Origin of the sequence: Kitasatospora sp. NPDC059747, assembly GCF_042732955.1 — a bacterium.
GTDB lineage: Bacteria > Actinomycetota > Actinomycetes > Streptomycetales > Streptomycetaceae > Kitasatospora.
Genome location: NZ_JBHWGV010000030.1, coordinates 24,165 through 80,022, shown reverse-complemented (window position 1 = coordinate 80,022; position 55,858 = coordinate 24,165). Strand labels below are relative to the sequence as shown.

At 73.3% G+C, this 55,858-nt stretch carries 54 protein-coding genes and 1 pseudogene (1 of these 55 running past the window's edge); 43 read left to right on the top strand and 12 right to left on the bottom strand.

The window, feature by feature from the left end; genetic code table 11:
• Both ACFV4G_RS16030 and ACFV4G_RS16025 read left to right on the top strand, forming a co-directional pair.
• On the top strand, nucleotides 1-393 hold the 3' portion of the coding sequence (locus ACFV4G_RS16030; protein ID WP_380440594.1) for an RluA family pseudouridine synthase. Its footprint begins 546 nt before the window's first position; 393 of the gene's 939 nt are visible here — the last part of the coding sequence; the start codon falls outside the window, past its left edge; the stop codon is at nucleotides 391-393.
• Between the two features lies 1 nt (nucleotide 394).
• The gene (locus ACFV4G_RS16025; protein ID WP_380440592.1) at nucleotides 395-862 is read left to right on the top strand and encodes a GNAT family N-acetyltransferase; all 468 of its coding nucleotides are present in this window, start codon (nucleotides 395-397) and stop codon (nucleotides 860-862) included.
• A 49-nt stretch (nucleotides 863-911) separates the two neighbouring features.
• Here the strand turns inward: ACFV4G_RS16025 and ACFV4G_RS16020 are convergent, their stop codons facing one another.
• Nucleotides 912-1,934, bottom strand: a complete 1,023-nt coding sequence (locus ACFV4G_RS16020) for a mechanosensitive ion channel family protein (RefSeq protein WP_380440590.1) — start codon at nucleotides 1,932-1,934, stop codon at nucleotides 912-914.
• A gap of 134 nt (nucleotides 1,935-2,068) precedes the next feature.
• On the opposite strand from ACFV4G_RS16020, the gene ACFV4G_RS16015 reads away from it, so the two are divergent.
• The 6 genes from ACFV4G_RS16015 to dnaE all read left to right on the top strand — a co-directional run bounded on the left by ACFV4G_RS16015 (nucleotide 2,069) and on the right by dnaE (nucleotide 11,150).
• Entirely contained in the window at nucleotides 2,069-4,846 is a 2,778-nt protein-coding gene (locus ACFV4G_RS16015; RefSeq protein ID WP_380440588.1) for an alpha/beta fold hydrolase, read from the top strand.
• Nucleotides 4,843-5,700 carry an ABC transporter permease gene (locus ACFV4G_RS16010; RefSeq protein WP_380440586.1) on the top strand — a complete coding sequence of 286 codons (858 nt, stop codon included), beginning with the start codon at nucleotides 4,843-4,845 and terminating at the stop codon, nucleotides 5,698-5,700. The genes ACFV4G_RS16015 and ACFV4G_RS16010 overlap by 4 nt, the downstream gene beginning before the upstream one ends.
• Before the next feature lie 33 nt (nucleotides 5,701-5,733).
• Nucleotides 5,734-6,360: a dienelactone hydrolase family protein gene (locus ACFV4G_RS16005; RefSeq protein ID WP_380440584.1), complete on the top strand. Its 627-nt coding sequence runs from the start codon at nucleotides 5,734-5,736 to the stop codon at nucleotides 6,358-6,360.
• The gene (locus tag ACFV4G_RS16000) at nucleotides 6,348-6,755 is read left to right on the top strand and encodes a DUF3052 domain-containing protein (RefSeq protein ID WP_380440582.1); all 408 of its coding nucleotides are present in this window, start codon (nucleotides 6,348-6,350) and stop codon (nucleotides 6,753-6,755) included. The genes ACFV4G_RS16005 and ACFV4G_RS16000 overlap by 13 nt, the downstream gene beginning before the upstream one ends.
• Nucleotides 6,748-7,482: a hypothetical protein gene (locus ACFV4G_RS15995; protein WP_380440580.1), complete on the top strand. Its 735-nt coding sequence runs from the start codon at nucleotides 6,748-6,750 to the stop codon at nucleotides 7,480-7,482. The genes ACFV4G_RS16000 and ACFV4G_RS15995 overlap by 8 nt, the downstream gene beginning before the upstream one ends.
• 134 nt (nucleotides 7,483-7,616) lie before the next feature.
• Complete coding sequence (gene dnaE / locus ACFV4G_RS15990; RefSeq protein WP_380440578.1) at nucleotides 7,617-11,150, top strand: DNA polymerase III subunit alpha; 3,534 nt, start codon at nucleotides 7,617-7,619, stop codon at nucleotides 11,148-11,150.
• 148 nt (nucleotides 11,151-11,298) lie between these two features.
• Here dnaE and ACFV4G_RS15985 read toward each other — a convergent pair whose 3' ends face one another.
• Nucleotides 11,299-12,186 (bottom strand): LysR substrate-binding domain-containing protein, encoded by an 888-nt coding sequence (locus tag ACFV4G_RS15985; protein ID WP_380440576.1) that lies wholly within the window; start codon nucleotides 12,184-12,186, stop codon nucleotides 11,299-11,301.
• A 72-nt stretch (nucleotides 12,187-12,258) separates the two neighbouring features.
• On the opposite strand from ACFV4G_RS15985, the gene ACFV4G_RS15980 reads away from it, so the two are divergent.
• The 6 genes from ACFV4G_RS15980 (at nucleotide 12,259) to ACFV4G_RS15955 (ending at nucleotide 18,622) form a co-directional block, all read left to right on the top strand.
• On the top strand, nucleotides 12,259-13,149 hold the full coding sequence (locus tag ACFV4G_RS15980) for a dihydrodipicolinate synthase family protein (RefSeq protein WP_380440574.1): 891 nt from the start codon (nucleotides 12,259-12,261) through the stop codon (nucleotides 13,147-13,149).
• Between the two features lie 113 nt (nucleotides 13,150-13,262).
• Entirely contained in the window at nucleotides 13,263-14,291 is a 1,029-nt protein-coding gene (locus ACFV4G_RS15975; protein WP_380440572.1) for an aspartate-semialdehyde dehydrogenase, read from the top strand.
• A gap of 293 nt (nucleotides 14,292-14,584) precedes the next feature.
• Nucleotides 14,585-15,832 (top strand): NYN domain-containing protein, encoded by a 1,248-nt coding sequence (locus tag ACFV4G_RS15970; RefSeq protein WP_380440570.1) that lies wholly within the window; start codon nucleotides 14,585-14,587, stop codon nucleotides 15,830-15,832.
• A gap of 105 nt (nucleotides 15,833-15,937) precedes the next feature.
• Nucleotides 15,938-16,939: an ABC transporter ATP-binding protein gene (locus tag ACFV4G_RS15965; RefSeq protein WP_380440568.1), complete on the top strand. Its 1,002-nt coding sequence runs from the start codon at nucleotides 15,938-15,940 to the stop codon at nucleotides 16,937-16,939.
• On the top strand, nucleotides 16,936-17,748 hold the full coding sequence (locus ACFV4G_RS15960) for an ABC transporter permease (protein ID WP_380440566.1): 813 nt from the start codon (nucleotides 16,936-16,938) through the stop codon (nucleotides 17,746-17,748). Before ACFV4G_RS15965 ends, ACFV4G_RS15960 begins: the two co-directional genes overlap by 4 nt.
• A 64-nt stretch (nucleotides 17,749-17,812) precedes the next feature.
• The gene (locus ACFV4G_RS15955) at nucleotides 17,813-18,622 is read left to right on the top strand and encodes a hypothetical protein (protein ID WP_380440564.1); all 810 of its coding nucleotides are present in this window, start codon (nucleotides 17,813-17,815) and stop codon (nucleotides 18,620-18,622) included.
• An 18-nt stretch (nucleotides 18,623-18,640) separates the two neighbouring features.
• On the opposite strand, the gene ybaK is transcribed toward ACFV4G_RS15955, so the two are convergent.
• The 3 genes from ybaK to ACFV4G_RS15940 all read right to left on the bottom strand — a co-directional run bounded on the left by ybaK (nucleotide 18,641) and on the right by ACFV4G_RS15940 (nucleotide 21,562).
• The gene (gene ybaK, locus ACFV4G_RS15950; RefSeq protein WP_380440562.1) at nucleotides 18,641-19,135 is read right to left on the bottom strand and encodes a Cys-tRNA(Pro) deacylase; all 495 of its coding nucleotides are present in this window, start codon (nucleotides 19,133-19,135) and stop codon (nucleotides 18,641-18,643) included.
• 35 nt (nucleotides 19,136-19,170) lie between these two features.
• Nucleotides 19,171-19,899 (bottom strand): LON peptidase substrate-binding domain-containing protein, encoded by a 729-nt coding sequence (locus ACFV4G_RS15945; RefSeq protein ID WP_380440560.1) that lies wholly within the window; start codon nucleotides 19,897-19,899, stop codon nucleotides 19,171-19,173.
• Between the two features lie 85 nt (nucleotides 19,900-19,984).
• On the bottom strand, nucleotides 19,985-21,562 hold the full coding sequence (locus tag ACFV4G_RS15940; RefSeq protein WP_380440558.1) for an oxidoreductase: 1,578 nt from the start codon (nucleotides 21,560-21,562) through the stop codon (nucleotides 19,985-19,987).
• A gap of 91 nt (nucleotides 21,563-21,653) precedes the next feature.
• Between ACFV4G_RS15940 and hisD the strand changes: the two genes are divergently transcribed.
• From hisD to hisF, 8 genes are all read left to right on the top strand, one after another.
• A complete protein-coding gene (gene hisD, locus ACFV4G_RS15935) occupies nucleotides 21,654-22,979 on the top strand; it encodes a histidinol dehydrogenase (RefSeq protein ID WP_380440556.1) in 1,326 nt (441 codons plus the stop codon).
• Nucleotides 22,976-24,085 (top strand): histidinol-phosphate transaminase, encoded by a 1,110-nt coding sequence (locus ACFV4G_RS15930; RefSeq protein WP_380440554.1) that lies wholly within the window; start codon nucleotides 22,976-22,978, stop codon nucleotides 24,083-24,085. The genes hisD and ACFV4G_RS15930 overlap by 4 nt, the downstream gene beginning before the upstream one ends.
• Before the next feature lie 6 nt (nucleotides 24,086-24,091).
• Nucleotides 24,092-24,685, top strand: a complete 594-nt coding sequence (gene hisB, locus ACFV4G_RS15925) for an imidazoleglycerol-phosphate dehydratase HisB (protein WP_359963098.1) — start codon at nucleotides 24,092-24,094, stop codon at nucleotides 24,683-24,685.
• Nucleotides 24,682-24,834: a hypothetical protein gene (locus ACFV4G_RS15920; protein ID WP_329928313.1), complete on the top strand. Its 153-nt coding sequence runs from the start codon at nucleotides 24,682-24,684 to the stop codon at nucleotides 24,832-24,834. The genes hisB and ACFV4G_RS15920 overlap by 4 nt, the downstream gene beginning before the upstream one ends.
• A gap of 34 nt (nucleotides 24,835-24,868) precedes the next feature.
• The gene (gene hisH / locus ACFV4G_RS15915) at nucleotides 24,869-25,504 is read left to right on the top strand and encodes an imidazole glycerol phosphate synthase subunit HisH (protein WP_380440552.1); all 636 of its coding nucleotides are present in this window, start codon (nucleotides 24,869-24,871) and stop codon (nucleotides 25,502-25,504) included.
• A 17-nt stretch (nucleotides 25,505-25,521) separates the two neighbouring features.
• Nucleotides 25,522-26,247, top strand: a complete 726-nt coding sequence (gene priA, locus ACFV4G_RS15910; protein ID WP_380440604.1) for a bifunctional 1-(5-phosphoribosyl)-5-((5-phosphoribosylamino)methylideneamino)imidazole-4-carboxamide isomerase/phosphoribosylanthranilate isomerase PriA — start codon at nucleotides 25,522-25,524, stop codon at nucleotides 26,245-26,247.
• Between the two features lie 73 nt (nucleotides 26,248-26,320).
• The gene (locus ACFV4G_RS15905) at nucleotides 26,321-26,761 is read left to right on the top strand and encodes a RidA family protein (RefSeq protein WP_380440550.1); all 441 of its coding nucleotides are present in this window, start codon (nucleotides 26,321-26,323) and stop codon (nucleotides 26,759-26,761) included.
• Nucleotides 26,758-27,528 (top strand): imidazole glycerol phosphate synthase subunit HisF, encoded by a 771-nt coding sequence (gene hisF / locus ACFV4G_RS15900; protein WP_380440548.1) that lies wholly within the window; start codon nucleotides 26,758-26,760, stop codon nucleotides 27,526-27,528. The genes ACFV4G_RS15905 and hisF overlap by 4 nt, the downstream gene beginning before the upstream one ends.
• Before the next feature lie 64 nt (nucleotides 27,529-27,592).
• Here the strand turns inward: hisF and ACFV4G_RS15895 are convergent, their stop codons facing one another.
• The 3 genes and pseudogenes from ACFV4G_RS15895 to ACFV4G_RS15885 all read right to left on the bottom strand — a co-directional run bounded on the left by ACFV4G_RS15895 (nucleotide 27,593) and on the right by ACFV4G_RS15885 (nucleotide 29,461).
• Nucleotides 27,593-28,372, bottom strand: coding sequence for a VOC family protein (locus ACFV4G_RS15895; protein ID WP_380440546.1), 780 nt, complete (start codon nucleotides 28,370-28,372; stop codon nucleotides 27,593-27,595).
• A 14-nt stretch (nucleotides 28,373-28,386) separates the two neighbouring features.
• Nucleotides 28,387-28,854, bottom strand: a pseudogene (locus ACFV4G_RS15890) (TIGR03085 family metal-binding protein); the annotation flags it as partial.
• Between the two features lie 25 nt (nucleotides 28,855-28,879).
• Nucleotides 28,880-29,461: a hypothetical protein gene (locus tag ACFV4G_RS15885; RefSeq protein WP_380440544.1), complete on the bottom strand. Its 582-nt coding sequence runs from the start codon at nucleotides 29,459-29,461 to the stop codon at nucleotides 28,880-28,882.
• Nucleotides 29,462-29,568: 107 nt separating this feature from the next.
• Between ACFV4G_RS15885 and ACFV4G_RS15880 the strand changes: the two genes are divergently transcribed.
• The 18 genes from ACFV4G_RS15880 to ACFV4G_RS15795 all read left to right on the top strand — a co-directional run bounded on the left by ACFV4G_RS15880 (nucleotide 29,569) and on the right by ACFV4G_RS15795 (nucleotide 48,371).
• Nucleotides 29,569-30,057 (top strand): hypothetical protein, encoded by a 489-nt coding sequence (locus tag ACFV4G_RS15880; protein ID WP_380440542.1) that lies wholly within the window; start codon nucleotides 29,569-29,571, stop codon nucleotides 30,055-30,057.
• Between the two features lie 63 nt (nucleotides 30,058-30,120).
• Nucleotides 30,121-30,492 (top strand): phosphoribosyl-AMP cyclohydrolase, encoded by a 372-nt coding sequence (gene hisI, locus ACFV4G_RS15875; RefSeq protein WP_329928306.1) that lies wholly within the window; start codon nucleotides 30,121-30,123, stop codon nucleotides 30,490-30,492.
• A gap of 38 nt (nucleotides 30,493-30,530) precedes the next feature.
• Nucleotides 30,531-32,054, top strand: coding sequence for an anthranilate synthase component I (locus tag ACFV4G_RS15870; RefSeq protein ID WP_380440540.1), 1,524 nt, complete (start codon nucleotides 30,531-30,533; stop codon nucleotides 32,052-32,054).
• 30 nt (nucleotides 32,055-32,084) lie between these two features.
• Nucleotides 32,085-32,561, top strand: a complete 477-nt coding sequence (locus ACFV4G_RS15865) for a Uma2 family endonuclease (protein WP_380440538.1) — start codon at nucleotides 32,085-32,087, stop codon at nucleotides 32,559-32,561.
• A gap of 26 nt (nucleotides 32,562-32,587) precedes the next feature.
• Nucleotides 32,588-33,229: a TIGR02234 family membrane protein gene (locus ACFV4G_RS15860; protein WP_380440536.1), complete on the top strand. Its 642-nt coding sequence runs from the start codon at nucleotides 32,588-32,590 to the stop codon at nucleotides 33,227-33,229.
• A 182-nt stretch (nucleotides 33,230-33,411) separates the two neighbouring features.
• Nucleotides 33,412-33,675 (top strand): HGxxPAAW family protein, encoded by a 264-nt coding sequence (locus ACFV4G_RS15855; RefSeq protein WP_380440534.1) that lies wholly within the window; start codon nucleotides 33,412-33,414, stop codon nucleotides 33,673-33,675.
• Nucleotides 33,676-33,762: 87 nt separating this feature from the next.
• The gene (locus ACFV4G_RS15850) at nucleotides 33,763-34,203 is read left to right on the top strand and encodes a DUF2752 domain-containing protein (protein ID WP_380440532.1); all 441 of its coding nucleotides are present in this window, start codon (nucleotides 33,763-33,765) and stop codon (nucleotides 34,201-34,203) included.
• Between the two features lie 295 nt (nucleotides 34,204-34,498).
• A complete protein-coding gene (trpC, locus tag ACFV4G_RS15845) occupies nucleotides 34,499-35,305 on the top strand; it encodes an indole-3-glycerol phosphate synthase TrpC (RefSeq protein ID WP_359963056.1) in 807 nt (268 codons plus the stop codon).
• 9 nt (nucleotides 35,306-35,314) lie between these two features.
• Nucleotides 35,315-35,464 (top strand): tryptophan biosynthesis modulator TrpM, encoded by a 150-nt coding sequence (trpM, locus tag ACFV4G_RS15840; protein WP_329928299.1) that lies wholly within the window; start codon nucleotides 35,315-35,317, stop codon nucleotides 35,462-35,464.
• A gap of 49 nt (nucleotides 35,465-35,513) precedes the next feature.
• The gene (trpB, locus tag ACFV4G_RS15835; protein ID WP_380440530.1) at nucleotides 35,514-36,764 is read left to right on the top strand and encodes a tryptophan synthase subunit beta; all 1,251 of its coding nucleotides are present in this window, start codon (nucleotides 35,514-35,516) and stop codon (nucleotides 36,762-36,764) included.
• Between the two features lies 1 nt (nucleotide 36,765).
• Nucleotides 36,766-37,575: a tryptophan synthase subunit alpha gene (gene trpA / locus ACFV4G_RS15830; protein WP_380440528.1), complete on the top strand. Its 810-nt coding sequence runs from the start codon at nucleotides 36,766-36,768 to the stop codon at nucleotides 37,573-37,575.
• A 304-nt stretch (nucleotides 37,576-37,879) separates the two neighbouring features.
• Nucleotides 37,880-38,125, top strand: coding sequence for a hypothetical protein (locus ACFV4G_RS15825; RefSeq protein ID WP_380440526.1), 246 nt, complete (start codon nucleotides 37,880-37,882; stop codon nucleotides 38,123-38,125).
• 159 nt (nucleotides 38,126-38,284) lie between these two features.
• Entirely contained in the window at nucleotides 38,285-38,812 is a 528-nt protein-coding gene (locus ACFV4G_RS15820; RefSeq protein WP_380440524.1) for a MauE/DoxX family redox-associated membrane protein, read from the top strand.
• A gap of 62 nt (nucleotides 38,813-38,874) precedes the next feature.
• Nucleotides 38,875-39,738, top strand: coding sequence for a DsbA family protein (locus ACFV4G_RS15815; RefSeq protein WP_380440522.1), 864 nt, complete (start codon nucleotides 38,875-38,877; stop codon nucleotides 39,736-39,738).
• 150 nt (nucleotides 39,739-39,888) lie between these two features.
• Nucleotides 39,889-40,995, top strand: a complete 1,107-nt coding sequence (gene lgt, locus ACFV4G_RS15810; RefSeq protein ID WP_380440520.1) for a prolipoprotein diacylglyceryl transferase — start codon at nucleotides 39,889-39,891, stop codon at nucleotides 40,993-40,995.
• Between the two features lie 148 nt (nucleotides 40,996-41,143).
• A complete protein-coding gene (locus tag ACFV4G_RS15805) occupies nucleotides 41,144-41,881 on the top strand; it encodes a VIT1/CCC1 transporter family protein (RefSeq protein ID WP_380440518.1) in 738 nt (245 codons plus the stop codon).
• 450 nt (nucleotides 41,882-42,331) lie between these two features.
• Entirely contained in the window at nucleotides 42,332-46,918 is a 4,587-nt protein-coding gene (gene gltB, locus ACFV4G_RS15800) for a glutamate synthase large subunit (RefSeq protein ID WP_380440517.1), read from the top strand.
• Complete coding sequence (locus tag ACFV4G_RS15795) at nucleotides 46,911-48,371, top strand: glutamate synthase subunit beta (protein ID WP_380440515.1); 1,461 nt, start codon at nucleotides 46,911-46,913, stop codon at nucleotides 48,369-48,371. The genes gltB and ACFV4G_RS15795 overlap by 8 nt, the downstream gene beginning before the upstream one ends.
• A gap of 214 nt (nucleotides 48,372-48,585) precedes the next feature.
• On the opposite strand, the gene ACFV4G_RS15790 is transcribed toward ACFV4G_RS15795, so the two are convergent.
• Nucleotides 48,586-49,557, bottom strand: a complete 972-nt coding sequence (locus ACFV4G_RS15790; RefSeq protein ID WP_380440513.1) for a DUF5937 family protein — start codon at nucleotides 49,555-49,557, stop codon at nucleotides 48,586-48,588.
• Between the two features lie 67 nt (nucleotides 49,558-49,624).
• On the opposite strand from ACFV4G_RS15790, the gene ACFV4G_RS15785 reads away from it, so the two are divergent.
• The 3 genes from ACFV4G_RS15785 to ACFV4G_RS15775 all read left to right on the top strand — a co-directional run bounded on the left by ACFV4G_RS15785 (nucleotide 49,625) and on the right by ACFV4G_RS15775 (nucleotide 53,351).
• Nucleotides 49,625-50,842, top strand: a complete 1,218-nt coding sequence (locus tag ACFV4G_RS15785; RefSeq protein WP_380440511.1) for an MFS transporter — start codon at nucleotides 49,625-49,627, stop codon at nucleotides 50,840-50,842.
• Nucleotides 50,843-50,920: 78 nt separating this feature from the next.
• Nucleotides 50,921-51,787, top strand: coding sequence for a helix-turn-helix domain-containing protein (locus ACFV4G_RS15780; protein ID WP_380440509.1), 867 nt, complete (start codon nucleotides 50,921-50,923; stop codon nucleotides 51,785-51,787).
• 106 nt (nucleotides 51,788-51,893) lie between these two features.
• Nucleotides 51,894-53,351 carry an aldehyde dehydrogenase family protein gene (locus tag ACFV4G_RS15775; RefSeq protein ID WP_380440507.1) on the top strand — a complete coding sequence of 486 codons (1,458 nt, stop codon included), beginning with the start codon at nucleotides 51,894-51,896 and terminating at the stop codon, nucleotides 53,349-53,351.
• Between the two features lie 187 nt (nucleotides 53,352-53,538).
• Here ACFV4G_RS15775 and ACFV4G_RS15770 read toward each other — a convergent pair whose 3' ends face one another.
• The 3 genes from ACFV4G_RS15770 to ACFV4G_RS15760 form a co-directional block, all read right to left on the bottom strand.
• Nucleotides 53,539-54,510, bottom strand: coding sequence for an AraC family transcriptional regulator (locus ACFV4G_RS15770; RefSeq protein ID WP_380440505.1), 972 nt, complete (start codon nucleotides 54,508-54,510; stop codon nucleotides 53,539-53,541).
• 29 nt (nucleotides 54,511-54,539) lie between these two features.
• Entirely contained in the window at nucleotides 54,540-55,466 is a 927-nt protein-coding gene (locus ACFV4G_RS15765) for an NADP-dependent oxidoreductase (protein WP_380440503.1), read from the bottom strand.
• 136 nt (nucleotides 55,467-55,602) lie between these two features.
• Complete coding sequence (locus ACFV4G_RS15760; protein WP_380440501.1) at nucleotides 55,603-55,734, bottom strand: hypothetical protein; 132 nt, start codon at nucleotides 55,732-55,734, stop codon at nucleotides 55,603-55,605.
• Nucleotides 55,735-55,858 lie beyond the last annotated feature (124 nt).

Below are 55,858 nucleotides of genomic sequence, written 5' to 3'. Positions count from 1 at the left end.
CCGGACCCGATGAGCGGCACGGTCGACGCGCCGATCGGGCGCCACCCCAGCTCGGACTGGAAGTGGGCGGTGACGCGCGAGGGCAAGCCGTCCGTCACGCACTACGACCTCATCGAGGCGTACCGGGCCGCGTCGCTGCTCGACATCAAGCTGGAGACCGGCCGCACCCACCAGATCCGCGTGCACATGTCCGCGCTGCGCCACCCGTGCGTCGGCGACCTCACCTACGGCGCCGACCCGACGCTCGCCAAGCGGCTCGGGCTGACCCGGCAGTGGCTGCACGCCGTCTCGCTCGGGTTCGAGCACCCGGCGGACGGGCAGTGGGTCGAGTTCTCCAGCGAGTACCCGGCGGACCTGCGCAAGGCGCTCGACATCATCGCGTCGGAGAGCTGAGATGACGGCGGCCGCGGGGATCCGCGTCGCGGAGGGCGACGCGGACCTGGAGCTCGTGCGGGCGGTCCGGCGCGAGGTGTTCGTCGTCGAGCAGAACGTGCCGGAGGAGCTGGAGTACGACGAGTACGACGCCACCTCGGTGCACGTGCTCGCGGTCGCGGCGGACGGCACCGCGCTCGGCACCGGTCGGCTGATCCACGGGGACGCCGCGCTGGAGCTCACCGGTGGGCGCGCCGGGCGGGTGCTGCTGGGGCGGCTCGCGGTGGTGCAGGCCGCCCGGGGGACCGGGCTCGGGGCCTCGCTGGTGCGGGCTATCGAGGCCGCGGGGATCGCCCGTGGGGCCGTGGAGCTGGAGCTGCACGCGCAGGTGCAGGCGCTCGGGTTCTACGAGCGGCTGGGGTACGCGGCGGAGGGGCCGGTGTACGACGACGCCGGGATCCCGCACCGGACGATGACGCGAGTGCTGTAGGCCCCGCGATCCCCCCGCGCCCCGGAAGGGGTGCGGGGGCATTCGTCGTTCAGGGGGTCGTGCGGAGGCGCGGGAGGGCTTCGGGGTGTTCGTCGCGTAGGTACGCGATGAGGTGTTCGCGGATGTCGAAGCGGAGTTGGGCGGCGTCGTCGGGGGTGCGGGCGGTCATCGTGGCGCGGACGACGATGGTGCTGGGGGTAGCGTCGGTGACGTTGAGGGCCCACTCGGTGCCGTCCCAGAGGGGGTGGGTCTCCAGGCGGGTGTGCAGGGCCCCGCGCAGGGCGTCGACCGGGGTGGTGTGGTCGAGGTGGAGCAGGACCGCGGCGAGCAGGCCGGGGTCGCGGCGGGTCCAGTTCTCGAACGGCTTGTTGACGAAGTAGGAGACCGGCACGATCAGGCGCCGGTGGTCCCAGAGCCGCACCACCAGGTAGGAGAGCGTGATCTCCTCGACCGTGCCCTGCTGGCCGTCCACCACCACGGTGTCGCCGATCCGGACCGTGTCGCCGAAGGCGATCTGCAGGCCGGCGAAGAAGTTGCCCAGGGCGCTCTGGGCGGCGATGCCCGCGACGATGCCGATGATGCCGGCGGAGGCCAGCAGGCTGGCGCCGATGGTGCGCATCGCGGAGAACGTCAGCAGCATCACGGCGACCGTCACGATGACGATGCCGGCGCTCACCGCGCGGCGCAGCATGCTGATCTGGGTGTGCACGCGCTGCCTGCGGGCGGGGTCCTCGGTGACGGTCTCGTACCGGCCGAGCAGCGCCTCCAGGAGGGCCGCCACGACGCGGACGGTCAGCCAGCCGAGGGAGGCGAGGAGGAAGAGCAGGAGCAGGTGGTGCGCGCCCTCGTCGTTCTTCAGGTGGAAGATCCGCTTGAGCGGGCTCGCCGCGAGCAACAGGGCGGTGATGACGGTGAGTTGGAGGGGGATCCGGCACCTGCGGAGCAGTGGCCAGACCGGGGCCCCGGGGTTGCGGGCGGCGATGCGCTGGAGGGCCTGGTCGACGATCCAGCCGGTCGCCAGGGTGGCGACGATGGTGGCGAGCAGGGTGATCAGCGGCCGGAACACGGGCACCTCGCCGAGGGGACTGGGGTCGGGTGAGCCGTACGATACCCGGGCATAGCGGACTGGAAGCGGGTGAAACGGGCGGGGGCCGGGGCGGTGGCTTTATCGGACGCCTACTCGTGCGGCCGTTACGATCAACGGCCATGGAGTTCGGTGGCGCGTGGCGTCGGTGGCGCGGCCGCGGTGCGGTGACGCGGCGGAGACTGCTGGCCGGTGCGGTGGCCCTGGTGGCCGTCGCGGGGATCGGCACGGCGGCGGTGGCGTCCGGCGGGGAGCAGCCGGTCCACCAGGAGGATCGTTTTCTCAGCATGCCGGAGACGCCCGGCAGCGCCCAGCAGGTGCAGCTGGACACCTCGTTCTTCACGACGGGCTCCACCCCGCGCCCGGCGGTCCTGCTCGCCCACGGCTTCGGCGGCTCCAAGGAGGGCGAGCACGACCGGGCCGAGCAGCTGGCCCGGCAGGGGTACGCGGTGCTGACCTGGTCGGCGCGCGGCTTCGGGCACTCGGGCGGGAAGATCGGGCTCAACGCGCCCGACCGCGAGGTCGAGGACGTCAAGCACCTGGTGGACTGGCTGGCCCAGCGGCCCGAGGTGCAGCTGGACGGGCCCGGCGACCCGCGGGTGGGCATCACCGGCGCCTCCTACGGCGGCGCCGTCTCGCTGCTGGCGTCCGCGTACGACCACCGGATCGACGCCGTGGCCACCCAGATCACGTGGTGGAACCTGGCCGACGCGCTGTTCCCGCAGGGCGTGCAGGGGTCGGGCGCGGCGGACGGGGTGTTCAAGAAGCTGTGGGCCGGGATCTTCTTCACGACCGGCGCCGCGGGCGACCTCGGGCCGTCCGGGGGCTCGCCGCGCGAGGGCGGCCGGCCGGCGGGCGGCGACGGCGGGCCGGTCGGGTGCGGGCGCTTCCTGGAGTCGCTCTGCCAGATGTACGACCGGGTCGCCACGAGCGGGCACGCGGACGCGGACGCCGTCGCGCTGCTGGACAAGTCGAGCCCGTCCTCGGTGGCCGGGCAGCTCAAGGTGCCGACGCTGGTCGTGCAGGGGCAGCAGGACTCGCTGTTCCCGCTGGACCAGGGGGACCGGATCGCGCAGGCGGTGGCGGCCAACGGCGCGCCCGTCTCGGTGGACTGGTTCGCCGGCGGGCACGACGGGGGCACCGACACGAGCGCCCGGGTGGACGATCGGGTGACGGCCTGGTTCGACCACTACCTGCGGGGGCGGGGGAACGACACGGGCCCGGCGTTCCGGGTGACCCGGACCGGCGGGGTCGACTCGACCGGGTTCCAGGCCGTGCTGCGCGGCGCCACGGCGGACGCGTACCCCGGGCTCGGCGGTACCGGCTCGCGGTCGGTGGACCTGACCGGCGGGGAGAAGACGCTCGCCAACCCGCCGGGCGGCGCTCCGCCGGGGATCTCGACGCTGCCGGGGATCGGGGCGCTCAGCCAGGCGGCCTCGCTGGGGGCCGGGCTGGCGCTGGACTTCCCCGGGCAGAACGCGGCCTTCGAGTCGGCGCCGCTGGACGGGCCGCTGCACCTGACCGGACAGCCGACCGTGCCCGTCCGGGTGCAGGCGGACCGGCCGGACGCGGTGCTGTTCGCGAAGCTGTACGACGTCGGGCCGGACGGCAAGGCCCAGCTGCCGCAGCAGCTCGCCGCGCCGCTGCGGGTCACCGGCGCGGACGCCGGGCGGACCGTCACGGTGGCGCTGCCCGCCGTCGACCACACGTTCCCGGCGGGGCACCGGCTGCGGCTCGTGCTGGCGAGCACCGACCTCGCGTACGCCTCGCCCGCCGAGCCGGCCACCTACCGGGTGGCGGTCGCGGGGGCGCTGGCCGTGCCGACCGTCGAGCGGCTCGTCACCGAGTCGACGCCGCTGCCCGCGCGGACCTGGATGCTCCCGGTGGCCGCCGTCGTGGTGGCGCTCGGGCTGGTGCTGGCGCCCCGGCTGCGGCGGCGCGCGCGGGGGGCCGGCGGGCCCGCGTACGACCCGGCGCTCGGCGGGGTGCCGCTGCAGATCACCGGGCTCGGCAAGCGCTACAAGGGCTCGGCGGACCGGTACGCCGTACGGGACCTGGGCTTCCGGGTCGAGCAGGGGCAGGTGCTCGGGCTGCTCGGGCCGAACGGCGCGGGCAAGACCACGACGCTGCGGATGCTGATGGGCCTGATCCGGCCGGACGCGGGCGAGATCCGCGTCTTCGGCCACCTCGTGCGGCCCGGCGCGCCGGTGCTCTCGCGGGTCGGCGCGTTCGTCGAGGGCGCGGGATTCCTGCCGCACCTCACCGGGCGGGCCAACCTGCGGCTGTACTGGCAGGCCACCGGGCGTCCGGAGGAGGACGCGCACCTCGCCGAGGCGCTGGAGATCGCCGGGCTCGGCGAGGCGCTCGACCGCGCGGTGCGCACGTACTCGCAGGGCATGCGGCAGCGGCTCGCGATCGCCCAGGCCATGCTCGGGATGCCGGACCTGCTGATCCTCGACGAGCCGACCAACGGGCTCGACCCGCCGCAGATCCGCGAGATGCGCGAGGTCATGATCCGGTACGCGGCCGGCGGGCGGACCGTCATCGTCTCCAGCCACCTGCTCTCCGAGGTCGAGCAGAGCTGCACGGACCTCGTGGTCATGGACCGCGGGCGGCTCGTGACGGCCGGCGCCGTCGGCGACATCGTCGGGGCCGGGGAACTGCTGATGATCGGGGTGGCGCCGTCGTTCGCGCCGGAGACGGTCGTCGAGAAGGTGGGCGAGCTGGCCGGGGTCGGCTCGGCCGAGGCCGTGGAGGGCGGACTACTGGTGCGACTGGACGGGATGGCGGCGAGCGAGCTGGTCGCCGAGCTGGTGCGCCTCGGCGTGCCGGTGGAGAGCGCCGGGCCGCAGCGGCGGCTGGAGGACGCGTTCCTGTCGTTGATCGGAGGTGCGGCGTGAGCGGCGTCGTTTCGGCGGACCACGCCGAGGGGTACCGGGCGGGGCGGACGCTGCCGCTGCGGGTCGAGATCGTCCGGCAGCTGCGGAGGCGGCGGACGCTGGTGATCGGCGGGGTGCTGGCGGCGCTGCCGTTCATCGTCCTGGCGGCCTTCCAGGTCGGCGGGACCCCCGGGCGCCAGGACCGGACCACGTTCATCGAGCTGGCCACCGCGTCCGGGGCCAACTTCGCGACCACGATGCTGTTCATGGGCACCGGGTTCATGCTCGTGATCCCGGTCGCGTTGTTCTGCGGGGACACCGTCGCCTCGGAGGCCAGCTGGTCCTCGCTGCGCTACCTGCTGGCCGCGCCGGTGCCGCGGGCGCGGCTGCTGGCGCGCAAGTTCGTGGTGGGGATGCTGTTCTCGGCGGTCGCGGTGGTCATGCTGCCGGCGATCGGGCTGGTCGTGGGGACGGCCGCGTACGGGTGGGGGGACCTGAAGCTCCCGGCCGGCGCCAGTCTGCCGGCCGCCGACGCGCTGCCTCGGCTGGCCGTTGCTGTCGCGTTTGTTTTTTTGAGCGAGCTCGTGATCGGGGCGCTGGCCTTCTGGCTCTCGACGGCCACCGACGCGCCGCTCGGCGCGGTCGGCGGCGCGGTGTTCGCCTCGATCATCACCGGGGTGCTGGACGCCGTCACGGCGCTCGGGAGCCTGCGGGAGTGGCTGCCGGCGCACTGGCAGTACGCGTGGGCGGACGCGCTGCAGCCGCAGCTGGAGTGGGGCGGCATGGTGCAGGGCGTGTCGCTGTCGCTGTCGTACGCGGCGGTGCTGCTCGCGCTCGCGTTCCGCGGGTTCGCCCGGAAGGACGTGGTCTCGTAGGGGTCTCGTAGCGGGGCGGGTCCGTCCGGGGCGATGAGGGATCATGGGTGGGTAGCCGACCTCTCCCGAAGGACCCCCGCCGTGGCCCAGATCGTCCTCTTCCACTCCGCCTACGGGCTGCGCCCCGCCGTCCACGCCGCCGCCGAGCGGCTGCGCGGCGCCGGGCACACCGTCCACACGCCGGACCTGTTCGACGGGCGGACCTTCGACGACATCGAGGCCGGGCTGGCGTACCAGGAGGAGCTCGGCGGGAGCGACGAGCTGCTGCGGCGGGCGGTGACCGCGGTCGCCCCGCTCGCGGACGGCGGGCTGGTGTACGCCGGGTTCTCGCTCGGCGGCTCGCTCGCGCAGAACCTGGCGCTGGCCGACGAGAAGGCGCGCGGCCTGCTGCTCCTGCACGGCACGTCGGACCTGCGGGAGGACGCGGCCACCGACATCCCGGTGCAGCTGCACGTCGCCGAGCCGGACCCGTTCGAGACCGAGGACTGGCTGAACGCCTGGTACCTGCAGATGCGCAAGGCCGGGGCGGACGTCGAGGTGCACCGCTACCGCGGCGCCGGGCACCTGTTCACCGACGCGGAACTGGCGGACTACGACGCCGAGGCGGCCGAGCGCGCGTGGGCCGTCGCGCTGGACTTCCTCGTGGAGTGCGACCACTGAGCGGGTACTCGCGGACGCCGTTGGCGCGCAAGCTCGGCATCCGGACGGGGGACGAGCTGCTCCTGGTGGACGCGCCGACGGGTTTCGCGGTGCCGGACCTGCCGGAGGGCGTCACGGCAGCCGCCGGATCGTTCGACGTCTGCGTGTGGTTCCCGGCCGGGCGCGCCGCCTACGAGACCGGGCTGCCCGGCCTGCGGGCGCTGATGCGGCCGGCGGCGGGGCTGTGGGTGGCGTGGCCGAAGAAGTCCTCGGGGGTGGTGAGCGATCTGGACGAGAACGGGGTGCGGGAGGTCGCGCTGCCGACCGGGCTGGTGGACAACAAGGTGTGCGCGATCGACGAGGTGTGGTCCGGGCTGCGGCTGGTGATCCGGCGGGAGCTGAGGGGGCGTGACTGAGCGGAGATACGAGTACGCGCCGGCGGGGACGCTGCCGGGGCTCCTGCAGCGGGGGCGCGGGCTGGGTGCGCTGATGGCGGCGGAGGACCCGGCGGCCGCCGCCGGGCTGGTGTACGGGTGCCTCCGGTGGGAGTGGCGCTGGGACCGGCAGACCGACGAGCGGGCGCTCTACCTGGCGCGGCTGGTACGGGACTTGGCGCTGCCGCTCGGGCCGGTGGCCGAGCTGCCGGCGGGGAACGCCCGCGTGCGGGCGGACGAGGTGCTGGAGCTGCCGGCGCGCGGGCCCGTCCGGCGGGACGGGCACGGTGATCACGGGCGGGACGAGGATTCCCGTCCGCTGCCGGTGCTGCTGGAGGAGCTGGAGCGGTGCTGGGTGGAGCGGACCTGGTGCGGGCCGGCCGCGCTCGCGCGGGGGCTGGCGCGGTTCGGGCCGGAGGCGGGCGGGGCGGCGTCGCTGCTGCGGCGGTTCTGGCTGTGGACGCCGCACTCCTCCGAGCGGCCGGCGTACCTGGAGGCGCTCGCCGCGGTGGCGCCCGCGGGGCTCGACGAGGCGTACGTGGAGAGCCTCTGGGACTGTGAATCCGGTGCCAGGCTGTTGGGGGTCCGACACGCTCCGGAACGGCCCGAGGTGGGGGAGCGCCTGGTCGCTCTGCGCGACGATCCGCTGGAGGAGACGGCCGTGCGGGACGCCGCCGCGGTGCGGCTCGGCGGGGGCGGGGCGGGCTAGAGTAGACGCGTGAACGCGTGAGGGATGGTCCGGACCCCGGGAGGTGGTTCGGGCCACATCTGTTTCCAGGGAACCCCTGTGACCTGCGCGTTCGCCGGCCCACCACAAAGCCCAGAGCCTCTGGAGGCCCCGCCTTGAGCGATCAGCCGTTCGCGCACCTGCACGTCCACACCGAGTACTCGATGCTGGACGGCGCCGCCCGGTTGAAGCAGATGTTCAAGGAGGTCGAGCGGCTGGGGCAGACCCACGTCGCGATGACCGACCACGGGAACATGTACGGCGCCGCCGAGTTCCACAAGCAGGCCACCGCGGCCGGGATCACCCCGGTGATCGGCATCGAGGCGTACGTCGCGCCCGAGTCCCGGTCCAACACCAAGCGCGTCCTGTGGGGACAGCCGCACCAGAAGAAGGACGACGTCTCCGCGTCCGGCGCCTACACCCACAAGACCATCTGGGCCCGCGACAAGGAGGGCCTGCACAACCTCTTCAAGCTGACCTCGCGCTCCTACGCCGAGGGCTGGCTCGTGAAGTGGCCCCGCATGGACAAGGAGCTGATCTCCGAGCTGTCCGGCGGCCTGATGGCCACCACCGGCTGCCCGTCCGGCGAGGTGCAGACCCGGCTGCGGCTCGGGCAGTTCGACGAGGCGGTCAGGTCCGCGGCCGACTACCAGGACATCTTCGGCAAGGAGAACTACTTCCTGGAGCTGATGGACCACGGCCTGGACATCGAGAAGCGGGTCCGCGACGGGCTGCTGGAGATCAGCAGGAAGCTGAACATCCCGCCGGTCGTCACCAACGACTCCCACTACACCACCGAGGCCGACGCCGGTGCGCACGACCTCCTGCTCTGCGTGCAGACCGGCAAGAACCTCTCCGACCCGGACCGCTTCCGCTTCGACGGCACCGGCTACTACATCAAGTCCGCGGCCGAGATGTACGCCCTGGACTCCTCGGACGCCTGGCAGGAGGGCTGCCGCAACAGCCAGCTCCTCGTCGCCTCGCGGGTCGACACCGAGGGCATGTTCACGTTCAAGAACCTCATGCCGCGCTTCCCGATCCCGGACGGCTTCGAGTCCGAGGCGGACTTCTTCAAGTCCAAGGTCTGGGAGGGCATGGACTGGCGCTTCCCGGGCGGGTACGACGAGGAGCACAAGAAGCTCGCCGAGTACGAGATGGACACCATCATCCAGATGGGGTTCCCGGCGTACTTCCTCGTGGTCGCCGACTTCATCATGTGGGCCAAGAGCCAGGGCATCGCGGTGGGCCCCGGCCGCGGTTCGGCGGCCGGTTCGCTGGTCGCCTACGCGATGGGCATCACCGACCTCGACCCCATCCCGCACGGCCTGATCTTCGAGCGCTTCCTCAACCCCGAGCGCATCTCCATGCCCGACGTCGACATCGACTTCGACGAGCGCCGGCGCGGTGACGTCATCCGCTACGTGACCGAGAAGTGGGGATCCGACAAGGTCGCCATGATCGTCACGTACGGCACCATCAAGGCGAAGGCCGCCATCAAGGACTCCTCGCGCGTCCTCGGCTACCCGTACGCGATGGGCGACCGGATCACCAAGGCGATGCCGCCGGACGTCATGGGCAAGGGCATCCCGCTGTCGGGGATCACCGATTCGAGCCACCCGCGCTACGGCGAGGCCGGCGAGATCCGCGGCCTGTACGAGACCGACCCGGACGTGAAGAAGGTCATCGACACCGCGCGCGGCATCGAGGGCCTGATCCGCCAGCCCGGCGTGCACGCGGCCGGCGTCATCATGTCCGCCGAGCCGCTGACCGACCACATCCCGGTCTGGACCCGGCACACCGACGGCGTCACCATCACGCAGTTCGACTACCCCACCTGCGAGGGCCTCGGCCTTCTCAAGATGGACTTCCTCGGCCTGCGCAACCTGACGATCATGGACGACGCCGTCAAGGCGATCGAGAAGAACAAGGGCGAGAAGATCGAGCTGCTCAAGCTGCCGCTCGACGACAAGCCGACCTACGAGCTGCTGGCGCGCGGCGACACGCTCGGCGTCTTCCAGCTCGACGGCGGGCCGATGCGCTCGCTGCTGCGCCTGATGAAGCCCGACAACTTCGAGGACATCTCCGCCGTTCTCGCGCTGTACCGGCCCGGCCCGATGGGCGTCAACTCCCACACGAACTACGCGCTCCGCAAGAACGGGCAGCAGGAGATCACCCCGATCCACCCGGAGCTGGAGAAGCCCCTGGAGGAGGTGCTCCGGCCGACGTACGGCCTGATCGTCTACCAGGAGCAGGTGCAGAAGGCCGCGCAGATCCTCGCCGGGTACTCGCTCGGCCAGGCCGACCTGCTGCGCCGTGCGATGGGCAAGAAGAAGAAGGAGATCCTGGAGGCGGAGTTCGTCCCCTTCCAGAAGGGCTGCCGCGAGCGCGGCTACTCCGACGCGGCCATCCAGGCGGTGTGGGACGTCCTCGTCCCCTTCTCCGGCTACGCGTTCAACAAAGCGCACACCGCCGGGTACGGGCTCGTCTCGTACTGGACGGCCTACCTGAAGGCCAACTACCCGGCCGAGTACATGTCCGGCCTGCTCACCTCGGTGAAGGACGACAAGGACAAGTCCGCCGTCTACCTGAACGAGTGCCGCAAGATGGGCATCCAGGTGCTGCCGCCGGACGTCAACGAGTCGGACTCGGACTTCACGCCGCACGGCAGCGACACCGTCCGGTTCGGGCTGACCGCCATCCGCAACGTCGGCGGGCCGGTGGTCGACTCGATGATCCGCACCAGGAAGGCGAAGGGGAAGTTCGTCTCCTTCCCGGACTTCCTGGACAAGGTGGAGTCGGTGGTCTGCAACAAGCGGACCGTCGAATCACTGATCAAGGCGGGCTCGTTCGACTCGCTCGGGCACACCCGCAAGGGCCTCAGTGCGCAGTTCGAGCCGATGATCGACAACGTCGTCGGGGTCAAGCGCAAGGAGGCCGAGGGGCAGTTCGACCTCTTCGGCGGCGACGCGACCGCGGACGAGCCGAGCTTCGGACTGGACGTCACCTTCTCCGACGAGGAGTGGGACAAGGCCTTCCTGCTCACCCAGGAACGGGAGATGCTCGGCCTGTACGTCTCCTCGCACCCGCTGCACGGCATCGAGCACGTGCTCGCCGACAAGGCGGACTGCGCGGTGGCGGACCTCGCGGAGCGGCCGGACGGGACGATCGTCACCATCGGCGGCATCATCTCGGGCCTCCAGCGGAAGATGACCAAGCAGGGCAACGCGTGGGCGATCGCCACCGTCGAGGACCTGGCCGGCTCGATCGACTGCATGTTCTTCCCGGCGAGCTACCAGCTGGTCTCCTCCCAACTCGTCGAGGACGCCGTGGTGTTCGTGCGCGGCAAGCTGGACAAGCGGGAGGACGTGCCGCGGCTGATGGGGATGGAGCTGGCCGTCCCCGACCTGTCCAACGCGCACGCCGAGGCGCCGATCGTCATCAACATCCCGAGCGTGAAGGTGACGCCGCCGCTGGTGGCCCGGCTCGGTGAGGTGCTGAGCAGCCACCGGGGGACGACGGAGGTGCGGTTGCGCCTGGAGGGCGCTCGGTCGACGACGGTGCTGCGGCTCGACCGGCACCGGGTGAAGTCGGATCCGGCGTTGTTCGGGGACCTGAAGCAGTTGCTCGGGCCGAGCTGTCTGGCGGGCTGAGAGCACTTCGGGGAGCGGGGAGCTGTGGGCCTGCGGGTGACGGGAGTTGCCTGGCTGGTCGCGCAGTTCCCCGCGCCCCTTTCGGGGCGCGGGGATTGAAGGGGGTAGAGGGAGCGTGGGATTGAGGGGGAGTTGAAGGCCGGGATCCTCAGACGGTGCCGCCGAGGCCCGGGGGGACCGAGGTGTGGAGGGCCGAGACGAAGGCGGAGATCGCCGGGTGGGAGCCGGCGCCGGCCCGGAAGGCGGCGCGGGTGCGGCGGTACATGGGCAGGCGGGTGAGGACGACGCCGGGCGGGGGCGCGGCGGTGCCCAGGTGGGGGACGAGGGCGACGCCCTGGCGGGCGGCGACCAGGGCCAGGACGGTCGTGAAGTCGTCGATCTGGTGCCGGACCCGCGGCGCGAAGCCGGCGGCCTCGCAGGCGCGCACGGCCATGCTGTGGCAGAGCGTGCCGCGCGGGGCCAGGATCCAGGGCGCGGAGCGCTGCTCGGCCACCGTGCCCGGGGCGCGCGCGGCCAGGTACATCGGCTCGGTGAACACCGGGCGGGTCACCGCGAGGCCGGGCTCGGCGTCGGCCGGGACGAGGTCGTACTCGTGGACCAGGGCGACGTCGAGCTCGCCCGCGCGCAGCGCCGCGCCGACGCCCGCCGGGTCGACCTCGGTGACCATCGGCTCCAGGCCCGGGTGCCAGCCGGCCAGTTCGGCGAGGACGGCCGGGATGATCGCGCGGGCCGCCGAGGGGTAGGTGCCGATCCGCAGCGGTCCGGCCAGGCCCCGGCGGGCGTGGGCGAGTTCGGCGTCCGCCTGCTCCAGCCGGGCCAGCACCGCCTCGGCGTGCCGGACCAGGCCCAGCGCGGCCGGGGTGAGGGCGACCCGGCGGCCGGTGCGCTCCAGCAGCGGGACGCCGGCCTCCTTCTCCAGGACGGACAGCTGCTGGGACACCGCCGAAGGGCTGAAGGAGAGCGCCTCGGCGACGGCGGCGATGGTGCCGAGGTGGGCCAGTTCGCGCAGCAGGCGCAGGCGTCGGACGTCGAGCATCGGCTCAGCTTACGAGAAGCGTCGGAAATGTGAACTGGACCTGGGTGATCGGCGCGGCGCAGGATCGGTCGCATGGAACTCGCGGGTATCTACGTCCCCCTCATCACTCCCTTCGCCGCCGACGGCTCCGTCGCGCTGGACGCCCTGGAGAAGCTCGCGCACGAGGTGCTCGACGCCGGTGCGGCCGGGCTGGTCGCCCTCGGCACGACCGGTGAGCCCGCCGCGCTGAGCGCCGAGGAACGGCGGGCGGTGATCGACGCGTGCGCCGCCGTGTGTGCCGCGCGCGGCGCGCAGCTGATCGTCGGCGCGCACGGCGGCGACACCCGGGCCACGGCGGAGGCGCTGGCCGAGCTCGGCGCCCGGGTGCCGCGGGCCGCGGCCGCGCTCGTCACCGTCCCGGCGTTCCTGCGGCCGGGCGAGGCGGGGACGGTGGCGCACGTCCGGGCGCTCGCGGAGGCGAGCCCGCTGCCGCTGGTCGTCTACCACATCCCGTACCGGACCGGACAGCAGCTGTCGGCCGCCGCGCTGCGCGAACTCGCCGCGCTGGACGGCGTGGTGGGCGTCAAGTACGCGACCGGCGGGCTGGACCAGGCGGCGGTCGAGCTGCTCGCCGCCGGTCCCGAGGGGTTCGCGGTGCTCTCCGGGGAGGACGCCTTCGTGTCGTCGATGCTGGCCCTCGGTGCGGCCGGCGGCATCCTCGCCGCCGCCCACCTGGCGACCGGCCGCTTCGTCGAGCTGGCCGAGGCCTGGCGGGCCGGGGACGTGGAGCGCGCCCGCGTGCTCGGGCACCGCCTGACCGGGCTGGCGCTAGCCGTCTTCGCCGAGCCGAACCCCACCGTGGTGAAGGGTGTCCTGCACGCGCAGGGCCGGATCCCCACCCCGGACGTGCGGCTGCCGCTGCTGCCGGCCGGGCGGGCGCAGGTGGACGCGGCGCTCGCCCTCGCGAGTGGTCTGGACCACTAGACCGGGTCCCAGCCCTCTCTCACACCGTGGAATACCAGGTCGCCCTCGCCGCGTGACAAGGCATGATGGGCAGAGTGCGGCTGTGAAAGCACCATGCAGAGGAGTCAGTCGGAATGAAGATCGGTATTGTCGGGGCCACCGGCCAGGTCGGCGGCGTGGTCCGCGAGATCCTGGCGGAGCGCAACTTTCCGGTGGAGCAGCTGCGGCTGTTCGCCTCGGCCCGCTCGGCCGGCCGCACGCTGCCGTGGCAGGGCACCGAGGTCACCGTCGAGGACGCGGCCACGGCCGACTACAGCGGCCTGGACATCGTGATCTTCTCGGCCGGCGGCAGCACCTCCAAGGCCCTCGCCCCCAAGGCCGCCGCGGCCGGCGCGGTCGTCATCGACAACTCCTCCGCCTGGCGCCGCGACCCCGAGGTCCCGCTGGTCGTCTCCGAGGTCAACCCGGAGGCCGTCGCCGACCGGCCCAAGGGCATCATCGCCAACCCGAACTGCACCACCATGGCCGCCATGCCCGTGCTTCGCCCGCTGCACGAGGAGGCCGGGCTCGCCGCCCTCGTCGTCTCCACCTACCAGGCCGTGTCCGGCAGCGGCGTGGCCGGCGTGGCCGAGCTGCAGGACCAGGCCGCCAAGGTCGTCGACGGCGCCTCGGCGCTCGCCCACGACGGCTCGGCCGTCGAGTTCCCCGAGCCCAAGGTCTACCAGCGGCCGATCGCGTTCAACGTGGTGCCGCTCGCCGGCTCCATCGTCGACGACGGCTCCAACGAGACCGACGAGGAGCAGAAGCTCCGCCACGAGAGCCGCAAGATCCTCGGCATCCCCGAGCTCAAGGTGGCCGGCACCTGCGTGCGCGTCCCGGTCTTCTCCGGCCACTCGCTGCAGATCAACGCCCGCTTCGAGCGTCCGATCAGCCCCGAGCGCGCCGCCGAGCTGCTCGCCGCCGCCCCGGGTGTCGAGCTGTCCGACATCCCCACCCCGCTGCAGGCCGCCGGTCGGGACGCGAGCTACGTCGGCCGCATCCGGGCCGACGAGACGGTGGAGCACGGGCTGTCGCTGTTCGTCTCCAACGACAACCTGCGCAAGGGCGCCGCGCTCAACGCCGTCCAGCTGGCCGAGCTGGTCGCCGCCGAGCTGAAGGGCTGAGACCCGGGCGAGCCGAAGGGCCGGGACGCCTGCGAGCCGTAGGGCCGGGACCCCGAAAGCGCAGCCCGCGTGACGTTTGGCGGGCCCCGTCGTTGAACGGGGCCCGCCTTTGCTTTCCATTGGGAGGGCCGTTGCGCGACCGCGACGTCCCCCGGGGTTCGGCGCGCGAACCATGGGGAAAAGGTGAGCCAACGATCGGGCGGTCGCGGAAGCCCCCTCACCCACCGCGTCCGTTCCCCGGGCGGACCGCGCCCACCTGGCCTGACCCGAGGGCGAGCGGAAAGAGGTGCGCGATGGATCGCTGTGTCGTTCTGGTGGATGCCGGATACCTGCTGGGCGCCGCCGCCAGCCTGCTCGCCGGCGACCCGTCCCGCTCCCGGGTCACCGTCGACCACACCGCGCTGATCACCGCGCTGCGCGAACGCGCCGAGGCCGAGACCGGGCTGCCGCTGCTGCGGATCTACTGGTTCGACGCCGCCCCCGACCGGCGCCCGATGCCCGAACACCGGCGGCTGCGGGTCCTGCCCCGGGTGACCGTCCGGCTCGGCGCCCTCACCCGCGCGGAGGGTCGCTGGGTGCAGAAGGGCGTGGACGCCGCCATGCACGCGGAGCTCTCCGAGCTCGCCCGCAACCGGGCCTGCGCCGACGTCGTGCTGATCACCGGCGACGGGGACCTCCTGCCCGGCATGATGTCCGCCAAGGAGCACGGCGTCGTCGTCCACCTGTGGGCCCTCCAGGCCGCCGACGGCGACTTCAACCAGTCCGAGGACCTCGTCGGCGAGGCGGACGAACGGCGGGTCCTCGACCGCGAGTGGATCGAGAACTCGTTCAGCCTCCGCGAGACCGCGAACGTCTTCCCCGCCCCCGGCCAGGGCCCCCGGCAGGAGATCGCCAAGATCCTCGCCGCACCGCCCGCCGCACCCCCGGCCGCCGTGCCGCCCACCGGGCCCGTACCGGTCCGCCCGGCCGCCGGCGCGCCCGCTCCCGTCGCCCCCGCCGCCACCAACGGGCGGCCGCAGCCGGCCACCGCGCTCAAGGTCGTGCCCACCCCCAAGGACCTCGCCGGGCGCACCGCCGCCGCGCCCGTCGCCACCGCGAACGGCAGCGCCGCCCACACCGGCCCGGTGCTGCGCTGGTCCTCCGACCGCGGCTGGGTCGACCGGCCCGCCCCCGAGCCCGCCGTCACCGCCGGCGACAGCCTGCCGACGCTCGCCCAGCTCACCACCGCCGAACAGCGCTGGGCCGACCGCGAGGAGGACATCACCTCCATCGGCGGCGACGCCCACGAGGTCGGGCAGGTCTTCGCCCGCCGCTGGAGCGAGCGCCTCGGCGACGTCGAGCGGCTCACCGTGCTGTGGCCCGACTACCCGCGCATCCCGCACCGCGTCGACGGCGAACTCCTGCGCTACGCGGCCCGGTTCGGGCTGCTCGCGCACAAGGACGACCAGATCGACGAGCACGACAGGTACGCGATCCGGGCCGGGTTCTGGAAGGAGCTCGCGTCCCGGGTGCCGGGCGGGTCGATGGTCGTCGACGACTGAGGGCGCGGCCGGTCCCGGGCGTCGCACGGCGGGCGGGAGTCCGCAGGCAGGCCCGACGGGCCCCCTTGTCCGGTTCGCCCGTGTGAGCGCGTAAAGTCGTCCGTCGTGAACGAGACGGCGGCAGGGCGAGCACCCAGGGGCGGCCTGCCGTGCTGCGCCGTCCGCGACCTGGTGAAGACCTACCGCGCCGGACGTGGCTCCGCGGCCACCGGCATCCGGGCCAACGACGGGATCACGCTGACCGTCCGGACGGGTGAGATCTTCGGGCTGCTCGGACCCAACGGCGCCGGCAAGTCCACCCTCGTGCGCCAGCTCTGCGGGCTGCTGCGCCCCGACTCCGGCTCGATCGAACTCTTCGGGCACGACGTCGTGCGCCACCCCGAGCTGGCCGCCCGCCTGCTCGGGTACCTCGGGCAGGAGTCCACCGCCCTCGACGAACTGACCGTCGCGCTCGCCGCCGAGACCACCGGACGGCTGCGCGGGCTCAGCCGGGCGCAGGCCCGGGCCGAGGCCGGCGAGGTGCTGACCGAACTGGGGCTGGAGCCGATCGCCGGCCGGCCGCTCGCCAAGCTCTCCGGCGGGCAGCGCCGCCTCGCGTGCTTCGGCGCCGCGCTGGTGGGGGAGCGGCCGCTGCTGGTGCTCGACGAGCCCACCACCGGGATGGACCCCGTCGCCCGCCGCGCCGTCTGGGCCGCCGTCGACCGGCGCCGGGCCGAGCGCGGCACCACCGTGCTGCTCGTCACCCACAACGTCATCGAGGCGGAGACCGTCCTCGACCGGGTCGCCGTGGTCGACGAGGGACGGGTCATCGCCTGCGACACGCCGGGCGGGCTCAAGGCCCTCGTGGACGGCGACGTCCGGCTCGACCTGGTGTGGCGGGACGAGGCCCCGGTCGGCGTGCCGGCCGTCGCCGAGCTCGCCGAACGGGCCGAGCGCACCGGCCGCCGCTGGACCGTGCGCACCAGCCCCGAGCAGGCCCGCGAACTCGTCGCCGCCGTCACCACCGGCCCGGCCTTCGCCGCCCTCGACGACTTCACCCTCGCCACGCCGAGCCTTGAGGACGCCTACCTCAAGCTGGGCGGCCGCCACGGAGGACTGGCCAAGTGACGCTGCTCTCGGTGCCGCCCCGGACCGCCGCCGACCCGGGCCCCGCGCCCGCCCCGCTCGCCCCCGCGGCGCGGCTGCTGCCCGCGCTCGCGGCCGTCTACCGGGCACAGCTCGCCCGCGCCCGGGTGGCGCGGATCCCGCTGCTGTTCGTGGCGACGTTCCAGTCCCTCGGCATCCTCGTGATGATGCGGGGCGTCGTGGACCCCGGGCAGAACTCGGCCGCGCGGTCGGTGGTCGCCGGGTCCAGCGTGCTGGTGGTGGCGTTCGTCGCGCTCAACCTGCTCGCGCAGTACTTCGGGAAGCTGAGGGCCACCGGCGGCCTCGACCACTACGCGACGCTGCCGGTGCCGGCGGCCTCCGTGGTGCTGGGCGCGGCCGGGGCGTACGCGTCGTTCACGCTGCCCGGCACGGTGGTGACGGCGGCGGTGGGCGCGGTCATGTTCGGGCTGCCGCTCGGCCAGCTGTGGGTGCTGCTCGCGGTCGTGCCGCTCGCCGGGGCCGCGCTGTCCGGGCTCGGCGCGGCCTGCGGGCTGCTCGCGCCGCGACAGGAGATCGCCACCATGCTCGGGCAGCTCGGGATGTCCGCGGCGCTGCTGCTCGGCGTCCTGCCGGTGGACCACCTGCCGCAGCCGGTGCTGTGGCTGCGCGACCTGCTGCCGTCCACGTACGGCGTGGAGGCCTTCGCCCGTACGTTCACGGCCGACCCGGACTGGGCGCTGGTCGCGGGTGACCTCGCGGTCTGCGCGGGGGTGGGCGTCGTGTCGCTGGCGATCGCCACCTGGGCGTACCGGCGGGCCGTCTCCCGGTAGGGCGCACGGCCGCGGCAACCGGGCGGCGGTCCCTCCGGGGCGCGATCGTGAAACGATGGGGTCCGTGACCGTACCGAACACACCTCCGGATCCCACCCGCGACGACGTGCCCGCGGTGCCGGACGCCAACCCGTTCGCGCCGCCGCAGACCCACGACGTCGCCGGGCTGCCGCCGCTCCCGGAGGGGATCGGGGGCGTCTCCAAGGCCGAGAGCTCGCCGGTGGACCGGCTGATGTCGGAGCTGCGGATCGGTGCCGCGACGGTGGTCGTGTGCGCGGTCCTCGGGCTCGCCATGGCCGGGCTGTGGGCCTGGCTGGCGCCCAAGGTGCCGCTGGTCGTCGACGGGGACCGGATCCTGTACGCCGACCCCGAGGGCGAGCAGCGCGCCGGGGCCGACGCGGTGTTCGTGCTCGTCGGGCTCGGCATGGGGATCGTCACGGCGCTCGGGGCCTTCCTCGTCACGCGCCGCCGCGGCGGGGGCATCTCGGTCGCGGTGGGGCTGGCCGTCGGCGGGCTGCTCGGCTCGCTCGGCGCCTGGCGGCTCGGGCGGTCGTTCGGGCCCAGCCACGACCTGATCGGGGAGGCCCGGCGGGTCGGCAACGGGGGACGCTTCTACGCGGACATCGACCTGGGGGCGCACGGCGCCCTGCTGGCCTGGCCGATGGCGGCGATGGTGCTGCTGCTCCTGCTGTCGGCGGCGTTCGGCAAGCGCGAGGAGGACCCGCCGCCGTACTGGGCGGGGCCGTACGGGCAGCCTCCGCTGGAGGGGCCGGTCGGGCAGGCCGGGCTGGACGGGCACGCGGGGCCGGACGTGAAGGACGGGCCGGCGGGGGAGCAGGGCGGGGCTGACGGCCGGCGGCCGGGTCTCGGGTAGCGGCTCTTCCAGGCCGCCTCAGCGGGCGATGGGGGCGGTCGTCGCCTTGGTCAGGGTGATCAGGTCGGTCGGGGCCAGTTCCACTTCCAGGCCCCTGCGGCCCGCCGACACGTAGATCGTCGGGTGCGTCATCGCGCCCTCGTCGACGACCGTCCGCAGCGGGCGGCGCTGGCCCAGCGGGGAGATGCCGCCGCGGACGTAGCCGCTGCTGCGTTCGGCGGCGGCCGGGTCGGCCATGGCGGCGCGCTTGCCGCCCACGGCGGCGGCCAGCGCCTTGAGGTCGAGCTGGCCGGCGACCGGGACCACACCGACGGTCAGGACGCCGTCCACGTCGGCGACCAGGGTCTTGAAGACCCGTTCGGCGGGGACGCCCATGGCCTCGGCGGCCTCGCCGCCGTAGGAGGCGGCGGCCGGGTCGTGCTCGTAGGAGTGCATGGTGAACGGGACGGCGGCGGTCTCCAGGGCGACGGTGGCCGGGGTGCCCTGGCCGCCCTTCTTCGGCTTCCTGGCCACGGGAGCTCCTCGGGTCACACGGGGTTCGGCGGGGGTCAGTTGGGGCTGAACGACTGGCGGGTCAGGTCCACCGCGGGCAGCGACGGCAGCCAGCTGAGCACGGCCGTCTCGCGGCGCAGCAGGTCGAGTTCGGTGCGCAGCCGCTGGGCGGTGTCGGGGCAGGCCAGCAGCTGCTGCTTGACCGGCGTCTCGAACACCGAGGCGGCGGCGACCAGGTAGGAGAGCACCTGCGGGTCGTCGGGGAGCTCCTGGTGGCCGACGGTGCTGGCCTCGCGGGCGCCGGCCAGCCGCTTCTGGTAGGCGCGGAACGCCCGCTCGACCTCGGCGGCGAGGGCGCCGGAGCCCTCGCCGGGCCGCTCCTCGATCGGCTCGATCTCACCGGTCAGGTACGGACCGGAGGCGTCCACGTCGCGCAGCAGGAACCGGGTGGTGCCGGTGACCAGGAGCTCGTACCGGCCGTCGGGCTGGTCCTGGACGGAGGCGACGTCGGCGACGCAGCCGACGCGGTGGATCGCCTCCAGGGCGTCCCCGGTGAACGTGCCGAGGCCGTCCAGCGGGCCCGCCGGGCCCTCGTCGGGGCGGACCGGGGCGACCTCGCGGCCGTCCTTGATCGCGAGCACGCCGAAGCGGCGCGGCTCGTCCTCCGGCTGTTCGAGCAGGTCGGCGACGAGACGGCGGTAGCGCTCCTCGAAGACGTTCAGGGGCAGCACGAGGCCCGGGTAGAGCACGGTGTTCAGCGGGAAGAGCGGCAGCCGTTCTGTCACGGCCGACAGCGTAGTTCCCCGGGCCCCGGCCTTGTCGCGGGGTTTGTCACGGGGTTCGTCGCGGTCGGCCGCGCCGGAGTCCGGCTCACCCGCGCTGGAGCATCCGCGTGGCGCCCGCGACGACGGTGGTGGCGAGCAGCCAGCCGACCACGACGAGGCCGGCGGAGACCCACTGGGCGAGGCCGCCGGGGTTCCACGCGCCCTGGTTGAGGTCGACGATCGGCAGGAGCTGGTTGAGCGTGTACAGCACCGGGTTCCAGTTCGGGCGCTCGTCGGCCTTCAGCGGGTTGAGCGGGTGGGTGGCGAAGAACACGCTGCCGAGGGCCCAGGCGAGGAGCAGCCACAGGGCGGCGCGGCCGGGGCGGAAGCCGTAGCCGACGCTGACGTCCTGGACGGTGCCCCAGATCCGGGCGGGCAGCGGGAGCGTCTCGCGGCGGCGGCGCTGCTTGGCGTAGAGCACCTCGCGGGCGTCGTCGTCGGCGCCGTCGCGGCGCATGGCCGCGGCGAGCTGCTCGTAGGACTCGGGCTGGAAGTCGACGGTGGAGCCCTCCAGCCAGGCGATGCGCTGCTGGACGGTGAACGGCGCGGCCGGGCGCAGGACCTCGTAGGTGAAGCCGGTGAGGCCGAGGTGCTTGCCGAGCGGCCAGGCGTCCGGGGTGTCGACGAGGTTGCCGACCCGGGCGCGGGAGAGCGAGACCGGGCCGGTGGGCCGCATGCGGCAGGTGAAGCGCAGTTCGGGGGTGTGGATGCGGCGCAGCGAGAGCTCGTCGTCGCCGTCCAGGTGGAACTCGCCCGAGATCAGGCAGGCGCCGTCGAAGCGGGCGTCGGACAGCCGCACCTGGCCGTGGGCGCGGAACGGGGTGCTGGGGGCGCCGGCCGGCGCGGTCTGGCCGTAGCCGGAGCCGTAGTAGCCGCGGGAGCCGAACCAGCCGCCGTCGGCGGAGCTGGTGAGGTAGGCGGTGTGGCCGACGGTGATCCGGACGGCGTTGAGGCAGATCCGGTTGTCCGGGACGGCGTGGAGCTGGGCGCCGCGCAGCGAGAGCCGGCCGCCGATGCGGGCGGTGCGCAGGCTGAGCTCGCCGTGGACCTCGATCCGGTCGGCCTCGAAGTCCTGGTGGACGGTCATGCCGTCGGCGGAGAGCGCGCGTCCGTAGCGGTCGGAGCCGAGACGGGTCACGTTGAGCAGCAGGTCGGTGCCGATCTTGGCGTCGGTGAGCCGGACGCCCTCCGGTATGCGGCAGCGCGCGAGGTGGAGGTCGCCGGTGGTGGCCAGCCGGGAGGCCTCCAGGCGGGGTATCAGGCAGTCGACCATCCGGACGGTGCTGGCCTCGGCCTCGGACATCAGGACCTTGTGCTCGAAGCGGCAGCCGTACAGCTCGACGTACTGGTTGATCCGGCCGCCGGCGAGGTTGAGCGCGCCGGTGACGTTGACGCCGTTCATCCGCAGGGAGGAGACCCGGCCCGGGGCGGCGGTGGGGCCGGCCAGCAGCAGGCGGGCCAGGACCTCGGCGCGGACGGTGCGCTCGGAGCCCCATTCGGCGTCGCCGTAGGGGTCGTCCTCGGCTGATTTCCGGGCCCGGCGGTCGAAGACGTCCCCCTGGCGGAAGGCCTCCCAGAGTTCCTTTTCCGTGTCGGTCCAGTCCTCCGGCGCGCGCTCCGCCATGCTTTCCCCCGTCCCCCCGGTCGTCTCGCCTTTCGTATCACGGAGTGAAATGCGGGACCAGTGGTTTCGGCCACTCCTTACACTGGGTGGCGTGATCTCTCGAATCGACCTCCGCGGCTCGCTGGACGACCCGCGTGACCTGCTGCCCCGTGCCGAGTTCGACGTGGCGGCCGCCCTGGAGAAGGTGCGGCCGATCGCCGAGGACGTGCACCATCGCGGGGTCGCGGCGCTGATCGAGATCACCGAGCGCTTCGACGGCGTCCGGCTGGAGTCGACCCGTGTCCCGGCCGAGCAGCTCACCGAGGCCCTGGAGACGCTGGACCCGAAGGTGCGCGCCGCGCTGGAGGAGTCGATCCGCCGCGCCCGGGCCGTGCACGCGGACCAGCGCCGCACCGGGCACACCACGCAGGTGGTGCCGGGCGGCACCGTCACCCAGCGCTGGGTGCCGGTGGACCGGGTCGGGCTGTACGTGCCGGGCGGGCTGGCGGTGTACCCGTCGTCCGTCGTGATGAACGTCGTGCCGGCCCAGGAGGCGGGCGTCCGGGGCATCGCCGTCACCTCGCCGCCGCAGAAGGCCCCTTTGAACAGTAGGTGGGGCGGCGGCCGGGTGCACCCGACGATCCTGGCGGCCTGCGCGCTGCTCGGCGTGGACGAGGTGTACTCCGTCGGCGGCGCCCAGGCGGTCGCGATGTTCGCGCTCGGCACCGAGGAGTGCGCGCCGGTGAACATGGTCACCGGCCCGGGCAACATCTACGTCGCCGCCGCCAAGCGCTACTTCGCCGGCCGGATCGGCATCGACTCCGAGGCCGGCCCGACCGAGATCGCCGTCCTCGCCGACGACAGCGCGCTGCCGTCCGACGTCGCCGCCGACCTGATCAGCCAGGCCGAGCACGGCCCGACCTCCGGCTCGGTGCTGGTCACCGACTCGCCGGCGCTGGCCGACGCGGTCGAGGCCGAGCTGGCCGTGCAGGTCGCGCGGACCAAGCACGGCGAGCGCGTCGCCGAGGCGCTCGGCGGCCGGCAGTCCGGCATCATCCTGGTCGACGACCTGGAGCAGGGGCTGACCGTCGTCAACGCCTACGCCGCCGAGCACCTGGAGATCCAGACCCGGGACGCGCACGCGGTGGCCGCGAAGGTCCGCAACGCGGGCGCGATCTTCATCGGCCGCTGGACGCCCGTCTCGCTGGGCGACTACGCGGCCGGCTCCAACCACGTCCTGCCCACCGGCGGCTGCGCCTGCCACTCGTCCGGCCTGTCGGTGCAGACCTTCCTGCGCGGCGTCCAGGTCGTCGAGTACGACCGGGACGCGCTCGCGGACATCGCCGCGCACGTCGTCAACCTGGCCGACGCGGAAGACCTGCCGGGGCACGGCGACGCCATCAAGGCTCGGTTCGATTGGACGGTTCCCGGCTCGTGACGCGCACCACTCGCATTGACGACCTTCCCATCCGGGACGAGCTGCGGGGCCAGTCCCCCTACGGCGCGCCGCAGTTGGACGTGCCGGTACAGCTCAACACCAACGAGAACCCGTACCCGCTGCCCGAGGAACTGGTCGCCCGGATCGCCGAGCGGGTCGCCGAGGCCGCCCGGGGGCTCAACCGCTACCCCGACCGCGACGCGGTCGAGCTGCGCGAGGGGCTCGCGGCCTACCTGAGCCGCACCGCCGGCTTCCCGGTGGCCCGCGAGCAGGTCTGGGCCGCCAACGGCTCCAACGAGGTGCTCCAGCAGCTCCTCCAGACCTTCGGCGGCCCCGGCCGCCGCGCGCTCGGCTTCGAGCCGTCCTACTCGATGCACGCCCTCATCTCCCGGGGCACCGGCACCGAGTGGATCTCCGGCCCGCGCAACGACGACTTCACCATCGACGTGGACGCGGCCGTCGCCACGATCGCCGAGCACAGGCCCGAGGTGGTCTTCGTCTGCTCGCCGAACAACCCCACGGGCACCGCGGTGGCCGCCGACGTCGTGCTGCGCCTGTACGAGGCCGCCCAGGCGGCCCGGCCCAGCCTGGTCGTCGTCGACGAGGCCTACGTCGAGTTCTCGCACCGCGCCTCGCTGCTGCCGCTCATCGAGGGCCGCCCCAACCTGGTGGTCACCCGCACCATGTCCAAGGCCTTCGGCGCGGCCGGCCTGCGCCTCGGCTACCTGGCCGCCGACGCGGCCGTGGTGGACGCGGTCCAGCTGGTCCGCCTGCCCTACCACCTGTCGGCCGTCACCCAGGCCACCGCGCTGGCCTGCCTGGAGCACACCGACACCCTGCTCGGGTACGTCGGGCGGCTCAAGGAGGAGCGCGACCGCCTGGTGGACTCGCTGCGCGGGCTCGGCCTGGAGGTGACCGACTCGGACGCCAACTTCGTCCAGTTCGGCCGCTTCGCCGACACCCACGCCGTCTGGCAGGCCATCCTCGACCAGGGCGTCCTGGTCCGTGACAACGGTGTCCCGGGGTGGCTTCGCGTCACCGCCGGCACGCCGGCCGAGAACGACGCCTTCCTGGACGCCGTTCGCACTGTGATCAAGGAGCTGTAACCCCGTATGTCCCGCATCGGACGCGTTGAGCGCACCACCAAGGAGACCTCGGTCCTGGTCGAGATCGACCTCGACGGCACCGGCAAGACCGACATCTCCACGGGCGTCGGGTTCTACGACCACATGCTCGACCAGCTCGGTCGCCACGGTCTGTTCGACCTCACCGTCAAGACCGACGGCGACCTGCACATCGACACCCACCACACCATCGAGGACACCGCCCTCGCGCTCGGCGCCGCCTTCAAGCAGGCGCTCGGCGACAAGGTCGGCATCTACCGCTTCGGCAACTGCACGGTGCCGCTGGACGAGTCGCTCGCCCAGGTCACCGTCGACCTCTCCGGCCGCCCCTACCTGGTGCACACCGAGCCGGAGCACATGGCGCCGATGATCGGCAGCTACGACACCACGATGACCCGGCACATCCTGGAGTCGTTCGTGGCCCAGGCGCAGATAGCCCTCCACGTCCACGTGCCGTACGGTCGCAACGCGCACCACATCGTCGAGTGCCAGTTCAAGGCGCTCGCACGGGCCCTGCGCTACGCCTCCGAGCGCGACCCGCGCGCGGCCGGCATCCTCCCCTCGACCAAGGGTGCACTGTGAGCAAGACCGCCGTGGCTCTCCTCTTCGTCGGCCTCTTCCTGGCCGGCGGGGTGATCTCGTTCTGGAAGCAGAAGCTGCCGAAGGGCGTCATCCTGGTGCTCGCGATCGGCTCCGTGATGTGCCTGGCCGCCGGCGCCATGCGCCTGTAGTGCGCGCGTACGCAGAGAGACTGGACACCTGAACATGGGCAAGAACGTCGTCGTCCTCGACTACGGATCGGGCAACCTGCGCTCCGCGCAGCGGGCCCTGGAGCGCACCGGCGCCACCGTCACCGTGACCTCCGACTTCGACACGGCGATGGCCGCGGACGGCCTGCTCGTTCCCGGCGTCGGCGCCTTCGAGGCGTGCATGCGCGGCCTCAAGTCGGTCCGCGGCGAGTGGATCATCGGCCGCCGGCTCGCCGGGGGCCGCCCGGTCATGGGCATCTGCGTCGGCATGCAGATCCTCTTCGAGAAGGGGGTCGAGCACGGCGTGGAGACGGCCGGCTGCGACGAGTGGCCGGGCACCGTCGAGCCGCTGGACGCCCCGGTCGTCCCGCACATGGGCTGGAACACCGTGGACGTGCCCGAGGGCAGCCGGATGTTCGCCGGCCTCGACCCGCAGACCCGCTTCTACTTCGTGCACTCCTACGGCGTGCGGCACTGGGAGCTGGAGGCGCACAGCGCGCGCATCCACGCCCCGCTCGTCACCTGGGCCACCCACGGGCAGCCGTTCGTCGCGGCCGTCGAGAACGGGCCGCTGTGGGCCACCCAGTTCCACCCCGAGAAGTCCGGCGACGCCGGCGCCGCCCTGCTGACCAACTGGGTCAACACCCTCTGACCGTCTGAGAGTTGTTACTGATGAGCCTTGAGCTGCTGCCTGCCGTCGATGTCCGGGACGGCCAGGCCGTCCGTCTGGTCAAGGGCGCCTCCGGCACCGAGACCTCCTTCGGCGAGCCGCTCGCCGCCGCACTCGCCTGGCAGAACGCCGGCGCCGAGTGGCTGCACCTGGTCGACCTGGACGCCGCCTTCGGGACCGGGAGCAACTACGAGCTGCTGCGCGAGGTCACCGGCCGGCTGGACATCAAGGTCGAGCTGTCCGGCGGCATCCGCGACGACGAGTCGCTCGCCCGCGCCCTCGCCACCGGCTGCACCCGCGTCAACCTCGGCACCGCCGCCCTGGAGGCCCCCGAGTGGGTCGCCAAGGCCATCGCCGAGCACGGCGACAAGATCGCCGTCGGCCTCGACGTCGTCGGCACCACCCTGCGCGGCCGCGGCTGGACCCGCGACGGCGGGCAGCTCTTCGACGTCCTGGACCGCCTGAACCAGGAGGGCTGCGCCCGCTACGTCGTCACCGACGTCAACCGCGACGGCACCCTCACCGGCCCCAACCTCCAGCTGCTGAGCGACGTCTGCGCCGCCACCGACCGCCCGGTCGTCGCCTCCGGCGGCGTCTCCTCGCTGGACGACCTGCGCGCCATCGCCGGCCTCGTCGGCGAGGGTGTCGAGGGCGCCATCGTGGGCAAGGCACTGTACGAGCAGAAGTTCACCCTCGAAGAGGCCCTGGCGGCGGTTTCGGGCTGATGCCGCCGATGTCGGGCCGGCGTCGGGCCGAGGTGAGGCCGACGTCGCCGATGACGGAAGAGACGGTTACAGGATGACGGAACGTCGGATCGTACGCGGCCGGGTCGCCGGATTCTCCCCCTGGGAGGACGAGTTCGGCTACTCGCGCGCGGTCGTCGCGGGCGACCACGTGCACGTGGCCGGCTCCACCGCCTGGGTGGACGGCCGGATCGAGCACGAGGGCGACCCGTACGGGCAGACGCTCGCCGCGTTCGGCGTCGGGCTCACGGCCCTGGCCGCGTACGGTCTGACGGCGGACGACGTCGTCCGCACCCGGATGTACATCACCCACGTCCGCGACGCCGAGGAGGTGGGCCGCGCCCACCGTCAGCTCTTCGACGCCGCCCGCCCGGTGGCCACCATGGTGGTGGTCGAGGGCCTGATCGACTCCCGGATGATGGTCGAGGTCGAGATCGACGCGTACCGCACCGGGCTGGCAAAGACCCTGGAAGCCCCGGAAGGCAATCAGCCGTGACCCTTGCAGTACGTGTCATCCCCTGCCTGGACGTCGACGCCGGGCGGGTGGTCAAGGGCGTCAACTTCCAGAACCTGCGCGACGCCGGCGACCCGGTCGAGATGGCCAAGCTCTACGACGCCGAGGGCGCCGACGAGCTCACCTTCCTCGACATCACCGCCTCCTCCGGCGACCGCGAGACCACCTACGACGTGGTCCGCCGCACCGCCGAGCAGGTGTTCATCCCGCTCACCGTCGGCGGCGGCATCCGCGCCGTCGAGGACGTCGACAAGCTGCTGCGGGCCGGCGCGGACAAGGTGGGCGTCAACACCGCGGCCATCGCCAGGCCGGAGCTCGTGCGGGAGATCGCCCAGCGGTTCGGGCGGCAGGTGCTGGTGCTGTCGGTCGACGCCCGGCGCTGCCCTCCCGGCACCGAGACCGAGTCCGGCTTCGAGGTCACCACGCACGGCGGGCGCCGCGGCACCGGCCTCGACGCGGTCGAATGGGCGGGCCGCGCGGCTGAGTTGGGCGCGGGCGAGATCCTGCTCAACTCGATGGACGCCGACGGCACCAAGGACGGCTACGACCTGGACCTGATCCGGGCCGTGCGCAAGGCCGTCTCCGTGCCGGTGATCGCCTCCGGCGGCGCCGGCAAGCTCGCCGACTTCGCCCCGGCCGTCGAGGCGGGCGCGGACGCGGTGCTCGCGGCGAGCGTCTTCCACTTCGGGGACCTGCGGATCGGCGAGGTCAAGAACGCGCTGCGGGAGGCCGGACACCCGGTGCGGTGACGCGTTCTCCGCGTCGAGCAGGGCCCGCCACCGTCCCTGGTGGCGGGCCCTCCTCGCTGTGCCGCTACTGCCGGGGCTCGCCCTTGATCAGCGCGAAGGGGGCGCCGTTCGGGTCCGCTAGCCAGGCGATCCGGCCGACGTTCTCCACGTCCGCGGCGGGCATCAGCACCGTGCCGCCGGCCGCCGTCGCCTTGGCGATCAGCGCGTCCACGTCGTCGGCGGCGAAGTACGGCGTCCAGGCGGACGGCTGGGCCGCGTCCATCACCGGGGCGATGCCGCCGAAGCTCGTCTCCTGCTGGTCGCCCTCGGCGGTCGAGACCACCCGGTAGCTCATGCCCGGGGACGGCTCGAAGTTCTCCACCCGCCAGCCGAACAGGGTCTCGTAGAACGCGAAGCCGGCGTCCTGGTCGGAGGTGTGCAGTTCGGACCAGCACATGGTCCTGTCGGTCGAGACGGCGTCCAGGCCCTTGGTGTTGCCGGCCTCCCACAGCGCGAACCGGGCACCCTGCGGGTCGGTGACCTGGGCGAAGCGGCCCTCGCCCATGACGTCCATCGGCGGGACGAGCACCGTGCCGCCGGCCTGCTCGGCGGTCTTGACGGCGGCGTCCACGTCGGGGGTGCGGAAGTACGTCGTCCAGGTGGACTGGTCGCCCTCGTCGAGCGGGCCGACGGCGCCGACGGTCTTGCCGTCCAGCTGGAGGAAACCGTAGCCGCCCGTCTCCGGGCCGGCCGACTGGAACGTCCAGCCGAAGACCTTGTCGTAGAACTCGGCGGTGGCGGGGATGTCCGGGCTGCCCAGGTCGATCCAGCAGGGCGAACCGGCGGGGAAGTCGGTGGTGAGCATGAGGTGGTGCCCCTTCGACGGAGAACTGACCGGAGCGGTTTCCGACAGGCGCGCGCACGCCCCCTCCCCGGCCACCTGAGAGTCTGCACCGGGCCACTGACAATCGCAGCCGGGACGGGATGGGGGGTCCAGTCGTCGGCCGCTCGCAGGACGTCCTCGGCGTGCACGAAGTACTCGACGGTGTTGGCCGCTTCGTCCGCGCCGGGGAGCGCGAAGAAGGAGAACACCGGCGGGCCGGAGCGGAAGAGGCCGACCAGCTCGTCGTACGGGCGCTCGGCGTAGGCCGACTGCACCCGGTGGGTCCAGCCCGCGAGGGCGCCGACGCGGATGCCGGGGGCCGCGTCCGCCCGGCGTTCGCGGATCACCAGGTGGGCGGCGAGGTCGCGGGTGGTCCACCCGGCGCAGAGGGTGGGGGCGTCCGGCCCGGCGGCGGCCAGGAGTTCGGCGAGGCGGTGACGCTCGGCGAGGGCGTGGTTCGACATGGCGTCACCTTAGAACGTGGTGGGCTCAGCGGAGGTGGCCGGTGAGCTTGGGGCCGCCCTGGCGGTTGCTGAGGGTCAGCGCGCACGTGTAGTCCCGCCAGCCCTGCTGGTAGTTGGCCATGGTCGGGCCGACCGGGCGGCCGTAGTAGGTGCGGGCGTCGCCCTGGCGGGCCTTGGCGGCGGTCTCGGCGGCCTTGCAGCCGTCGAGGATCGCGAGGTTGATCTTGAGGTCGCCGGTGAGGCCCTCGGGCAGCTTGAGGTCGGCGATCACCTCGCCGTCGTGTTCGCCGGTGCAGGGCCGTTCCTCGGACCGGACGATCGCCGGACTGAGCTGCGGGTGGTCGAAGCAGGTGCCGACCGGGAAGAAGGCGTACGGCGGGGTGGGGGTCGGGGTGGGCGTGGGCGTCGGGGTGGGGGTCGGCGTCGCGGTGGCCGTGGCCGTGGGGGTGGGCGGGGGAGGTGCGGCGGCCGGCTTCTTGTCGTCGGGCCAGAGCATGACGGTCGCCACCACCGCGAGCAGGGCGACGAGGACCGCCGCGACGGTGAGGACCAGGCCGCGGGACGGGCGCGGGTCGGCGGCTGCGGACGGCGGCTGCTCGGAGGTCATGGCCATGAGGATGGCCCAAACCGGTGCTCCGCGGCAGGTGGTTGGCCGAACTCGTCCCCCCATTGGGTAGGCTCCCGGGCGGCACGACACGATCCCGGGAGTTGGGAATGCGCGTCGGAATCACCGGACACCAGGGCCTGTCGGGCGGCATCACGGAGATGCTGGTCCGCGGCGACCTCTGGCAGCTGGTCACCACCTTCGGCTCGTACGAGCTCGTCGGCGTCACCTGCGCCGACGAGGGGCCGGACACCTGGTTCGCCCGGTCCGTCCTGGAGCACGGCGGCAAGCTGGAGATCATCGTCCCCGCGAGCGCGCCGCTCGTCGGCCGCGCCGACGACCACCACCGGGCCACCCGGCTGGAGCTGATGAACGAGGCGAACGCCGTCCACCGGCTGGCCGCGGCCGAGCGCGGGGGCCTCGGCGACGACACCGGGCGGGCGCTGGTCGGCATGATCGACGAGCTGATCGCCGTCTGGGACGGAGAACCGTGGGACGGCGAGCCCGGCAACGGGCCGGCCCGGGTGGCCGCACTGGCCCAGGAGGCCGGGCTGTTCGTCCACCGGATCTGGCCCGCCGGCTGCGAGCGGCCCCGCTGACCTGCGCCGGCCGCGATGCGGACGGCGCACCGGGCGCCCCGGCCGGGCTGACACAATGTCCCCATGTCCACCACACCCGCCGCCCCCGGCACCACCGCCCTGGACCCCGCGATCGCGGCCCGCCTCAAGCGCACCGAGGACGGCCTGCTGCCGGCCATCGCGCAGCAGCACGACACCGGCGAGGTGCTGATGCTCGGCTGGATGGACGACGAGGCGCTGCACCGCACGCTCACCACCGGCCGCTGCACCTACTGGAGCCGCAGCCGCCGCGAGTACTGGGTCAAGGGCGACACCTCCGGGCACGTCCAGGCGGTCAAGTCGGTGGCGCTCGACTGCGACGGCGACACCCTGCTGGTCAAGGTCGACCAGACCGGTGCCGCCTGCCACACCGGCGACCGCACCTGCTTCGACGCCGACGTGCTTCCGCTCGCCTGACCACACCAAAGCCTCCGACCCAGAAGGTGCCGCCCGCCATGGACCTCGAAGCCTTCCGCAAGCTCGCCGTCGACACCCGGGTCATCCCGGTCACCCGCAGGCTCCTCGCGGACGGCCTCACCCCGATCGGCCTCTACCGCAGCCTGGCCGGCGAGCGGCCCGGCACCTTCCTGCTGGAGTCCGCCGAGCAGGGCCGCAGCTGGTCGCGCTACTCCTTCGTCGGCGTGCGCAGCGCCGCCACCCTCACCGTCGGCCCGGACGGCGACGCCCGCTGGCTCGGCGCCCCGCCGGTCGGCATCCCCACCGGCGGGGACCCGCTGGAGGTGCTGCGCGCGGCCCTGGAGGCCCTGCACACCCCCCGGCACTCCGACGACGGCCTGCCGCCGCTCACCGGCGGCCTGGTCGGCTACCTCGGCTACGACGTCGTGCGCCGCCTGGAGAAGCTGCCGGACCTCAACCCGGACGACCTCGGGCTCCCCGAGCTGACGATGCTGCTCGCCACCGACCTCGCCGTGCTGGACCACGTCGACGGCACGGTGCTGCTGATCGCCAACGCCGTCAACCACAACGACCTCGCCAGCGGCGTCGACGAGGCCCACGCGGACGCGGTGGCCCGGCTCGACGCGATGGAGGCGGACCTGCTCAGGCCCGTCGACCCCGGGCTCGCCACCTTCACCCCGGCCGGCCCCGGCGACGTCCGCTCGCCGTTCGGCGGCGCGCCCTACCGGGCCGCGGTGGACGTGATCAAGGAGCGGATCCGGGCCGGCGAGGCCTTCCAGGTCGTGCCCTCGCAGCGCTTCGAGGCGCCCTGCCCGGCCTCCGCGCTGGACGTCTACCGGGTGCTGCGCACCACCAACCCGAGCCCGTACATGTACCTGTTCCGCTTCCCGGGCCCCGACGGCGGCGCGGAGGGCGGCTTCGACGTGGTCGGCTCCAGCCCGGAGGCGCTGGTCAAGGTCACCGACGGCGAGGCGATGCTGCACCCGATCGCCGGCACCCGCCACCGCGGCGCGAGCCCGCACGAGGACGCGGCACTGGCCGCCGAGCTGCTCGCCGACCCCAAGGAGCGCGCCGAGCACCTGATGCTGGTCGACCTGGGCCGCAACGACCTCGGCCGGGTCTGCGAGCCGGGCAGCGTCGAGGTGGTCGACTTCATGCACATCGAGCGCTACAGCCACGTCATGCACATCGTCTCGACCGTCACCGGCAAGGTGGCGCCCGGGCGGACCGCCTTCGACGTGCTGACGGCGTGCTTCCCGGCCGGCACCCTCTCGGGCGCGCCCAAGCCCCGGGCGATGCGGATCATCGAGGAGCTGGAGCCCACCCGCCGGGGCCTGTACGGCGGCTGCGTCGGCTACCTGGACTTCGCCGGCGACTCCGACACCGCGATCGCGATCCGGACCGCGGTGCTGCGCGACGGCACCGCGTACGTGCAGGCCGGCGCCGGCGTGGTGGCCGACTCCGACCCGCACGGCGAGGACACCGAGTGCCGCAACAAGGCGGCCGCCGTGCTGCGGGCGATCGCCACCGCCAATACGCTGCGGACGCCGGAGCTTTCGTAGCCCCACAGGTACGCAAGGGAGGCGGCCGGGATGTCCGAGGTGCCGCAGGACGAGCGGCGGTGGGTGGCCGTGCTCGCCGCCGCCGTCCAGATCGGGGACCAACTGGCGGGCCACGGAAGGGTGTTGTCGCAGGTCCTGATCGACTTCCGGGCCGCGCCCGGCGGCCTCGCCCCCGACCTGGCGGTGATCGCCCCGGGTGCCGCGCGGGGCGCCGGGGGGCGCTACGACGGGACGTCCGTGGAGGCCGTCCTGGAGGTGGCCGCCCCGGGCGGCGGCCACGGCGCGGCGGCGCGCGCGTACGCGGAGTCCGGGCTGCCGCTGTACGTGATGGTGGACCCGGTGGCCGGCGTCTGCACCGTGCACACCGCCCCGGCGCCGGGCGGGGTGTACCGGGAGGCCGAACGGGTGCCGATCGGCAACGACCTCTTCCTGCCGCTCGGCGAGCGGACGCTCGTGCTCCAGACCGACGGGTTCGTGGTGGAGCGCCCCACCCCGGGTACGGCCTGAGAACGCGGCCGGGGGATAGTGGACGGGTGAGCGCTGACCAGAACCCCGTACCCGACACCGCCCCGGCCGCGCGGCCGGGCCGGCGCACGCTCGGCGTGATGCTGCTGCTGACCGTGCTGAGCGCCGTCCTGGTGCTGACCGCGGTCGGCCGGGACTGGGCGCAGGGCCGGGCCGGCACCCTGGAGGTGTCCGTCAGCGGCGGCCGGATCTCCGAACTGCCCGGCGGGCTGGCCCTGGTGGGCCTGGCCGCCGCCATCGCGGTGTTCGCGGTGCGCGGCGCCGGACGGCTCGCGGTCGGCGCGCTGACCCTGCTGGCCGGGATCGGCGTGGCCGCCACGGCGGTGGCCGGCGCCGGCGACACCGCCGCGCTGGACGCCGAGGCGGCCCGCAAGCTCGCCCTGGCCGGCTCGACGGCCACGGAGGTCGGCCACAGCGGCTGGCCATGGGTGGCGGTGGCCGGCGGGGTGCTGCTCGCCGTCGCCGGGCTGCTCACGCTGCGCTTCGGCCGCGGCTGGCCGGCCATGGGCAGCCGCTACGAGGCGCCCACCGGCAAGGCCCCGGTGAAGGGCCCGGCCAGGGGCCCGGCCAAGGGTGCCGTGAAGGGCGCGGACACCCCGGCCGACCTGTGGAAGGCGCTGGACCGCGGCGAGGACCCGACGGCCGTCTAGGGCCTGTCCTTCGGCGCAACCGGAAGACACTTCCCAGGCCCGTCCCCGGCCGTCCACTGTGACGCGATAGACCCGCCACCCGCTTTGGGCCGCCGACATGTGGCCCGGCACAATGGAACCCGTCAAACCCGCCGGCGGCCCCGCAGGCCCGGCCGGGCCCCGAGAGCCAAGGAGCACCATCGATGGCAGCAGCAGCACACGGCCACAACCCCGCCGCCTGGACCGGCGTCGTCATCTCCTTCGTCGGCTTCGGCATCGCGGGCGTCGCGATGATCCTGCCGTCGCCGCTGCTGGTCGTGGCCGGTCTCGCGGTCGTCCTCGTCGGCGGCATCGTCGGCAAGGCCATGGCGATGGCCGGCATGGGCAAGCAGCCGAGCACCAACGTCTACACGTCCGTCCAGGAGCAGACCGAGGCCCGCGCCGCGCGCGCTGCCGTCGCCGCCTGACGACGACACCCTTCGCACTGCAGAACGGCGGGCGCCACGCCCGCCGTTTTCGCATCCCCGGCCCCCGCGCCGGGCACAATCGGGGGCGTGAACGCCGCCCCCGCCGCCTCCGCCCCGCCGCCCGTGCTGCGGCGGATGGGCCCGCCGCTGGCCGCACTGGCCGCCGCGGCCGTGCCCGCCGTGTACGTCTCCGTGGTGGACCCGAACGCACCCGGGCACTACCCGACCTGCCCCTTCCTGGCCGCGACCGGCTGGTGGTGCCCCGGCTGCGGGGGACTGCGCTGCGTCCACGCGCTGGCCCACGGGGACTTCACCGCCGCGCTGCACGACAACGCCGTCGCGGTGCTCCTGTTCGCCGTCCTGGCGCTGATGTGGCTGCGCTGGGCCTGGGCCGCGCTGACCGGCGGCCCGGTGCCGCGGATGTCGGTCGGGGCGCGCCGCTGGGCGCTGATCGGACTGCTGGTGCTGGTGTTCACCGTCGTGCGCAACCTGCCGGTCGGGGCGGGGCTGGCTCCGCCGCTGGTCTGAGCCGGGGAGCCCGGTCCGGGCCGGGGGCGCCCGGCCCTGGGTGGAGAAGCGGTGAAGTCGCAGTTGAGAGCCGCCGCAAGGGGCGTCCGGTCCGCGAGACGCGCGCCGGGCTGATGCGGTTCGCGCCCCCGGGTGCCGATACCATCGAAGAGCCGACGGGCCTCTGTCCGACGGCTACCGGCTAGCTGAACTAGCAGAAACGATGGGGGCACTGCGCCGTGAGTGAGCGGAGCGACCGAACCATTGACAGGTGCGTGTTGCGCGATGCGCCTGCCGAGCGCAGCGAGGTGGACGCATGAGTGTGCTCGACACGATCATCGAAGGGGTCCGCGAGGACCTCGCCGAGCGGCAGGCCCGGGTCTCCCTGGACGAGCTCAAGGAGCTCGCCGCCAAGGCCCCGGAGGCCAAGGACGGCGTCGCCGCCCTCAAGGGCGACGGGATCCGGGTGATCTGCGAGGTGAAGCGCTCCAGCCCGTCCAAGGGCGCCCTGGCCGCGATCGCCGATCCGGCCGCCTTGGCGGTCGACTACGCGGCCGGCGGCGCCGCCGCGATCAGCGTGCTGACCGAGCAGCGCCGCTTCGGCGGGTCGCTGGCCGACCTCGACGCGGTCCGCGCGGCGGTGGACACCCCGCTGCTGCGCAAGGACTTCATCGTCACCGCCTACCAGCTGTGGGAGGCCCGCGCGCACGGCGCCGACCTCGCGCTGCTGATCGTCGCCGCCCTCGACCAGCCGGCCCTGGTGTCGCTGATCGAGCGCGCCGAGTCGATCGGCCTCACGCCGCTGGTGGAGGTGCACGACGAGGAGGAGATCAAGCGCGCGGTGGACGCCGGGGCGCGGATCATCGGCGTCAACGCCCGCAACCTGAAGACGCTGGAGGTCGACCGCGACACCTTCGGCAACGTCGTCCACGCGATCCCGGACGGCATCGTCAAGGTCGCCGAGTCCGGCGTGCGCGGCCCGCTGGACGTCATCTCCTACGCCAACCTCGGCGCCGACGCGGTGCTGGTCGGCGAGTCCCTGGTGACCGGCAAGGACCCGCGGGCCGCGGTCGCCGACCTGGTCGCCGCCGGGGCCCACCCGGCCGTGCGGCACAAGGACTGAGCGCAGCAGATGAAGATCGCCACCCGTCTCGCCCCCGGCTGCCGCCCGCGCGGCTGCCGCGCGCCCGCGCGCCGGGTGCTGGGGCGGCGGGTGCGCTACGTCATCGGCTGTGAGCCCGGGCAGGTGCCCGGCCGGCGATGGCGCGGGACGCTCGGCTGATCACCGGCCACGAGACGTCACTGTCGTCATCTCCCCAAGGGAACCCACCATGTCCGACAAGGACCACCAGTCCGGCGCACACGTGCCGGACGCCCGCGGCTACTTCGGCGCGTACGGGGGCCGCTTCATCCCGGAGGCGCTGGTCGCCGCCGTCGAGCAGGTCGCCGAGGAGTACGAGAAGGCCAAGACCGACCCGGCCTTCACCGCCGAGCTCGACGCCCTGCTCAAGGACTACACGGGCCGTCCGAGCCCGCTGACCGACGTGCACCGCTTCTCCGCCGAGGCGGGCGGCGCGCGGATCCTGCTCAAGCGCGAGGACCTGAACCACACCGGCTCGCACAAGATCAACAACGTGCTGGGCCAGGCGCTGCTCACCCGCCGGATGGGCAAGACCCGGATCATCGCCGAGACCGGCGCCGGCCAGCACGGCGTGGCCACCGCCACCGCCTGCGCGCTGTTCGGCTTCGACTGCACGATCTACATGGGCGAGGTCGACACCCGGCGCCAGGCGCTGAACGTCGCCCGGATGCGGATGCTCGGCGCCGAGGTGGTGGCCGTCAAGTCCGGCAGCCGCACCCTCAAGGACGCCATCAACGAGGCGTTCCGCGACTGGGTCGCCAACGTCGACTCCACGCACTACCTGTTCGGGACCGTCGCCGGGCCGCACCCCTTCCCGATGATGGTCCGCGACTTCCACCGCGTCATCGGCGTCGAGGCGCGCGAGCAGGTCCTCGACCGCACCGGGCGGCTGCCCGACGCCGTCGTCGCGTGCGTCGGCGGCGGCTCCAACGCGATGGGCATCTTCCACGAGTTCATCCCGGACGCCGGCGTGCGCCTGATCGGCTGCGAGGCGGCCGGCGAGGGCGCCGAGACCCCCAGGCACGCGGCCACCCTCACCAAGGGCGACCCCGGCGTGCTGCACGGCTCGCGCACCTACGTCCTCCAGGACGAGGACGGCCAGACCATCGAGTCGCACTCCATCTCGGCCGGCCTCGACTACCCGGGCGTCGGCCCGGAGCACGCCTGGCTCAAGGACACCGGACGGGCCGAGTACCGCCCGGTCACCGACGACGCCGCGATGCAGGCGCTGCGCCTGCTCTCCCGCACCGAGGGCATCATCCCGGCCATCGAGAGCGCCCACGCGCTGGCCGGCGCCCTGGAGCTCGGCCGCGAACTCGGGCCGGAGGCCACCATCCTGGTCTCGCTCTCCGGGCGCGGCGACAAGGACATGCACACGGCGGCCCGGTACTTCGGCCTGTACGACGAGGCGGCCGGCGACGCGGCCGACGGGGGTAAGTGACATGGCGAGCAAGCTCAGCGGCATCCTGGCCAAGGCCAAGGCCGACGATCGCGCCGCGCTGATCGGCTACCTGCCGGCCGGCTTCCCGACCGTCGACGGCGGCATCCGGGCGATCGGGGCGCTGGTCGAGGGCGGCTGCGACGTCGTCGAGGTCGGCCTGCCGCACTCCGACCCGGTGCTGGACGGCGCCGTCATCCAGACCGCCGACGACATCGCCCTGCGCGGCGGCGTGCGGATCAAGGACGTCCTGCGGACCGTCCAGGAGGTCGCCACCGCGCACCCGCGGGCGGCGGTGCTGGTGATGACGTACTGGAACCCGGTCGACCGCTACGGCGTGGCCCGCTTCGCCGCCGACCTGGCGGCCGTCGGCGGGGCCGGCTGCATCCTGCCGGACCTGCCGGTCGAGGAGTCCCGGGAGTGGCGCGAGGCGGCGGAGGAGCACGGTCTGGACACCGTGTTCGTGGTCGCCCCCAGCAGCAAGGACGAGCGGCTGGCCGAGGTCACCGCGGCCGGCAGCGGGTTCGTGTACGCCGCCGCGGTGATGGGCGTGACGGGCACCCGCAGCGCGGTCGGCTCGCTCGCCGAGGACCTGGTCGCCCGCACCCGGGCCACCACGGACCTGCCGGTCTGCGTCGGGCTCGGCGTCTCCACGCCGGAGCAGGCGGCCGAGGTCGCGGCCTTCGCGGACGGCGTGATCGTCGGGTCCGCGTTCGTGAAGCGGATCCTGGAGGCGGACGGGGACGAACCGGCCGCGCTCGACGCCGTCCGCGCCCTGGCCGGCGAACTGGCGCAGGGCGTACGGCGACGCTGACGCGCTGACCGATAGGGACGGCTGACGGCCCCGGGGGGGGGGGGGGGGGCGCGGGGGGCCGGGGGGGGGGGGGGGGGGGGGGGGCCGCGGGTGGGGCTGGGTGGCCCCCCGGGGGCCGTCGGCTTTGGGGCGGGAGACGGGGGTCATCGGCCTTTCGGATGAGGGTGACGCGTCATCGGATGTCCGCCGGCAACCCGAACGGGTGAACACTGGCGGGCACACGCATCAGCCGCGATTGACGGGCGTTGAGTGGAGGGACGAGTGCACGAACGACGTGCACGGGGGCGAGCGAAGGGGTGAGCCGGTGAGGTGTTTCCACCGAGCCGTCCTGCTGCGGGCGGCGGCGGCCGCCCTGGCCCTCGGCGCCGCCGTCGGGGCGCACTCCGAGGTCGGGCACGCGCTGGCCAGGGCCGCCGTCGAACGGGCCGAGCGGGACGCGTCCGTGTGCGCCGAGGCGGCCCGCTGGGAGGCCGCCGCGCGGGACTCCCACCGGCACCACGAGAGCCGGACGGACCTCGTCGACCCGGGGCGTCCGCTGATCTGCCGGTAGCGTGCCGGGCCCGCCCCATTCGCACGACGGTTCGGGCGTAATCGGACGAGCCGTCATCAGCCGTCACTCATACGGCTTAATTCCTGAATACGGAGAAACCGGGCTTCATCCCCTACGGTTCGTCAGGAAGTGAACGATTTTCCCGAGGGGGGTTCCCTGATGGCCGGCCCGGCAGCGCAGCCCGGCGAATCCGTGTCCGCGGACTCCGCGCCGCCCGGGCGCTGGCCCGCGCCGGTGTGGACGCAGTGGGCCGGCACCGCCGTCCGGCTCGGGCTCGCCGTGGTGTGGGGCTGGGCCGGGCTGGCCAAGATCGCCGACCCGGCGGAGGCCGCCCAGGCCGTCCGTGCCTACGAGATCCTGCCGGAGGGGCTGGTCAAGCCGATCGGCTACGGGCTGCCCTTCCTGGAGCTGGCGCTCGCCCTGCTGCTGGTGATCGGCCTCGGCGTCCGGCTGGTCGCCGCCGTCTCCGCGCTGCTGCTGCTCACCTTCATCGCCGGGATCGGCTCGGCCTGGGCGCGCGGCATCTCCATCGACTGCGGGTGCTTCGGCGGCGGGGGGCACGTGGACGCGTCGCAGACCGAGTACCTGCAGGAGATCCTGCGCGACACCGGGTTCCTGCTGCTGGCCGGGTGGCTGCTGTGGCGGCCCCGCACCAAGTTCTCGGCGGACGGCTGGCTGACCAGCTGACCGCCCGGCGCCCACCACACCCCAACCCCCGACCGAGGTCCTCCCCGATGGATGTCAAGGCAATGAGCGAGAAGAACCGAGAAGGCAAGCGCACCGCCCGCGAGCGGATGCAGGCGCAGCGGGCGGCCGACGAGGCCGCCGGGCGGCGCAGGAAGAAGCTCATCGTCGGCGGCTCGGTGCTCGCGGTGATCGCCGCCGCGGTCGTCGTCGGCGTCGTGGTGCAGAACCAGCGCTCCAAGCCGGAGACCCCGGCCGCCGCCCCGGCCGGGACGGTCGGCGACAAGAACCTCGTCATCCCGGTCGGCTCCGCCGACGCCCCGTCCGTCCTCACGGTGTACGAGGACCCGCGCTGCCCCGCCTGTGGCATGTTCGAGCGCGAGTTCTCCTCGACCATCGACCAGCTGGAGGACCAGGGCAAGATCTACACCAACGCCCACATCGTCTCGTTCATCGACCGCGCGCTGCCCGGCAAGGGCTCCAAGAACGGGGCCAACGCCCTGGCCTGCGCCCAGGACGCCGGGCACTTCCGGGACTTCCACGACGTCCTCTACCGCAACCAGCCGGACGAGACCAACGACGCCTTCGGCAACAAGGCCGTCCTGCTCAACCTCGCCAAGCAGGTCAACGGCCTGGACACGCCCGCCTTCGAGGCCTGCGTCAACGACAACAAGTTCGGCGGGTGGGTGTCCGCGGTGCAGCAGGACTTCGACAAGTCCAGCTTCAAGTCGACCCCGACCGTGCTGCTCAACGGCCAGCCGATCTACCCGAAGAACGGCACCGAGGAGATCACCCCGGCGAACCTGGCGAAGTGGGTGGACGCCGCCAACCAGGGCAAGCAGCCCGGCACCCCGGGCACCAACGGGCAGACGCCGGCCCCCACCAGCGCCGCTTCGGAGGCCAACAACCCGTCGCCGAACGCCGGCTGAGCCTCCCGCGCCGCCCGCCGCCGCCGTCCCCTCCCCGTCCGGAGGGGGCGGCGGCCGGCCGTCGTGGGCGGCCCCGCCCCCTGTTGTTCGGTTTCTGTGACCCCTGGGGTGTCCGGCGGGGGCCGCCGACCCTGTAGCGTCGGAGCTGTCATGGATATCGCCTTCATTCCCAGCCCGTCGCGGGGCGTCCTCCACCTCGGACCCGTCCCGCTGCGCGCCTACGCCTTCTGCATCATCCTCGGTGTCGTCGTCGCCGTCTGGCTCGGCAGCAAGCGCTGGGTCGCCCGGGGCGGTGCCAAGCACACGGTCGGTGACATCGCCGTGTGGGCCGTGCCGTTCGGCCTCGTCGGCGGCCGGCTGTACCACGTGATCACCGATCACCAGCTGTACTTCGGCGACGGCCGCAACCCCTGGAACGCCTTCAAGATCTGGGAGGGCGGCCTCGGCATCTGGGGCGCGGTCGCGCTGGGCGCGGTCGGCGCCTGGATCGGCTGCCGCCGCCGGGGCGTGCCGCTGCCCGCGTACGCCGACGCCATCGCGCCGGGCATCGCGCTCGCGCAGGCGATGGGGCGCTGGGGCAACTACTTCAACCAGGAGCTGTTCGGCCGGCCGACCACGCTCCCGTGGGGCCTGGAGATCGCGCCCGCCCACCGTCCGGCCGCCACGCCCGATGCCGCCACCTACCACCCCACCTTCCTGTACGAGTCGCTGTGGTGCATCGGGGTCGCGCTGCTGGTGATCTGGGCGGACCGGCGGTTCAAGCTGGGCCACGGCCGGGCGTTCGCGCTGTACGTGGCCGCGTACACGGTGGGCCGGTTCTGGACCGAGTGGCTGCGGGTCGACGAGGCGCACGTCTACTTCGGCCTGCGGCTGAACGACTGGACGTCCATCGTGGTGTTCATCGGCGCCGTGGCGTACTTCCTGATCGTCGGCAAGAAGCGGCCCGGCCGCGAGGACCCGGCGAGCATCGACCCGGCCGCGCACGAGGAGGAGGCCGCGATCGCGGACAAGGCCGAGACCGCCAGCAAGGCCGAGACCGTGGGCAAGGCCGATGGTTCGGGCAAGGCCAAGGGGTCGGGCAAGGCCGAGACCGCGGGCACGGCAGAGGCGGGCGAGAAGAAGGCCGCCCCGTCCGAGAAGGTCGCCGGAGCCGGTGAGACCGCCGAGTTGTCTCGGCATGCGGACGATGAGCCGGGCGCCGAGAAGGCCGCCGCGACCGCCGAGAAGGCCGGCAAGGACGTCGAGAACCCGATCTGACCTGGGGCGTTCCCTGCACTGAGGCCACCCTTCGCACCGCCTGCGAAGGGTGGCCTCAGTGCTGTTCGGACAGCCTTACTTTGCTGGAAATGCCCAGGTCAACCCGGCTACGTTCGAGTCAGACGAACGAAGACGGAGGGGCAGAACCGTGAGCGCGACCATCCTTGAGCCCGAGGCCGGGCAGCACCCCCGCATACCCGCGGCGGACCACCACCGGGACGTCAACGGCGGCTGGCTGCGGCCCGCGGTGTTCGGCGCGGTCGACGGCCTCGTCTCCAACTTCGCGCTGATGACCGGTGTGGTCGGCGGTGCGGCGTCCAACGGCACGGTGATCCTCACCGGCCTCGCCGGGCTGGCGGCCGGTGCCTGCTCGATGGCGGCGGGGGAGTACACCTCGGTGGCCTCGCAGCGCGAGCTCGTCCAGGCCGAGATCGAGGCCGAGCGGCTGGAGCTGAGCCGCAACCCGCACGGGGAGCTGGCCGAGCTCGCCCAGCTGTACGTCTCGCGCGGGGTGGACCCGGACCTCGCCCACGAGGTGGCCCGGCAGCTGTCCGCGAACCCGGACCAGGCGCTGGAGATCCACGCCCGCGAGGAACTGGGCATCGACCCCAACGACCTGCCCTCGCCGCTGGTCGCCGCCGCGTCCTCCTTCGTGTGCTTCGCGCTCGGCGCCCTGCTGCCGCTCCTGCCGTACCTGCTGGGTGCGACGACGCTGCTGCCCGCCATGCTGCTCGCGGCGGCCGGGCTGTTCGGCTGCGGCGCCGTGGTGGCCCGTGTGACGGCGCGCAGCTGGTGGTACAGCGGGCTGCGGCAGCTCGTGCTGGGCGGCGCGGCCGCAGGCGTGACGTACCTGCTGGGCTGGCTCATCGGCGGGCACGTGGGCTGACCCGGGGAGTCGGGCGGCGGGCTGTGGGATGACACAGACCCTTGCATGACTATGCCGGTGAATGCGTGACGTTCCGCACATGGCCGTCGCGCATGGCCTGGCCTAGTCTCACCATCCGAGCCCTGGAGCCGCAGATTCGCATCTGCGACGCGGCCCCGGGAAAGGATTCGCAGGCGACCTTGATCGCCTCGTGTGGCGGTCCGGTTTCGCCCCTGTTTCGGGCGGCCGACCGCCGGGCACAATCGTCGGGACGTGCACTGTGGCGCGTCCCTTCACCCACCCCGTGACCTGCGGATCCGTCCACCATGCGGACGAGGCATTCCGCTTCCCGGGATCTTGGGCATCATGTAACTTGCACGAAATCGTTTCACCGCATCAGGGCCAACGTCGTCCCTACGTGCACCAACTTGCCGAAAGACGACGACGGGAGAGCCGATGCTGTCTGCATCCATGCACTCCGCAAACGAGCCCCAGGCCGGCGCCGCCCGCCCGCCGTACGCGCTCGTTCCGGATGCGCGACCTGCTGCTCAGGGCCTGTACGACCCGCGAAACGAGCACGACGCCTGCGGCGTCGGTTTCGTCGCCACGCTGACCGGCATCGCCGACCACACCATCGTCGAGCAGGCGCTGACCGTCCTGCGCAACCTGGAGCACCGCGGCGCCACCGGCGCCGAGCCCGACTCCGGCGACGGCGCCGGCATCCTCACCCAGATCCCGGACGCCTTCCTGCGCGGCAAGGTCTCCTTCGAGCTCCCGGCGGCCGGCTCCTACGCCGTCGGCATCGCCTTCCTGCCGGACGAGGACGCGGCGGCCGCCGCCGCCGTCGCGCAGATCGAGGCCATCGCCGCCGAGGAGGACCTCACCGTCCTCGGCTGGCGCGACGTGCCCGTCACCCCCGACCTCCTCGGCGCGACCGCGCGCAGCGTGATGCCCCGCTTCCGCCAGGTCTTCCTGTCGCACGCCGACAAGGCCGGGATCGAGCTCGACCGGATCGCCTTCGTCGTCCGCAAGCGCGCCGAGCGCGAGGCCGGCGTCTACTTCCCGTCGCTGTCCGCCCGCACCATCGTCTACAAGGGCATGCTGACCACCGGCCAGCTGGAGCCCTTCTTCCCCGACCTGTCGGACCGCACCTACGCGTCCGCCATCGGCCTGGTGCACTCGCGGTTCTCCACCAACACCTTCCCGAGCTGGCCGCTCGCCCACCCGTACCGCTTCGTCGCGCACAACGGCGAGATCAACACGGTCAAGGGCAACCGCAACTGGATGCGCGCCCGCGAGTCCCAGCTCGCCACCGACGTCATCCCCGGCGACCTGAGCCGGATCTTCCCGGTCTGCACCCCGGACCACTCCGACTCGGCCTCCTTCGACGAGGTCCTGGAGCTGCTCCACCTCGGCGGCCGGTCGCTGCCGCACTCGGTGCTGATGATGATCCCGGAGGCGTGGGAGAACCACGCCACCATGGACCCGGCCCGCCGCGCGTTCTACCAGTACCACTCCAACCTCATGGAGCCCTGGGACGGCCCGGCCTGCGTCACCTTCACCGACGGCACCCGGATCGGCGCCGTGCTCGACCGCAACGGCCTGCGCCCGGCCCGCTACTGGGTCACCGAGGACGGCCTGGTCGTGCTCTCCTCCGAGGTCGGCGTCCTCGACCTCGACCAGCAGAAGGTGGTCCAGAAGGGCCGCCTCCAGCCCGGCAAGATGTTCCTGGTCTGCCTCAACGAGAACCGGATCGTCCCGGACGAGGAGATCAAGGCCGGCCTGGCCGCCGAGCACCCCTACGAGGAGTGGGTCACCGCCGGGCAGATCCAGCTCGCCAAGCTCCCCGAGCGCGAGCACATCGCCCACACCCACGCCTCCGTCACCCGCCGCCAGCAGACCTTCGGCTACACCGAGGAGGAGCTGCGGGTCATCCTCGCGCCGATGGCGAAGACCGGCGCCGAGGCGCTCGGCTCGATGGGCACCGACTCGCCGATCGCCGCGCTCAGCGAGAAGCCGCGCCTGCTCTTCGACTACTTCGTGCAGCTCTTCGCGCAGGTCACCAACCCGCCGCTGGACGCCATCCGCGAGGAGCTCGTCACCTCGCTGCTCAGCAACCTCGGCCCCGAGGGCAACCTGCTGGCCGCCGAGGCCGCCGCCTGCCGCTCGGTCGGCATCACCTTCCCGGTGATCGACAACGACGAGCTGGCCAAGCTCGTCCACATCAACGCCGACGGGGACCAGCCCGGCCTCAAGGCCGTCACGCTGTCCGGCCTCTACAAGGTCGCCAGCGGCGGCGAGGGCCTGGCCGCGCGCCTGGCCGGGATCGCCGCCGAGGCCGACGCCGCGATCGCCGACGGCGCCCGCATCATCGTGCTCTCCGACCGCCACTCGGACGCCGAGCACGCCCCGATCCCCTCGCTGCTGCTCACCTCCGCGATCCACCACCACCTCATCCGCACCAAGCAGCGCACCCAGGTGTCCCTGCTGGTCGAGGCCGGTGACGTCCGCGAGGTGCACCACGTCGCGCTGCTGGTCGGCTACGGCGCCGGCGCGGTCAACCCGTACCTGGCGATGGAGTCCGTCGAGGACCTCGTCGCCCAGGGCGTCTTCATCCAGGGCGTCGAGCCCGAGAAGGCCATCCGGAACCTGATCAAGGCGCTCGGCAAGGGCGTGCTCAAGGTCATGTCCAAGATGGGCATCTCGACCGTCGCCTCCTACCGCGGCGCCCAGGTCTTCGAGGCCATCGGCCTCTCGCACGAGCTGGTCGACGGCTACTTCGCCGGCACCACCACCAAGCTCGGCGGCATCGGCCTGGACGAGATCGCCAAGGAGACCGCCGCCCGCCACGCCAAGGCCTACCCGGCCTCCGGCATCCCCGCCGCGCACCGCGCGCTGGAGATCGGCGGCGAGTACCAGTGGCGCCGCGAGGGCGAGCCGCACCTGTTCGACCCGGACACCGTCTTCCGGCTCCAGCACTCCACCCGCAACCGCCGGTACGACATCTTCAAGCAGTACACGGACCGGGTGAACGAGCAGTCCGAGCGCCTCATGACGCTGCGCGGCCTGTTCCGGCTCGACGCGCTCGGCCGCGAGGCCGTCCCGGTCGAGGAGGTCGAGCCGGTCTCCGAGATCGTCAAGCGCTTCTCCACCGGCGCCATGTCCTACGGCTCGATCTCCCGCGAGGCGCACGAGACCCTCGCCATCGCGATGAACCGCCTCGGCGGCAAGTCCAACACCGGTGAGGGCGGCGAGGACCCGGACCGCCTGTACGACCCCGAGCGCCGCTCGGCGATCAAGCAGGTCGCCTCCGGCCGCTTCGGCGTCACCTCCGAGTACCTGGTCAACGCCGACGACATCCAGATCAAGATGGCCCAGGGCGCCAAGCCCGGCGAGGGCGGCCAGCTGCCCGGCCACAAGGTCTACCCGTGGGTCGCCAGCACGCGGCACTCCACCCCGGGCGTCGGCCTCATCTCGCCGCCGCCGCACCACGACATCTACTCCATCGAGGACCTCGCCCAGCTGATCCACGACCTCAAGAACGCCAACCCGGCCGCCCGCATCCACGTGAAGCTGGTGTCCGAGGTCGGCGTCGGGACGGTCGCGGCGGGCGTCTCCAAGGCGCACGCGGACGTCGTCCTCGTGTCGGGCCACGACGGCGGCACCGGCGCCTCGCCGCTCACCTCGCTCAAGCACGCCGGCGGCCCCTGGGAGCTCGGCCTCGCCGAGACCCAGCAGACCCTGCTGCTCAACGGGCTGCGCGACCGCATCGTCGTCCAGACCGACGGCCAGCTGAAGACCGGGCGCGACGTCGTCATCGCCGCGCTGCTCGGCGCCGAGGAGTTCGGCTTCGCGACCGCCCCGCTCGTCGTCTCCGGCTGCATCATGATGCGCGTCTGCCACCTGGACACCTGCCCGGTCGGCGTCGCCACCCAGAACCCGGTGCTGCGCGACCGGTTCTCCGGCAAGCCCGAATTCGTCGTCAACTTCTTCGAGTTCATCGCCGAGGAGGTCCGGGAGATCCTGGCCTCGCTGGGCTTCCGCTCGATCGAGGAGGCCGTCGGCCACGCCGAGCACATCAACTCCCAGGCCGCCGTCGACCACTGGAAGGCCGCCGGGCTCGACCTGGCCCCGCTCTTCCACGTCCCCGAGCTGCCCGAGGGCGCCGCGCGCCACTGCACCACCACGCAGGACCACGCGCTCGACAAGGCCCTCGACAACCAGCTGATCACCCTCGCCGAGGACGCCCTGGAGCGCGGCGAGACCGTCCGCATCCAGCTGCCGATCCGCAACGTCAACCGGACGGTCGGCACCATGCTCGGCCACGAGGTGACCAGGCGCTACCGCGGCGAGGGCCTGCCCGAGGGCACCATCGACGTCACCTTCACCGGTTCCGCCGGGCAGTCGTTCGGCGCCTTCGTGCCCCGCGGCGTCACCCTGCGCCTGGAGGGCGACGCCAACGACTACGTCGGCAAGGGCCTGTCCGGCGGCGTCGTCGTCGTCCGCCCGGCCCGCGAGGCCGCGGCCATCGGCAACGACGCGCAGAACCACGTCATCGCCGGCAACACCATCGGCTACGGCGCCACCTCGGGCCGGATCCACCTGCGCGGCAAGGCCGGTGAGCGCTTCGCCGTCCGCAACTCCGGCGCCACCCTCGTCGTCGAGGGCGTGGGCGACCACGGCCTGGAGTACATGACCGGCGGGCGGGTCGTCGTCCTCGGCGAGACCGGGCGCAACCTCGCGGCCGGCATGTCCGGCGGCATCGCCTACGTCCTCGACCTGCGTCCCGCGAACGTCAACGACGGCATGGTGGGCATCGAGGCCCCCACCGCCGACGACCGCGAGTGGCTGCGCGAGACCGTGCAGCAGCACTACGAGGAGACCGGCTCCACCGTCGCCGCCGAACTCCTGGCCGACTGGGGCAGCGGGGTCTCCCGCTTCTCCAAGATCATGCCGACCGACTACAAGGCAGTGCTCGCCGCCAAGGACGCCGCTGAGCGCGATGGCCTCTCCGAGGCCGAGACCACTCGCAAGATGATGGAGGCGGCACATGGCTGACCCCAAGGGCTTCCTGACCACGCCCAAGCAGCTGGCCGAGCGCCGTCCCGTGGACGTCCGTCTGCGGGACTGGAACGAGGTCTACGTCGAACGCAGCCTCCTGCCGATCATCACCAAGCAGGCCGGCCGCTGCATGGACTGCGGCATCCCGTTCTGCCACAACGGCTGCCCGCTCGGGAACCTCATCCCCGAGTGGAACGACCTCGCCTACCGGGACGACTTCGTCGGCGCGATCGAGCGGCTGCACGCGACCAACAACTTCCCGGAGTTCACGGGCCGCCTGTGCCCGGCCCCGTGCGAGTCCGCGTGCGTCCTCGGCATCAACCAGGACGCGGTGACCATCAAGAACGTCGAGGTCACCATCATCGACAAGGCGTGGGACCGCGGCGGCGTCACCCCGCAGATCCCCGAGCGCCTCTCCGGCAAGACCGTCGCCGTCGTCGGCTCTGGCCCGGCCGGCCTCGCCGCCGCCCAGCAGCTCACCCGGGCCGGGCACACCGTGGTGGTGTACGAGCGCGCCGACCGCATCGGCGGCCTGCTGCGCTACGGCATCCCCGAGTTCAAGATGGAGAAGCGCCACATCAACCGCCGCGTCGAGCAGATGCGCGCGGAGGGCACCCGCTTCCGCACCGGCGTCCACGTCGGCGAGGACATCACCGGGCAGCAGCTGCGCGAGCGCTTCGACGCCGTCGTCGTCGCCGCCGGCGCCACCACGGCCCGCGACCTGCCGGTGCCCGGGCGCGAGCTCAAGGGCGTCTACCAGGCCATGGAGTACCTGCCGCTGGCCAACAAGGTGCAGGAGGGCGACTTCGTCGAGTCGCCGGTCAGCGCCAAGGGCAAGCACGTCGTCGTCATCGGCGGCGGCGACACCGGCGCCGACTGCGTCGGCACCGCGCACCGGCAGGGGGCGGCCTCCGTCACCCAGCTGGAGATCATGCCGCGCCCGGGCGAGGACCGGCCCGGGCACCAGCCCTGGCCGACCATGCCGATGACGTACAAGGTCACCTCCGCGCACGAGGAGGGCGGCGAGCGGATCTACTCCGTGAGCACCACCCACCTCAGCGGCGACGAGGAGGGCAACGTCCAGGAGCTGCACCTCGTCGAGGTGGAGTTCAAGGACGGGAAGTTCGAGCAGGTCCCCGGCACCGAGCGGGCCATCCCGGCGCAGCTGGTCACCCTGGCCATGGGCTTCACCGGGACGGACGTGAAGAACGGGCTCGTCGAGCAGCTGGGGGTGGACCTCGACGCGCGCGGTAACATTGGCCGCGACGGCCGGTTCGCCACCAATGTCGATGGCGTGTACGTCTGCGGAGACGCCGGCCGTGGCCAGTCCCTGATCGTCTGGGCCATCGCGGAGGGCCGTTCGGCCGCCGCGGCGGTGGACAAGTACCTCGGTGGCAAGACCCCGCTTCCGGCCCCGATCCGGCCCACCGACCGCCCGCTCGTGGTCTGACGGTCCGACCGGCCCCCTGAACCCCCGGCACCGCATTGCCGGGAGCTCAACCCGCTGCCCCCGCCAGCGTCGTCGGGCCAATGCGGTCTCCTGGCGCTCGCCCCCTTCCCCGACCAGTTGGGGGGCGAGCGCCGACGTGTTTTCTGCGTGAAGTCTCTTCTGCCGCACAGTGGTTGGTGGGTTTCGGCCACGGGGTGGGGCGCGTTCCGCTTCGTCACGGGCGCAGCAGCAGGTCCGCCGCCTCGGTGCGGGTGTACAGGACGGTGCGGCCGGTGCGGTGGCGGGCCAGGAGGCCGGCGTCGTGCAGGGCGCCCAGGTGGTGGGAGACGTTCGGGGCGGACAGGCCGGTCCGGGCGGCGAGCTCGGTGGTCGAGGCGGGGGAGTCCAGCTCGGCGAGCAGCCGGGCGCGGGTGCGGCCGAGCACGCGGGCCAGGCCCTCGGGGACGGGGGTGGCCGCCGCCTCCCACAGCGTCGCGACCCCGCGCGGCGGGTAGACCAGGGCGGGCTGCCACGGCGGGTTCTGCTGGGAGAACACGCCCGGCCAGGCGAAGACCGTCGGCAGCAGGACCAGGCCGCGCTCACCGTCCAGCCGCCGGTGGACGTCGATCCGGTGCCCGATCCGCAGGGTGTCGTGCTCCCAGGACACCCGCGGGTGCAGGTCCGCGAAGAGCGCCGCCGGGCCGCCCGCCGACATCTGCCGGCCGCGGCGCAGGACCTCCCCGTCGACGAGCCGCTGCATCCGCGGCCAGTGCGGGGCGATCGCCGCATCCCAGTACGCCCGTACCTCGGCCGTCAGCCGCTCCAGGCCGGCCTCCGGGTCCCGCGCCAACTCGGCGACCAGCGGGTGGAGTTCGCCGTCGAGCCGGCCGAGGTCGCGGCGCACCACGGCCGGGTCGGTGGCCGCCAGCACGGCCGTCTGCCCCTCGAACGTCCCGTCCGCGTCCGGCGGCACCGGGGTCAGGAAGTCCGGCACGTACACCGTCGGCAGCCGCACCAGCGCCGACAACAGTTCCCAGCCGACCCCCTCCAGCCGCTGCCGGGCCCCGCGCACCCACGGCAGGTGCGCGGCCTGCCGGCCCGGGTCCTTGAGCACCTCGACGCTCGTCACGACCTCGGTCAGCGGGGAACGGGCGAAGCGCGTGCGGGCCAGGTCCTGCGCCGAGAACTCCCAGGTCAGCACGGGCACCTCCGGTGAGGATTCGATCCTGGTGGAATCAGTGGGCGGCGGCGATCATGCCAGGGACGCTCGGTCCATGACCACCGTCACCGCGCCCCCGCTGCGCGACCGCCTCGGCCTGCCCGCCACCGCCGGCCGCGTCCGCCTGATCGGCGCCCACGTCATCGACAGCCTCGGCACCGGACTGATCCTCGCCTTCACCCTCGTCTACTTCGCGGGCACCACCGGCCTGTCCGTCGCCGCCGTCGGCGCCGCCGTCTCCACCGCGCGCCTGCTCGCCCTGCCCACCGCCGTCGCCGTCGGCCCGCTGCTCGACCGGTACGGCGCCCGCGCGGTCGCCACCGCCGGCAACGCGCTCTCCGCCCTCGCCTACGGCGGCTTCCTGCTCGCCCACCAGGCCTGGCAGATCGTGCTGGTCTGCCTGCTCGCCCAGGCCGGCCACGCCGCCTACTGGACCTCCAGCACCGGCCTGGTCGTCCTCGCCGCCGACGAGGGGCAGCGCCCGCGCTGGTTCGCGCTCGTCCAGACCCTGCGCAACGCCGGACTCGGCCTCGGCGGCGCGCTCGGCGCCGTCCTGGTCGCCGACGGCGGCGCCCTGCGGCTCCTGGTCGGGCTCAACGCGGCCAGCTACGCCCTCGCCGCGGCCCTGCTGGCCACCTGGCGGCCCGCCGGGGCCGCCCTGCCCCCGGAGGCCCGCGCGGCCGCCCCCGGCGGCTACGGCGCCGTCCTGCGCGACCGGCGCTACCTGCTGCTGATCGCCGTCAACCTGACCTTCGTCCTCGCCTCGATGGTCCTCAGCGTGCTGCTCGCCGCCTACCTCACCGCCGGCCTGCACCGCGACGCGTGGACGGCCGGCGCGCTGCTCGTCCTCAACGGCGTCCAGGTGGTGCTCACCCAGAACGCCGTCGCCCGCCGGCTCGAACGCTTCCGCCCCACCCGGGTCGTCGCCGCCGGTGCCCTGCTCAACGCGCTCGCCTTCGGCCTCTTCGCCCTCGTCGCCGCCGCCCCCGGCTGGGCCGTCCTCGCCGGACTCTTCGCCGCCATGGCCGTCTACAACCTCGCCGAGACCGTCGCCACCCCCTTCCGCGAGGACCTCAGCGTCTCCCTCGCCGACCCCGAGCGGCGCGGCCGGTACCTCGCCCTCTACCAACTCTCCTGGAACGTCGGCCAGGCCGTCGCCCCCGCACTGCTCACCCTGCTCCTCGCCCGCGCCGCCGCCCTGCCCTGGCTCTTCCTGCTCGCCCTCAGCGCCGCCGCCGTGCCCGCGCTGCTACGGCTGGAACACACCGCCTGACGGACTGTTGTTCGTCGGTGCCAGATGGCAGACTGCGGCCGACGGCCGGGGGGCTGCGCGAGTGCGGAGGTTGACGCGATGAGCACGACTCAGGCAGGCGGAGGCGCGACGGTGCGGCGCCTGCTGCTGGGATCACACCTGCGCAAACTCCGCGAGGCCAGGGGCGTCAGCCGCGAGGAGGCCGGCTACTCGATCCGCGCCTCCGAGTCCAAGATCAGCCGCATGGAGCTCGGCCGCGTCGGCTTCAAGGAACGCGACGTCGCCGACCTGCTCACCCTCTACGGCGTCGACGCCGAACACGAGCGCGCCGGCGTCCTCGGCCTCGTCCGCGACGCCAACGCCACCTCCTGGTGGCACGGCTACGGCGACGTGCTGCCCCCCTGGTTCCAGAACTACGTCGGCCTGGAGGAGGCCGCCACCGAGATCCGCAGCTACGAGGTCCAGTTCGTCCACGGGCTCCTCCAGACCCCCGACTACGCCCGCGCCGTCATCGCCGCCGGCGGCCACGTCACCGAACCCGACGAGATCGAACGCCGCGTCGAGGTCCGCCTCAAACGCCAGGCCGTCCTCACCGCCGACCGCGCCCCCCACCTGCTCGCCGTCCTCGACGAGGCCGCGCTGCGCCGCCCCTGGGGCGGACCGGAACTGATGCGGGCCCAGATCGACCGGATGCTCGACCTCACCGACCTGCCCAACGTCGACCTCCAGGTGATGCCGCTGGGCTTCGGCGGACTGCGCGCCGAGGGCGGCGCGTTCACCGTGCTCGGCTTCGCCGAACCCGAACTGCCCGACGTCGTCTACCTGGAGCAGTTCACCACCGCGCTCTACCTCGACAAGCCCGCCGAGGTCGCCGAGTACACCGGCGCCATGGAAGGCCTCCTCGCCGACAGCCTCGGCGCCGAACCGACCCGGGAACTTCTGCGCTCCGTACGCCAAGAGCTTTAGTCCATCAGTACGATGAGCACCGATCAGATCTGATCAAAGGCGTTCCACACCGAACCGTGCCAGGCGCGATCTCCTGGGCACGCGTCTCAGGCACGAGAGGGATCGGATGTCGTACTTCTCCGAGTTGGCGGCGCAGTACATCGACGGCGAATGGCTGGCCGGCGACGGCTCCTGGGACATCGTCGACGTCGACCCCTACACCGGCGACAAACTCGCCACCGTCACCGTCGCCACCGTCGAACAGGTCGACCGGGCCTACCGCGCCGCCGCCCGCGCCCAGAAGGAATGGGCCGCCACCAACCCCTACGCCCGCCGGCTCGTGTTCGAGCGCGCGCTGCGCCTCGTCGAGGAGCGCGAGGACGAGATCACCCGCGCCATCATGGCCGAACTCGGCGGCACCGCCCTCAAGGCCGGCTTCGAACTCTCCCTCACCAAGGACATGCTGCGCGAGTGCATGCAGCTCTCCCTGCTCGCCGAGGGCCGCCTGCTGCCCTCGCCCGTCGACGGCAAGGAGAACCGCCTCTACCGGCTGCCCGTCGGCGTCGTCGGCGTGATCAGCCCGTTCAACTTCCCGCTGTTCCTGTCCCTCAAGGCCGTCGGCCCCGCCCTCGCGCTCGGCAACGGCGTCGTGCTCAAGCCGCACCAGGAGACCCCGGTCGTCGGCGGCACCCTCCTCGCCAAGATCTTCGCCGACGCCGGACTGCCCGCCGGGCTGCTCAACGTCGTCGTCACCGACATCGCCGAGATCGGCGACGCCTTCATCGAGCACCCGGTGCCCAAGGTCATCTCCTTCACCGGCTCGGACAAGGTCGGCCGCCACGTCGCCACCGTCGCCGCCTCCCACTTCAAGCGCACCGTCCTCGAACTCGGCGGCAACAGCGCCCTCGTCGTCCTCGACGACGCCGACCTCGACTACGCCGTCGACGCCGCCGTGTTCAGCCGCTTCGCCCACCAGGGCCAGGTCTGCATGGCCGCCAACCGGGTGCTCGTCGACCGCGGCGTCGTCGCCGAGTTCACCGAGAAGTTCGTCGCCAAGATCGCCTCGCTCACCGTCGGCGACCCCAGGGACCCGGCCACCCAGATCGGCCCGCTCATCAACCCCGTCCAGGCCGACTCCATCAACGCCCAGGTCGACCAGGCCGTCCAGGCCGGCGCCACCGTCCTCCTGCGCGGCGCCACCGTCGGCAGCCTCATGGACCCCGTCGTCCTCACCGACGTCCCCGCGGACTCGCCCATCCTCCAGCGCGAACTCTTCGGCCCCGTCGTCCTCGTGGTGCCCGTCGACGGCGAGGACGAGGCCGTCCGCATCGCCAACGACACCCCCTTCGGCCTCAGCGGCGCCGTGCACACCGGCGACGTCGAGCGCGGCGTGCGGGTGGCCAAGCGGATCGAGACCGGCATGATCCACGTCAACGACGGGACCATCGCCGACGAGCCGATCGTGCCCTTCGGCGGCGAGAAGAACTCCGGCGTCGGACGGCTCAACGGCGAGTACACGGTCGACGCGTTCACCACGGTGAAGTGGATCTCGATCCAGCACGGGCGCAGCCGCTTCCCGTTCTGATCCGCTGCTGCCGCCGCTGCCGCTGCTGCGGTCAAGCGGCCCGGGCCTCCCGGCGGGAACCCCCCGGAGCCCCCCCCGAAACCCCCCTGAACTCCCACGCGCACGCGTACACCCCGCCGGACCCCCCCCGCGCCCCCACCCCCCTGTTATTGTTCCCCCCACCCCCCCGGCGCCCGCCCCCTCCGCCTTAGCCCCCCCGGGGCGCCCCCCGCCCGCGGGGGGGCCCCCCCGGCCCGCGCCCCCCGGGGTCACCCCCCCCGCCCCCCCGCCCGTACTCCCGCTTGAACGCCTTCGCGAACGCGTACTCCGAGCCGTAACCCGCCTGCGCCGCCACCGCCGTCAGCGGCGCGTCCGACTCCCGCAGCAGACGCGCCGCCGTCGTCATCCGCCACCGCGTCAGGTACGCCATCGGCGGCTCGCCCACCATCGAGCTGAACCGGCGGGCGAACGCCGCCCGGGACAGGCCCGAACGCCCCGCCAGCGCCTCCACCGTCCACGCCGTCGCCGGCGCGCCGTGGATCGCGGCCAGCGCCGGCGCCACCGCCGAATCGCCCAGCGCGGCCGCCCACCCGGCGGCCGTCGCGGGCGGCTGCGCCTCGAACCAGGCGCGCAGGATGTACAGCAGCAGCGCGTCGACCAGCGCCGGCACGATCCCGGCCGAGCCGATCCGCGGGCGCTCCAGCTCGGCACCCAACAGTCGCACGGCGGCGTCCAGTTCGGGGTGCGAGCCGCGCCCGCTTGCCAGGTGGATCAGCTCCGGCAGCTGGCGCACCAGCGGGTGCGGGCGGCCCTGGTCCAGGTGGTAGCTGCCGCACAGCAGGCTGGTGCGGGCGCCGTCGCCGCCGCCCAGCGAGAGCGTGCCGATCGGCAGGCTCTCCTCCACCCGGTAGGCCGACGCGTCGAGCGCCGGGGTGTCCGGGTGGTCGGCCAGGACGTGGCCCCTGCCGTCCCGCATGAAGACGACGTCCCCCGTGTCGAGCATCAGCGGCTCCGCGCGGCCGTCCTGCGGCACCAGCCAGCACGTGCCGTGCAGCACCACGTGGAACCCGGCGCCCATCACCGGCGGCAGCCGCAGGCCCCAGGGGGCACGGCCCTCGGTGCGGACGGACGCGGGGTGCGCCGTGCGCATCGAGCCCAGCGCCTCGGTCAGGATGTCCAACTCCCGGCCCTTCTCCCCGTTCGTACCGTTCAGTCGACGGTCAGGACGACCTTGCCCTGGACGCTACCGGACGCCACCAGCTCGTGCGCCCGGCCGGCCTCCGCCAGCGGGAACGTCGCCGAGACGTGCGGACGGACCAGGCCCTCGTCCACCAGCGCGGCGATCGCCTCCAGGCCGGCGTAGTCCGGCTCCACCGACACCCCGGCGAAGCGGCGGCCGGCGGCCTCGATCTCGGCGGCGAGGTCCTTGTTCCAGTGCTCCATGATCGTGACCAGCGTGCCGCCGGGCTTCAGTACCTCCAACGCCCTGGTGCCCTCGGAGGACGAGTCGAAGACGACGTCGACGTCCGAGACCGCCTCGGTGTAGTCGGTGGTGCGGTAGTCGATCACCTCGTCCGCGCCGAGCCCCTGCACGAACGCGTGCTTGGGCTCGCTCGCCAGCGCGATCACGTACGCGCCGCGGGCCTTGGCGATCTGCACGGCGAGGTGGCCGACGCCGCCCGCGGCGCGGTGGACCAGCACCCGCTGTCCCTTCGTGACGCCGGCCAGGTCCACCAGGCCCTGCCAGGCCGTCAGCGCGGCCAGCGGCAGGGCCGCCGCCTGGACGTGGTCGAGCGTCGCGGGCTTGCGGGCCAGCTGGCGCGAGGGCGCGGCGACGTACTCGGCGTAGCCGGTGGCGGCGCGCGGGAAGAACGGCATCCCGTACACCTCCTCGCCCACCCGGTACCGGGCCCCGGGCGCGGCCTCCTCGACCACCCCGGACACGTCCCACCCGACCCCGAACGGCGGCTCCCCGAGCAGCGGGAACGCCCCCGACCGCACCGCGATGTCCGCCGGGTTCACCGCACTGGCCCGCACCCGCACCAGCACCTCCCCGCTCAACAGCTGCGGCCGCTCCACCTCGGCCACCTCCAGTACCTCGGGCCCGCCGAACGCCTTCTGGATCACTGCACGCATCGAACTCTCCCTGTCCGTGGCCGGCCCGCTCGCCGGGCCGTTCGCGATGCCTCTACGGTAGGGAGATCGAACGAGCGGATGAATATCCTCAAGTCTTCGGAAGATGTCCCGTCGTCTTGCCGGGAGGCTCGATCGATCAGGCGGGATAGCGGAGGAGAGCGTCGGTGGCGAGCTCGAACCCGAAGGGGGCGGGGATCGGCACGCGGTCGCCGAACGTGCCGTTCCAGCGCTGGTGGTAGCCGGTGTCGGACGGCTCGGATTCTTCCACCGCGGACGTGTCGAAGGGCGCCCCCCCCCCCCCCCGCGGGGTGGCGGGGGGGGGCCGCGGGGGGGGGGGGGATAGAACACAAAGCGACGGGCGGCCCGCAGCCCGCCCGGTGTGGAGTGGTGTG

What these genes read in the sequence shown, in the direction of transcription:
- ACFV4G_RS15870 (WP_380440540.1), top strand. Translation starts at nt 30,531, where the DNA reads ATGGACCTCGAAGCCTTCCGCAAGCTCGCCGTCGACACCCGGGTCATC.
- ACFV4G_RS15765 (WP_380440503.1), bottom strand. Translation starts at nt 55,466, where the DNA reads ATGCGTGCAGTGATCCAGAAGGCGTTCGGCGGGCCCGAGGTACTGGAG.
- ACFV4G_RS15865 (WP_380440538.1), top strand. Translation starts at nt 32,085, where the DNA reads ATGTCCGAGGTGCCGCAGGACGAGCGGCGGTGGGTGGCCGTGCTCGCC.
- ACFV4G_RS15905 (WP_380440550.1), top strand. Translation starts at nt 26,321, where the DNA reads ATGACGGAACGTCGGATCGTACGCGGCCGGGTCGCCGGATTCTCCCCC.
- ACFV4G_RS15980 (WP_380440574.1), top strand. Translation starts at nt 12,259, where the DNA reads ATGGAACTCGCGGGTATCTACGTCCCCCTCATCACTCCCTTCGCCGCC.
- lgt (WP_380440520.1), top strand. Translation starts at nt 39,889, where the DNA reads ATGGATATCGCCTTCATTCCCAGCCCGTCGCGGGGCGTCCTCCACCTC.
- ACFV4G_RS16015 (WP_380440588.1), top strand. Translation starts at nt 2,069, where the DNA reads ATGGAGTTCGGTGGCGCGTGGCGTCGGTGGCGCGGCCGCGGTGCGGTG.
- gltB (WP_380440517.1), top strand. Translation starts at nt 42,332, where the DNA reads ATGCACTCCGCAAACGAGCCCCAGGCCGGCGCCGCCCGCCCGCCGTAC.
- trpC (WP_359963056.1), top strand. Translation starts at nt 34,499, where the DNA reads ATGAGTGTGCTCGACACGATCATCGAAGGGGTCCGCGAGGACCTCGCC.
- trpA (WP_380440528.1), top strand. Translation starts at nt 36,766, where the DNA reads ATGGCGAGCAAGCTCAGCGGCATCCTGGCCAAGGCCAAGGCCGACGAT.
- ACFV4G_RS15775 (WP_380440507.1), top strand. Translation starts at nt 51,894, where the DNA reads ATGTCGTACTTCTCCGAGTTGGCGGCGCAGTACATCGACGGCGAATGG.
- ACFV4G_RS15985 (WP_380440576.1), bottom strand. Translation starts at nt 12,186, where the DNA reads ATGCTCGACGTCCGACGCCTGCGCCTGCTGCGCGAACTGGCCCACCTC.
- ACFV4G_RS15780 (WP_380440509.1), top strand. Translation starts at nt 50,921, where the DNA reads ATGAGCACGACTCAGGCAGGCGGAGGCGCGACGGTGCGGCGCCTGCTG.
- ACFV4G_RS15855 (WP_380440534.1), top strand. Translation starts at nt 33,412, where the DNA reads ATGGCAGCAGCAGCACACGGCCACAACCCCGCCGCCTGGACCGGCGTC.
- trpB (WP_380440530.1), top strand. Translation starts at nt 35,514, where the DNA reads ATGTCCGACAAGGACCACCAGTCCGGCGCACACGTGCCGGACGCCCGC.
- ACFV4G_RS15785 (WP_380440511.1), top strand. Translation starts at nt 49,625, where the DNA reads ATGACCACCGTCACCGCGCCCCCGCTGCGCGACCGCCTCGGCCTGCCC.
- ACFV4G_RS16025 (WP_380440592.1), top strand. Translation starts at nt 395, where the DNA reads ATGACGGCGGCCGCGGGGATCCGCGTCGCGGAGGGCGACGCGGACCTG.
- hisI (WP_329928306.1), top strand. Translation starts at nt 30,121, where the DNA reads ATGTCCACCACACCCGCCGCCCCCGGCACCACCGCCCTGGACCCCGCG.
- ACFV4G_RS15815 (WP_380440522.1), top strand. Translation starts at nt 38,875, where the DNA reads ATGAGCGAGAAGAACCGAGAAGGCAAGCGCACCGCCCGCGAGCGGATG.
- ACFV4G_RS15940 (WP_380440558.1), bottom strand. Translation starts at nt 21,562, where the DNA reads ATGGCGGAGCGCGCGCCGGAGGACTGGACCGACACGGAAAAGGAACTC.
- ACFV4G_RS15975 (WP_380440572.1), top strand. Translation starts at nt 13,263, where the DNA reads ATGAAGATCGGTATTGTCGGGGCCACCGGCCAGGTCGGCGGCGTGGTC.
- trpM (WP_329928299.1), top strand. Translation starts at nt 35,315, where the DNA reads ATGAAGATCGCCACCCGTCTCGCCCCCGGCTGCCGCCCGCGCGGCTGC.
- ACFV4G_RS16005 (WP_380440584.1), top strand. Translation starts at nt 5,734, where the DNA reads ATGAGGGATCATGGGTGGGTAGCCGACCTCTCCCGAAGGACCCCCGCC.
- ACFV4G_RS15970 (WP_380440570.1), top strand. Translation starts at nt 14,585, where the DNA reads ATGGATCGCTGTGTCGTTCTGGTGGATGCCGGATACCTGCTGGGCGCC.
- ACFV4G_RS15885 (WP_380440544.1), bottom strand. Translation starts at nt 29,461, where the DNA reads ATGACCTCCGAGCAGCCGCCGTCCGCAGCCGCCGACCCGCGCCCGTCC.
- ACFV4G_RS15795 (WP_380440515.1), top strand. Translation starts at nt 46,911, where the DNA reads ATGGCTGACCCCAAGGGCTTCCTGACCACGCCCAAGCAGCTGGCCGAG.
- hisB (WP_359963098.1), top strand. Translation starts at nt 24,092, where the DNA reads ATGTCCCGCATCGGACGCGTTGAGCGCACCACCAAGGAGACCTCGGTC.
- ACFV4G_RS15880 (WP_380440542.1), top strand. Translation starts at nt 29,569, where the DNA reads ATGCGCGTCGGAATCACCGGACACCAGGGCCTGTCGGGCGGCATCACG.
- ACFV4G_RS15820 (WP_380440524.1), top strand. Translation starts at nt 38,285, where the DNA reads ATGGCCGGCCCGGCAGCGCAGCCCGGCGAATCCGTGTCCGCGGACTCC.
- ACFV4G_RS15895 (WP_380440546.1), bottom strand. Translation starts at nt 28,372, where the DNA reads ATGCTCACCACCGACTTCCCCGCCGGTTCGCCCTGCTGGATCGACCTG.
- hisH (WP_380440552.1), top strand. Translation starts at nt 24,869, where the DNA reads ATGGGCAAGAACGTCGTCGTCCTCGACTACGGATCGGGCAACCTGCGC.